Raw genomic sequence first — 57,671 nt, forward strand, 5'->3', positions numbered from 1 at the left:
CCGACCGACCAGGCGCCGTCGGCGATCGTCAGCTCGCCGCCCGAGACCGTCGCCACTTCCCAGTTGATGATGTCGGACCCGTTCGCCGTCACCGTCAACCCGGAAAGCGTCAGCTCGTCGACGAACCCGTCCGTGCCAGACGTGTCGTCCCCCCCGTCCAGGACCTGACTGCCGTCATATTCGCTCGCGCTGATCTCAACAGCATCCGAACCCGTCCCGCCCAGGAAGGACGAGAGCGTCCCGCTCGTCCAGTCGAGGCGATCGTCGCCCGTGCCGCCGTCGACGGCATTCGTCACCTTCGCACCGGAAAGCAAGACCAGGTCGTTGCCGTCTCCGCCGAACACGCTCGCTCCTATCGTACCGTTATAGAGCGCAATCGTGTCGTCACCGAGCTGGCCGTCGACGAGGCCGACCGTGCCCGTGGTCGCGATCGTGATCAGGTCGCTGCCGTCAGAGCCGGCGCTGACATCCTGGCCGTCGCCGCCGCCATAGACGCCGCCGGCGACGCTCGCATCGCCAAGAACCGACAGCGTGTCCTTGCCGCCCGCGCCTTCCACGACTGTCGCGACCTGCGCACTGTCGGTCACCGTGATTGTGTCGTTCGATACGCAGCCCTTGATGCTGCCGGCGGTCGTCGTGCCGCCGATCGTCATTGATCCGTCGCAGGTGTTCACTGCCGTAACCTGAGAGGCGCCGTCGATCGTCGTCTTGGAGCCAGTCGAGTTGACCGTCCCGGTGACCAGACCGGTAAGCACCGCAGTCGAATCCGTCACATTCGCTGTTTCGGTGACCAAGCCGGTAACCGTCATCTTCGAGCCGTCCGTGATGTTCACGACTTCCCAGTTGACGATATTGCCGCCATTGGCCGTCACCGTCAGTCCCGAAAGGGTGAGAACGTCGATCCAGCCGTCTGCGGAGGACGCATCGTCGCCGCCGTCGAGCATCTGGCTGCCGTCATAGGTCGACGCCGTAACGACCGCCGTGTCCGAACCGTTCTGGCCGCTGAAGCCGCCCGTCAGTGCGCCGCCCGTCCAGTTGAACACGTCATTTCCGTCCGCTGCACTCGCGGCCGCGTCGTCGCCGTAGATCGTGCCCGCATAGGTCCCCCCGGTCAGGTTGAACGTATCGTTACCGAGACCCAGTACGGCGTGCCCTGTCACGGTGCCCGCCGTCGTCACCACGACATCCCCGCCGATCTCGTCAGTGCCATCGACATTCAGGTCACCATCCCTGATCGCCAATCCCGACCGGCTGCCATCGACGATGACTCCGGCCGAAACATCGATGGTCCCGCCGGCTGCAGCTACGGTATGGATCCCTGTTCCATTCACTGTTCCATTCACTGTGCCACCGGCAATCGTCCCTGCGGTCACGTTGACATCAAAGATGCCGTTGTCGGCGCGCGCGAGGATGCCGTCAGAACCTATGCCGGAGACGTCTATGCTGCCGCTGGACAAGGTAACGATCGCGTCCCCTGCTCCGCGGTTATCCGCGTTGAGCCCGTGACTGTTGTTGCCGGTTGTCACGATTGTACCGCCGGTCATGGTCGTGATGGCATCCCCCTGACCCCAGGCAGGGGCAATGCGGGTGCGGACGCCATAAGACCCATTGCCCGTGGTCTCTATTTTGCCGCCTGACAGGATTCCGACAGCGTCGCCAAGTCCGTCGTTCGTTGCAAGAATGCCGTGGCCGCGGGCGGTTGTTATCGTACCTCCCCGCATCTCGGCGGTCGCTGTCGCCGTGCTTCCTGCATTGCCGACGCTGGCGGAAATGCCTCCTGACCCGGCGCCTGGAGTGGTGTTCGTGGTTGTGATGCTTCCGTCAACAAGGATCGCGGTGGCGTCACCGGTACCGTCCGTGACAGCCCTGAGACCGTCCGAGTCCGCGCCGTTGGTCACGACCGTGCCACCATTGATGGTCGCGGTCGCAGCCGCGGCATTGGTTGCTTCCGAGATGATCGAATAGACGCCAATTGTGGCGGCGCCGTTCGTCGTGACAATTCCTCCCGTCAAGGATGTCACCGCCGCGCCGCCCCCCTTCTGCTCAACGAAGACGCCATGACTGTTCACTCCATGTGTGGTGATTGCGCCGCCCGACATCGTTGCCGTTGCCGTAGCGGTATTCGCCACATTCGTGGAGAGCGCATATGCGCCATATCCACCCTCATCGACGGTGGTGATGGTGCCGTTTGCCAGCGTGACGGTGATCGCCCCCGCAGTACCCAGGTTGGAGGCCTTGAGACCGTAACTGGTTATACCGCTCGTGGAGATCGAACTGAACGTGGTGCCGTTGACGACGACATCGCCCGTATTGGAAGCGTCTCCCTCGGCCGAGACCCCCGTCGCGGCTAGCGGCCCGATCACGAGTGCAGGGTCGTTCACATTGACGATCAGGCCCGTCGAGGTGGAGTAGACGATGTCATCGGCAGGACCGGTCGTATAGGTCGTCGTATCGCAGGTCACCACGCCGCCGACCGGAAGTCCGCACTCATCTGCGGCCCGTACGGGTGCGACGCCCGCGAAGAGGGAGAAAGCGAGCGTGGCGGCGGGCAGAGCCAGGGCAGTCGACACCCAGCCGGTCGACGGTGCGAAGCTTGCCGCCTCGCCCTTCCTCTTGGTCATGCGACCGCCTCGCATCAAGATATTGTGGCGGATTGTATTCAGTATCTGTCCCGGCATGTCCCTGACTCCTTCAAGTTGAGATTGCGCGTGTCGAATGCGAATCAGTACACAACATTGAAGAAGGAGGCGGGATAAGCATGCTTATATGCAAATAAGTTAAGTATTAATACTTAACGAATACACTCATATTTACTTATATTCACTGGAATACTTTAGTACTTTCGTCTCTTTTTCTCGCCAGCGATGATGCACTTTATATATCCATTAATAAATACAAGGCATGTTGGATAATTTCGTCATGTTTACGCTAAAATAGATTGCCTGCGCCTATTCGAACAAGACAACAACACGCCTTGCCTCTGAGCCGACAGTTCTTCTCGGCGCATCTGTTCCATCTCACGGGATGTATATGCTTTCATTCCATCTCTTGGATCTTGCGCATGTTCCGGCGCGACACTCCCGATCACGTTCGCCGCTCACACATGACCTTGTCGCACCTGCCGCCCGCCGAGCCTTGCTACGATGGACGAGGGCCCCGTCAACGCGCCGTGAAGCGGACGTCGTTGCAAATGCGGGGGCGTAAGACACGTCATTGGTTCAACAGGTTGATGATCGCTCGTGCCCGCTCGGATACGAGGGAATAATAGATCACCTGCTTGTCCCGACGCGTTGCGACGATTCCGGCTTCCCGCAACCTCGTGAGATGCTGAGAGGCGGCCGACTGGCTCAGTCTCGCCGCCTTGACGAGCGCCCCCGCCGAAACCTCCGCATCCACCAGCGCTCGCAATATTGCAAGGCGCCGCGGGTTCGCCATGGCTGCAAGCAGCCTGTCCTCATCCTCTTCGATTTCGGTCTGCCGGAACACTCTCTCGATACCCCTTTCATATGTCGTGAGCCAGTGGCGGGTGCGCGGAGATCATAGCCCCTTCAAGGTCAGGCCATGCGCGCGGCCGCGCAACTCTCGCGATAAGTCGCTGCTGCTGTAGTCTTTCCGGTATGACATTCGTTTGACCGCTAATACGCAAATAATCGACCCTCATGGCAGATCGGCTGGCAGAGAAGACACCGTCCTTGCAACGCTGCCTGCTTCGGGCAAGCTTTGCCGGCTCCGCGAACGCTCCGTACGGTGTGTGCCGGATCGAAGCCAATACCGGCTGCCGCCGTGCGGCGCGCGGTCGGAAACGTGCGTCCTCAGTCAGTCCACTCAGATCGAGGCTCGCTGAAACATCCGCCTGCGACACGCGACGAGTGCACGATCGTCGAGCTTGAGGATTCCGCCGCCCTTCCTGGCAGATCTGCAGGGCCCCGGTCGCCAGTTCTCCGAAGTGTGGCGACGCTATCCGTTCGCGCAGGTGAGGCTTGCTCCGGCTCTCTTCCGCTGCGTCGCGTTTTGGTTTTGGCAATCCTACCCGGGCGGGAAGTCTCCTGCCGAAAGAACCGTGTTCGGAGCATGTCGACCGCCTCCCGCCGCCGTCAGACCGGGCCGACAAGTACGACGGAAACGACCCGCTGAGGAACAGGGTCTTCCCGCAAGCCGATCTCGTCGCCTGCAGGCGTAGCAGATCATCGGGACAGCATGCCTGCGCGGCGACCGCCGAGGAGACAGGACCGGGGATGCTGTATCCGCTCGGGGCCGGCTCCTACCCGTTTCGACGAGCGCCGCCGCGGTATGTACGTACCGCAAAGTCCGGCATGATCGTGCAGGTCGGATTGGCGCCCAGCTTCGGTGGCGAGAGGTGCCATCACATGGGTCAGCCGCTACCAATCGAACCGACGGAGAGGGCCACGACGCCCTTGGTCACCAGTCCGCGTACAAGGAGCGCCAGACCGGGCAAAGGTGCGCGGCGGCGATGGACGCGGCGTCATACACCTCCCTGCGCCCGTCTCAGAACGAACTGTTTTCCATCGGAATTGGTGCAGTTCATCTGGTTCGGGGCGACGTGCAGGCAACGGATTGCGAGCGGCGACTGGCGCACCATCGAGTAGCCGGAGATCTCGACCATACCGTCCTTGATCTCGTAATTGCCGCTGGCCAGTCTTGCCCTGCTGTCAGCGGCAACCGTCGTGAAAACGCCGTGTCTTAGCTGTGATACCGTAGCGCCTTCCGGACTGGTCCAACTCCCCTCAACCGACGGTCTGGCAGGACTGCGCAGAACTTTTGGCGGCCCGGGCATTACCCGTGGCGGCTCCGGTCGGATTGCCGCACAGGCAGCAAGGAGCAGGCTCAGAAGAACGGGTACGGCGTAGCGGGCAAACCGGATGCGTGCCACGCAGCATCCCCGCTGCCAGATGCCGCCAGGGGAGATCCCCGATCGGACGACGGGCGCGCACTGACTATAATGAGGCATCCGCTCTATCCCGATGTCTGGTTTCCGCACCGCTCTCCCGGTAGCCGTCTCCGCCGCGCAACGACGGCTTCGTCCGTTCGTTGGCTGCCGGCGCACCTGTCGCCACCATTTGCTGGAGATGGCGGAGGGAAAAGAGATGGGCGTAGATGAAACCCAGCGCGCCGGACCGCAGAAGATTGCCCAAGTCCGTGTCGGACAGCGCGCGCAGCCGCGCCTCCGAAACAACGCGGAACCCCTGGACGCCAACCGGTTCGCCTTCTGGACGGCCAAGCCGGATCTGCCCGTCCACCAGGAGATCGAGGGCGGAGAGTTCGGTCATCAGCGCCTCGGTCCGGCGAGCGACGATCTCGAAGTCCTTGCAGAACCGGATTGCTGCCTGCGTGGTCTGCGAGGGTTCTCCCTTGTCGAACAGATTGCCTTCTCCCGGCCTCTCCGAAATACACTCCGCCGAGGGATCGAAGCAGAGGGCGAGGCTCTCCGCATTGCGCGGGTTGCGCACCAGGAGAAACGGATAGCGACGCAGATAGGCTGGAATGTAGCTGCCTGCCTTCCAGCGACCATTCGCATCGACGAAACGATTTTTCTGTCCCGGCAGTCCCGTCAGGACCACGGGCATCGGCTTGGTCGTGGCCATGAATACGATGGGATAGTCGGCCTGAGCAAGTGCCGCCTCATCCGCCGTAACCGGGACCAGAATCGTCTCGGCCGCGAACCCGTAGCTTTCGTGAGGGACAATGACCGTACTGTCGTGCCGGTGGCGATCGAGCGCGACCAACGATCGGTAAAGCGGCGGCAAGGAGGGGATCGTCGCATCACCGGCATCGGTCATTGTCGTCTTTCGATTGTCTGTCATTGGTTGTTCTCCGTCTTTGCCCAAGAGCGATTCTTGGCCACCATGGCCTCCATCGCGGCCGTAAATCCCTTGAGGGAAACCGGGAAAATGAGTGGTTTGCCCTGACCGTTCAGCACCGCAATTATTCCGCGTCCACCACGGCGCAGCGGCTCGAGCCGGTCAGGCCCGAGGCGAGCCTCGATCTGGCATCCTGTCGGCAGACAGCGAGTGAACTTCAGATCCTTGATCTCGTCCTTGTCGTCGATCCGCAAGAGCGCTCCGCCGGAGACCAGGACACCCAGCGGTACGCCGATCTGCACGCCATATTCTTCCCGGCGGCCTGCATGGCCGATTGAGAAGACCATGACAGGTTGTCCATCCTTGTTGGAGACGACCTGCAACATGTCGCAGGGCGGTGCGTCGTTACGCTGGACGCAGCGGAGGGACCAGTCTCCGTACGCCTGGTTCCGGGTCCCATCTGTGCCTTGCGCCGATACGGCTCCCGCCGCCGCCAGCGTGAGCAGCAAGGTGAATACCGGTCGAGATACGCATCGCCATTCGTGTCGTTGCATCTGTTCATCCTCCCGGACGGTTTGCAGCCAATTTCTGAGAGCGTCCGCCGCGAGCCGTGACGGCGCCGCTGACTGGCTCAAGGTGCTCCAACGGAAACTCGAGCGCCGAGCGCCGGTTGCCTGCAAGCGAAGGACCGCCGGGAGTTCCAACCCGCCCGCCGCCTCGAACGCGAAGAGGAAAGCCATTGGGTTTCCTTGGTCGTGCCTGCGCGACGCTCAGGTGCAGACCCATTCGCGAATCTCGCATTCGTTCGCCTTGCCGCCGCAGCGGGCTGACGCCCTTTCCTCGGCGGCTTTCCGCGTCTCCCCGACAGCGGCGCCCCAGAACGCAGTATGATTCGGACCGAGCTCACCCACGGCGAGAGCGCCGCAATGGGCGTAGGGGAAGCCGGTCCCGTCATCATCATCCCAGTGACGGTGGTTCCGGAACACGGTCACGAGTTGGCAGTCCTTGCCGCCGGCGTTCTCGCAATGGCGAACGGCGAGGTCCTTTGCTTCTTCTTTCTTGTCGGCGCCCCAGAAGAAGCCGTGGCGGGTGTCTGCCCGCGAGTAGGCGATGGCACCCCAGATCCCCCGCTGCTCCTCAGGTGGTGTCGGCACCTCTTCAATAACGGATAGATCGGCCGCAACGGTGGCCAGAGGGACGGTGGCCAGAGGCAGGCCGAGGACCGATGCGATCAGCACGGTCACCATATCGCGTTTGATTGTCATGGGACTGCTCCTTCTTGGAATTATCCGGCCATCCGGGCCACTGAGACCACGACACAGGAGGCCCCGGTCGGAATCAGCAGGGCCTGGCCCGCATTGTTGGCGAGGTTGTAGAGCGGTGTTCCGGCGAGGGTTTCGGCCAGGCTGGATCCTTCCGGCAGTGTGCTTGCCATTTCCTCACAGGGTTTCGGAAACGGTGCCACGCGGACGAGGTTGCCTTCACAATTGTCTCCGACAGGAGATGCGAACACGACGCCTGCAGCCTGCCCTTTGTAGTCGGCCATGTCGTAAGTCATGCCTGCGACGGCCTGGACTGGATGGCTGTTCGGCGAGGAGTCGTTCCATTGCGTGTTGACCGCGTAGGAAGAACCGAGTGTCAGTGCCTTGCCGAGAACCGGGAAGAGCTGCGCGCAGGATCGGATACCGGCCTGCGCTATGTGCTCCTGGAACGGCGTCTCGGGCTGCGTCGACGCCGTTGTTGCCGGATCAGGCGAGAGCTGCGCCGGCGCATCGCCGATCAGGAATGTGCTGAGCTCCGGGTACCGGTAGAAGGCGAATCCCGTTCCGGCGATGAGGACAACAGCGCCGGCCATGGCGACTGCGGCTCGCCACGGTTTTCTGGTAGCGACGGCAGGATGAGGCGGCTCAACGATTGGTTCCGGCCCGACGGGCTCTTCGGCAATCTGCCGGGACATAATGCGTTCTCGGATCGAGAGTTGGGTCATTTCGCACCTTTTCATCAGTTGATTGCAGACAGCGCCTTGGCCAGCCCGCCGAGGGGAGCATCGACAACCGAGGGGGATCCGGGGGGAGATGGATAGGAAATGCGCGCGGTCGCATTCTTCCCGATCTGCTCGCGCAGGATCGGGCCGACCGGGACGTAGGCGACACAAACCGTCGCGTCGCAGTCCTTCACCGCAACATTCACGGGCTGCGCCTTGCCGGCGAAATTCAATGAGATCTTGCCGGACGGTCCGATGCTGGCAGGGACACGAAGGATCATGAACGGCTTGCCGTTTTCATCGGCCGCCATCGACCAGCTGAAAACTATCGCTCCAGCGCGGTCGACGAACGACTGGGTGATGTTGCAGACTTTGCGCTTCGCCTTCAGGTTCTCGTCGCAGATGAGGGTCCAGTTCTGGAAGGGCTGGATGATGCGTCTGTATTGCCCGAGGGGCACATCGGCGGGCACCACCACATCCGGCGGCTTCATCGCGTAGCTGGCCGGGTGCGCATCCTGGCCGACGGCGATCGGGCCGCCGGCCAGGAGCAGGCAGACCGCGGCCAGCATTGTGGGGACAGGAGCCTTGGTTCGCCATTTCAGGATCTGCATGTTATTTCCAACTACTGGTCTTCCGCGTCAGACGCGCCGCTCTCCTGCTAGGCGAGAGATTTGTGTCCTCCCGCGATGACAGGGGGCTCCCGACCAGCGGGGGCCGCTGGTCGGGAGCTAGCAGATCGCGCAAAGTTGGCGGCGACACGCGGTCTGCTATTTCGATGACGCTCAGTTCAGGGTGAAGCTCAGACCGGCGCCGACACCGACATGTCCGCCCGCGACGGTGCCGGAAACGTTCGCCCGCACACGCCCCTCTTCGCTCGTGTAACCGGCACCGAAGGCCAGAGCACCCTCGCCCCGCCAGACACCACCACCGATGGCGACGCTCGCCTTGCCGGGCCTGTCGTCGTAGCGCAACGACGCGGCCGCCAGACCGATCGCAGCGGCCTGCCTCGCCTCGCCACGCACTTCGCCCAGTTCCTGGTTGAGCTGACCGAATTTATAGTCGGTGTAGGCGTTGGCCTTGTTCAGCGTCGTTGCACCAACCTGGTCGGAGTAGGTGTTGGCCTGATCGATCGCCCAGGTGACCTTCGTGTCGGTGTAGGCATTGGCACTGACGACGCCGTCCTTGAGCTGCTTGACATTCACAGCGTCGGTGTCCGCGACGCCCGTGGCCAGGTTGCTGAGCAGTACCGGGGCGTTTGGATCACCCCCCTTCAGCGTGACCGAGTTCAGTTTGTTGCCCGACGAGTCGGTATCGTACTGGACGGCATTAGCCGACTGGCTGTCGAGCGCCCCGAGTGCATCGCCGACATTGGTGTAGCTGTTCCCGGCGATATTGTAGGTCGGCGCCGATACCGTACCATCCGTGTTGACCACCGATCCGCCTCCCAGATTGGTCGCAACGCTCTGGCTGACGCCATAGAGTTGAGTTCCGTTGATGGCGTCGGCGGAGATGGAGGAGACGGTGCCGGCCGCAAGGTTGGTGAGCTTCTGAGCAGCGCCGGGGTCAGTCCCCGTACCGCCCGTTTCTGTCAACGCCGTCTCGTTGGCGTTGCCTGTGCGCTGCACCACACCAGAGGAACCATTCTGGATGCTGGTGAGACCGCCGCTGACTGCGGAGAAGGCCTCCGTCACGGTCGTGTAGGTGGTACCCTGGACGTCGAAGCTTGCACCGGAAACCGTTCCCGTCGACGGATCGTAGGTGGCGTTGCCGCCGATGATGCCGGCGATGGAGGTGCCCGCCTCGTCGACCTTGTTGTCGACCGTTTCGATCGCCCGGACGGCCGCATAGAGCTGGCTGCCGTTGACGGCATCGGTCGAGGAGCCGGAGACCTGTCCGGCAGCGACATTGGTGATCGTCCGCTCCGAGCCGGCGGCGCCGACGCTGACGGTCCCGACCGGGGGGGTTGTTCCGGCGAACGTGTAGTTGGCGCCGGCGACGGTCATGCCTGTAGTGGCGGTCGCTCCATTGGCAACAGAACCGGATCCGAGCGCGACATCGTTTGCTCCGCCCGCATTGGCACCGTTACCCATTGCGACGGCATTCGTTCCGGAGGCTACGGATGCAGGACCGACCGCAACGCTGTCAGCACCCGTCGCCTGGCTGTCCGCCAGGGTCGAATTCGCATGGAAGTACTTGATGCCGCCGCCATTGTTGATCGTCGTCAGGTTGCCGTCCACCGCCGAGAAGGCATCATAGACCGTGTTGTAGTTGCCGCCCTGCACGACATAGGTCGGGCCGGTGACCGTGCCATCCGCGTTGACTGTCGATGCGCCGCCGAGATTGGTCGCAACGCTCTGGCTGACACCGTAAAGCTGCGAACCGTTGACGGCCTCTGTCGACGTGGAAGACACCGTGCCATCCGCAAGATTCGCGACAACCGTGCCGTTGCCGGACCCGTCGCCGGCCAGCGTCACCTTGCCATAGTTGACTTCGCCGGGATCGACGATGCCGTCGCTGTTGGCATCGTTCCAGTCGTACTTGACGGCGAGCTGATCCGTATTGCCGATCGCCTGTGTCGCGGCGAAAAGCTGCGAGCCGTTGACGGCATCGGTGGAGGTCGCATTGACCGCCCCCGGAGCGACATTGGCAATCACCATCGAGCCTGCGTCGATGCCTGTGGTCGTCACGCTCGGGCCGCCGACAATCGAGAGGCCGGTGGAGGTCACGCTCGTCGCATTGGTGCCGTCATCGATCGTCAAGCCGGTCGTATCGAGCAGGCTGTTGCCCACTGTCAGGCTGTTGCCAATCACGACGTCGCTTGCGAGATCGAAGGTGACGTCGTTGCTCGCCGTCGTCTTGGCGACGACGATGTTGCCGTCGTTGTTCGACAGATCGACCGAGGTTCCGGTCGTGCTGCTGGCCCCGACATTGGTGGCGTTCGCCCCTTGCGCGGAAATGTCCCAACCCGCCGTCGCGCTGGCGTTCACCGCCGTCAGGGCATCCTGCACATTGGTATAGGAAGTGCCGCTCACGTCGAGACCGGCCGTGACCGTGTCGGTCAGCGGATCATAGCTCGACGTGCCCCCAAGCGAGGTCGCCACGCTCTGACCCAAATTGTCGAGGCCAGCGCCGACTGCCGTCAACTGGCCGACATTGACGGCATCTGTCGCAGCCACGCCTGCCGCCACATTGGTGATCGACGTGCCGTTCATGTTGAGCCCGGCTGCGTCGAAGACCTGGCCGCTGGAGAGCGACAGGCTGTCGGCCAACAGATCCGGCGTCGTGGCAATGGTAATGTCTGCGCCCGACCGCGTAATGGCGACGTTCTGACCGTCAAGGAACTGGACCGTGCCGCCGGGAGCGACATTGGTCGCGACATCACCGTTCGACTGGACGTTCCAGCCGGCAGTCGCGCTGGCGTTCACCGCAGTGAGGGCATCCTGCACATTGGTGTAGGAGGTGCCGCTCACATCGAGACCAGCCGTGACCGTATCAGTCAGCGGATTGTAACTCGATGTGCCGCCGAGCGAGGTGGCCACGCTCTGACCAAGGTTGTCGAGGCCGGCACCGACCAGGTTGAGCTGGTCGACATTGACGGCATCAGTCCCGGCGACGCCCGGCGCGACATTGGCGATCACCATCGAGCCTGCGTCGATGCCTGTGGTCGTCACGCTCGGGCCACCGACAATCGAGAGGCCGGTGGAGGTCACGCTCGTCGCATTGGTGCCGTCATCGATCGTCAAGCCGGTCGTATCGAGCAGGCTGTTGCCCACTGTCAGGCTGTTGGCGACCACGACGTCGCTTGCGAGATCGAAGGTGATGTCGTTGCTCGCCGTCGTCTTGGCGACGACGATGTTGCCGTCGTTGTTCGACAGATCGACGGAGGTTCCGGTCGTGCTGTTGGCCCCGACATTGGTGGCGTTCGCCCCTTGCGCCGAGACGTCCCAGCCCGCCGTCGCGCTGGTGTTCACCGCGGTCAGGGCATCCTGCACATTGGTGTAGGATGTACCGCTCACATCGAGACCGGCCGTGACAGTGTGGGTAAGCGGGTTATAGGCAGAGGTGCCGCCGAGCGAGACCGCTGTGCTGTTGCCCAGCGTATCGAGATTTGTCCCGAGCGCCGTTACGGCCTGGTTTGTGGCATAGAGTTGCGAGCCATTGATCGCATCCGTCGAGCCGGCACTGATGCGACCTGCCGCCACATTGGTCACGGTGCGTTCGGCGCCGGCCGCGCCGACACTGACGGTGCTTGCCGGCGTCGTACCGGCAAAAGTGTAGGCGACACCATCGACGGTCGCGCCGCCCGTACCGACGGCCGCAGCCGTCACACTGCCGGAGCCGAGCGCCACCGCGTTGGCCTGGTTCGCGGTCGAGCCCGACCCGAGGGCGATGCTGTTGCCGGCTCCCGCCGTTGCGGAGGCGCCCATGGCGATCGCGCCGCCTGAATTGGAAAACGAACTGTCGCCCATGGCGATCGCAGCATCGCCGAGGGCGCGGGATCTGTTACCGAACGCGACGGCACCTTGTCCGGTCGCAGTGCTGATTGCACCTGCTGCGACGGCGCCGAGGCCACTCGCATTATTTTGCAAGCCGATAGCAACGGCCCCATCCATGCTCGACGAGCTGCCGAGACCGACCGAAACGGAAGCACCGGAAACAGTGGTGGCGCTGCCGATGGCGACCGAGTTGTCACTCTGTGCGGTCGCCCCGTTACCGAGGGCAACGGAGGAAAGTCCGACTGCATTGGCATTCGGTCCGGCGGCCAGCGCGTTGATGCCGGTGGCACCGTCGTTGTTGTAGTTGCCCTGTGCCGTGCCTCCGTCGTTCACGCTGAAATACTGCGTGGTTGCGGCGGCCTGTGCTGCCTTCAACTGAGCAAGATTGACTGCATCGGTATCCGCCGAACCTGCAGCAACACCGGTGATCTGCCGGGTGACGCCGGTGGCGGCGTTGCCGACGCTCACGGCACTGCGGGTCGAAAGCCAGGTGGCGCCCGTATCGGTCGAGGCGAGGCCGGTGGCCGGGTCATAGCCTGGGACGCCGGCAGCGGCTTCGGCCGTTGAATCGGTACCCAGCACCACCGCCCCATCGAAGCCGGCACCCACGGTGACATTATTGCCGAGGACCAGGGCATTACTGGAGTTCAGGGTGCTGCCGTTGCCGATGATGAAGCTGTTGTCAGCAGTAAGATTGTCGGTATTGCCGATCACGCCGTTGGAGTTTCCAATCACCATATTGGCGTTGCCCGAAACATGGTTATCGATACCCATGACGGTATTGGCGTCGCCGGTGACGATGGAACGGTCTCCGCTAACCTGATTGCCGTTGCCGATGCTGACGGCGCTGACACCATCGGTGAGCGCGTCCGTGCCGATGGCAATCGCGTTCTGGCCGAGAGCGTTCGCACGTGTGCCGATAGCGGTACCATCCTGGGTAAAAGCCCGGGAGCTCAGGCCAATGGCGGTAGCCCCCGACACACCGGTTGCGCGAGCGTCGGCTCCCAGCGCGAGGTTGTACGAGCCTGTGGCTCTGGCTGAAACACCAATTGCGGTGGCGCTGTCGCCGTTGGATACAGCCTGGCAACCCATTGCAATGCCGCCAGTGAGTGCGGCGCCGATAACTGTGGCCTGCGCCGTGCAGCCAGCCTGGCCGCTGATAGCGATCTGTCCACCAGCGGCATTCGCCGTCGTGCCACCGCCAATGGTGGTGGACGCCATTGCCGGCGTCGCGAACTGCACCGTCAGTGCAGCCAGCGCCACGCCCGCATAGAGCCCGCGTGCGCCGCCGAAGCCCGAGAAAAATCCGAGGGGTGCCGAAACGATGCCGGACAGACCGCCCGCGCCGAGCGCACCCAGGCCCAGCCGGTCATGCCTGCACCCCAGGACACGATGGGCCAGGCGCAGCGCCGCCATCAGCCGTCGACGGAGCGAGCGGCTGTCTTCATCGGCACCCGGAACCCAGTTGCCGGCGAAGCGTGCGGATTCACGGATCGCAATCTTGCGGGAATGTTCAGTCGAAGAAATCGTCATCATGGCGTTCTTGCCTTCTACGCATTAATTGATCTGACGGCCGGCGGTTGTCGCCGGGGTGGCCTCGTGCCGGTGTTCGGTGTTTGGATGTTGCATGCGCCGGATGTCGTCGCATTGCATGAAGAGTGCGTGGCCATCCTTGTGGCCGATACCCTCGATGGCTTTCAGGGCGCCGGAAAACCAGTCGCCCTCCGTCGAGGGTGCGATGTCGATCGCGGCATCTGTCCGGTCGGGCGGCAGCGCGGCGAGAAGGTGCGTACGGACAGCCTTCAGATGTGACGCGGGCGGTCCATCCTCGTAGAATGGCGTGGTAAGTCCCAGCACATAGAAGGCCAGCAGTTGGTCACGCTGCGCCTCCGGCACCGTGTTGCCATAACGCTCCTTCATGGCCCCGGCGGCGCGGACGACCCGTCGGTTGAGTTCAGAAGAAAGATCGTGCGGATCGATCCGGACCGAATGTGCGTTCATTCGCCCCCCTCGCGCTGGCCGCCCCACAGCGCGCGAAGCTTTTCGCGCATCACATCGGCGGTAATATCGAGCATGGAGGCCGCGCGCGTCGCGTTGCCGCGGCAATGCAGGAGCGTTTCCAAGAGCAGCGCGCGCTCGACGTCCTTAAAGCTCATGCCAACCAGAGCCGGCATGGCGGGCTGCCGCGCGTGCAGCCCTGCACCGCATTGCGCACGCAACAGACGGCCCGCGATGTGGGCAGCCATACGCTCCTTGCTTCGGGTTATGAAAACCGCCGCATCGTCGGCCTCGACGAATGTGAAGCGGCCGGTCTCGGCGCCGACGCAGATCGAACCGTGCGAGGCGACGCGAATGACGGGAACCGGCGCACTCTCGAGCGTCAGGGGCACACCCTGATTGGAATCGCTGCCTCCGAGCAGCACGCACAAGTCCGCATAGAGAGCCTGAAGCCTCTCCATCAATGCGGTACGCAAGCCCGCGTCGATCTGGCGCGGGGCAGGCACGCGGCGAGGGTTCCCCTGTCCGGCAGATGACGGTGCGACAGGGGATGTCGGCCGCCGGGAAGTGGATGGAGTTTCGGTGCCGAAGTCAGGCAGTACCAAGTAGAGCGGATTGGAAGGATGTGCACTCATGAGCGAACCCTCCACTGCAAGCAATAGTAGATTTGCCGCAATCTGAATCGGTAACGGTGGCTGACGGGAAAATCATCCTCGTCAGAGGCATTTCGCCGCCGCTCAGTTTCGCCTCGTCTCATTTGCCATCCCTTATCGCAGTAAGCCGGAGTGCGAGGATGTGACAACTGATCGTCGCTAATTAGCAAATAAGCAGAATTGAGTCGCCTGCGCCCGGGCTGCGCTTATTTCCGTCAACAGGAGGAGAGCGATCTATCGTGTGCGAGAAAGCAGCACCCTGGAAATGCGGTGGCAAGTCGACGCGGCATTGCCGGAGCTGAAAAGAAAATTGAAAAAATGACGTATTTTCAATTGTAAAGCGGAACTTCAGCTTGACTGCGGATGACTTTTTTTGGGCCGATCAATGATCGCGGAAGGGCCGGAATCGCAAAACGCGCCCTCCCGGCACCACCATCGGCCTAGAGCAAACGCGGCGCTATTGCCCGTCGACACCATCATTTGCTCGCCTGGCGGCAAGGGGTAGACGTGCCGTCCGATCTCCGGACGGTAATACGTCATTAACCATTAGTATAAATTTTCCCACCCTGCGGAACAGGATCGCCCGAGGCAAAGGCAAAACGCAACTCCTGATACGCATATCACTTATTTGCCAATAAGTAATCAAGGTTAACAAACTCCGAACTGTTCTAACGGTGATTCCAGCTCAGCGTTTCCGAAAATCGCCACGCGGAACGCTTGCAGCATGCAACAGATTCGAGGGGGACAGAATGGGCAGATACGAGAGTTTGGAACGGCTGTCGTTGGGGACGATCCGATGCGTACGTGAGGTTCTGGCCTGCCAGAGCGTGTCCGGAGCAGCAGAACGGCTCGGGATTACGCAGCCTGCCGTATCACAGCAGGTGGCTCGCTTCGAAAAATTGTCCGGCATCCCCATCATCACACGCAACGGCAATAATTTCGTGGTTCGTTCGGATGCCGTCGCCGGCCTCATTGCGACGATCGTGGAGGCCGAGAACACATTACGCAACATTGCCCGCGGGGAAAGCAGGACAAAGCCCCGGCTCGGAATCTGCGACTACATTGCGGCGCAATATTGCTATGCGATCGAGCAGTATACGCAATTGAGCCGTGATTTCGACATCCATGTCGGTCGGCCCGCCAGTCTGATCGAGATGTTCAACCGTGGGGAGATCGACGTCGTTGTGCGGGGGCTCTTCCACCATGAAAGCGCGACCGAACTGATGACGGAGGTGCCGCTGGTCTGGGTCGGCGCGTGCAAGCCCTGGACCGACCAGGGGAGCGACCCGAACGAACCCTTGCCGGTGATCCTTGAAACGAACCAGTCGCCCTACGCCTACTATGGCGAACGGCTGCTGCAGGAGGCGCGCACGCCTTACAGGGTCGTCGCGCGCATTGACGACCATCTGGTCCGCTCCCACTTCGTTGCGGCCTGCCTCGCGTGCACCGCCATTCCGAAATTCCTGATGCGCTCCCTGCCCGCCCAGACCGTGAAACTTCCACGTATCCCCAACGTCGCGCATGTCCGTTTTGGTCTATTCTATAATAAGAAGAGCATGCCTTACAAAGGAGCTGAACGAATCTTCGACAACCTCGCGGCACAGATCAGCGTTTGACGGGCTTGCCGAAGCCGACCGGGTCTTCCTCAAATCACGCGAATATACTGAAGGAGCGTGTAGCCGTGCCGCCATTGTGTCGCGATCAGGTCGGTCCATTCCTCGGAGGCGGCGGCAAGCTTGGCCCGCAAGCGATGCACCAGAACGTCGAGACGCTTGTCGGTCAGTGATTGATCACCTTCCCAAAGGGCGCGCTCGACTTCCTGTCGCGTCGCGGACTGGTTCGGGGCCTGTGCAAGGCAGGCCAGAAACCAGCATTCCAGCGTTGTCAGCCTGACGATTGTTCCGTTCTCTCCCGTCAGAAGCTGGCGGCCCTTGTCGAGTGTGGTTGGCGAGGGTGCGGACGGAAGGCGCGATGCGACCCGCCATATGACGGCTATCAGTTCATCGAGGTTGACCGGTTTGGTGAGATAGATATCCGCGCCTGCCCTGACACCATCAATGCGGTCCTGTTCGCTCGCCCTGGCGGTCAGCGCCACGATACGAAGATCCTCGTGCGCCGCCAGGCGACGAGCGATAGAAAGACCATCCTCGCCCGGCAGGATCATATCGAGCAAGATGACGCCGCGGGTACCTTCCGCTAGCAAACGGTCGAGCGCGATAGCCGAATCCGCGAGATGGACGACAAAGCCGGCGAACTGGAGAGCGAGGCGCATCTCGGATGCGAGTTCAATGTCATCCTCGACGAGGATGACATTGAGCGGCGGCCTTTCGCGTTCATTCATTCGGGTATCCATATCGAGAACTGGTCTTTCTTAGGTCGGTGTCCATTGCGTCCCCGGCATGCAGTTCTGCTGCCCCGGCGCTGCCAGCAGCGTTTCTAAGCTTGTTCTTCCAATTCACCCGAGGCCGACTTTCGTAGAAAGCCGGCCCGTTGCCGGCCCCGCGAAATGCGATGCCGGTTCGACTCCTCCCCACCTTTCCCGAGAGCATCGACCTTGACCGGGGCTGGTATTCCACTCGCCGTCCTGATCGCAACGACGCCGGGCGAAATTTTACCACGAGCCTGTGACAGGAGACCAAGGCGGGTTGCGTTTCGACAGAGGGCCGCAGCCGCGATGACGGCAATCGGCATGGAAAGCTGGACCTGCCGTTGGCTCCCGCGTCCCGTCGATTTCCGACAACTGTTCCTCCGCGACATACGCCGGAAACGACGCGGCAGCACAACTGCCGCCAGCGGTAAGAAGGAAGATGAGGAGGAGATGCATACAGGATGTTTGCATCCTCCTCTTGGCGAGCGGGTGGCGCCGGGGCCGCGGATCGCCGGTTCTCGCAACCAAAATCAAGAGACAACTGGCACATCGGGCTCAACGCTAAGGTCACAGGCAAGGGAATCAAAAAGTACCAGTGTAACCTAATATAACCTTTAATGACGATTTGGAAGATTGCAAAGTTACTGTCTCTATTTGAGAATGCGTCCCCAGGGGGCATATGATCCACGCAACATCGAAGCAAAAATATCGCTCTCCGCGTATATCGCGGCGACTAGGTCGTCTTGGCAAATGTAGCCGACAATAGCGGTCGCGAATGAATACCGTATCAGTATCGCGTAACTTAGGACGTATCCGGAAATGCGTAACTCCGACAAATCAGAGCGTATCTCACTAGGGACAATTCGACACGTTCGGGCAGTTCTCGCCTGCAAGAGTGTGAAAGTGGCTGCAGAGCAGTTAGGTGTCTCCCAGCCCGCCGTGTCTCAACAAATTGCCCGTTTCGAGAGACTCTCCGGGATCTCGATCATCTCGCGAAACGGCAACAGCTTCAGCGTCCGTTCCGATGCCGTTGCCGGCCTGATTGCAACCATCGTGGAAGCCGAGAACAGCTTACGCGGCATCGCGCGGGCCAGCGAGAAAACAAAACCTCGGCTGGGCCTGTGCGACTACGTAGCAGCCCGTTACTGCCACGCCATTGATCACTACCTCGAACTGGGGCAGGAATACGAAATACACGTTGGCCGCCCCTCCAGTCTCGCCGAAATGTTCGGCCGCGGTGAGCTTGACGTCGCGGTGCGCCCGCTTTTTCATCACGAGAGCACGCCTGAGCTCATGGCCGAAGTGCCGCTGGTATGGGTGGGGGCCTCCGAGTCATGGACCAGAGGCGACGGAGATCGGAGCAAACCTATCCCAGTTGTCCTGGAAACCAGTCAATCGCCCTATACCTATTATGCCGAACGACTGCTTGATGAGGCGCGGACGCCCTATACGATCCTTGCCAGAGTCGACGACAATATGGTGCGCTCACATTTCCTGACCGCGGGCCTCGGCTGCGCCGCGATTCCCAAGTTCATCCTGTGCTCAATGCCCGGCAAGGCCGCGAAGCTGCCGCGGATCCCCAATATGGCGCCAGTACGCTTCGGCGTTTTCCACAACAGCAAGACCATTCCCTTCAAGGCAGCTGAGACCATCTTTGCGAAGCTGAACGACGGAATATTTGCACCGGCGGGTGCCTAGCGCGCAGTTCACCTGCGCTCGAGGCGTGATCAGGCCCCGTCAATTGACATTCTTGAGAACCCGTGTCCGTCCGGCATACCTCGGACCCGGACGATGTCGGTCCGCAAGCCTTCACGGTGCTGCATTTCGGCGATCGAATTCAGTGCTTGAGCGGACAGGATCGGCGCGACCGGCAGAATGCAATTCGCGATTGGCTCAACGTCACAGCTTTCGGACAAGAACCATGAGGGTCGGAATGTTGATTCAGCTGCAAAACGATTGCGAAATAGCGGCGGTGGCGTTCCGAATCCATTCGATGCGGTATCAGCAATGGCCTGCCGCGAATGCTTAAGCTGCCCTGTAGGGCACGTGTCGCGCGTTGCGCTTGCCTTGATCAGGGGGACTGTCAGGAATTTCGTGTACGGGCGTGTGGTTGAACATTTCTGTTTACGCCCTCGCGGCCTGGAAGCGGTCCGCGAAGAGAACGGCAAATTGCGATTTCGCCATCGCCCATTCCCTCGGCGGCATTTTCCACTCTTTCTCCGATCTGTTCAAGACCAGATACAGGAGTTTCGTGGCCGCCTCATCGTTGGGGAAATGGCCCCTTGCGCGCACTGCGCGGCGGAGCTTGGAATTTAAAGCCTCTATGGCATTCGTCGTGTAGATGATCCGGCGCACATCCTTGGGGAAGGCAAAGAAGGGAATGACCTCCTGCCAGGCGCGCCGCCACATCTGGCCGATGGCGGGGAACTTCTGGCCCCAGAAGCTCGCCTCGAATGCTGTCAGCGCCGCCTCGGCGGCCGTGTCATCGACGGCCGAATAGATCAGCTTCATGGCGCGCGCCAAATCCTTTCGATCTTTCCAGGAGGCAAAATCCAGCGAATTGCGCAGGAGGTGGACGATGCAGGTCTGCACGGTGGTTTCGGGAAAGACCGCGTTGATGGCATCGGGGAAGCCCTTCAGCCCATCGACGACGGCAATCAGAATATCCTCAACGCCCCGGTTCTTCAGCTCGTTCATGACGCGCAGCCAGAACTTCGCGCCCTCGTTGGTTTCGATCCAAAGACCGAGGATTTCCTTGGTTCCGTCGCCACGAACGCCGAGCGCGACATGGACGGCCTTGTTTCGCACCGTGCCTTCGTCGCGGATCTTGACCCGCAGCGCGTCGAAGAACACCAGCGGATAGACCGGCTCCAGCGGTCGTGACTGCCAGGCCGTGATCTCGTCGAGAACCGCGTCCGTCACGGCCGAGATCAGGTCCGGCGAGACGTCCACGCCATAGAGTTCCTGCACATGGCCGACGATTTCGCGCGTGCTCATGCCGCGCGCATACATCGAGATGATCTTGTCGTTGAAGCCGGGAAAGCGCCGCTGATATTTGGCCAGAAGCTGCGGGTCAAAGCTCGATTGCCGGTCACGCGGTATAGACAGCTCCAGAGAGCCATCATCCGTCAGAACCGTCTTCTTTCCATAGCCATTGCGGCTGTTGCCGCGCATTCCTTCGCTCGAAAGATGGTGGTCCATCTCCGCGTTCAGCGCCCGTTCGGCCAACGCCTTCTTCAACTGGTCGATCAGCCCGCCGCCATCAAAGGCCGTCTTGGCGTCAGCTCCCCCGAGCAATTGGTCCAATATCGCATCCGGGATAACCGGCTCTTTCCGTCGTGCCATGGGTCGTCTCCTTCATACCCATTATGCACGCCCGTACACGAAATTCCTGACAGTCCCTTGATCAGGGTCTGGATGATGTCCCAGAGAGTTCCAATTGCGACTGTCCACCGCCCGCGTCGTGCATCTCCCGCATGCGAATTCCATACATCTGATGCGCTTCAGCCTTTCGGCAATGGCATTCAGAATCATTGCACTCCACGACGTTGGAAACGACAATCTCCGCGCCGCTGCTCAACAGCTCGGCAACCGCAAAACTTACGACGGGCCCTCGATTCCCATCAACTGCTCCGAGGCATCCGTACAGGACGCGTCAACTCTCCAAAAGCTCCCTTCTTGCCTGGATTGCATCGGGAGACGGAACGTCCACGTTCGGCCATGACCTTTGTCCTAGCTCATACTGGAAACGACAGCCCACAACCACTCAAATCGGCTGTGAACTGAGCCCAAATGGTTGCAATTTCTTACATTGCTCGACCTCGAGCTCACCACCTAAAGATTCGGCAATACATTCCCCGCATAGGTTGTCCAGCTTCAACACCTGTCTTGTCGATTAGCCCTTGGATGTCTCACGATGCTTGATGCGCCAACGATGCTTGCTGTCTTCTCTTTCAACTCGCTGTTGCTGGCGCTCGTCTCGGTCGTCGTGATCCGCTCCATTGTGACCCCGATGTCCGCCTATCTCTGGACGCTCTCAGCCGTATTTTCGGCCATGAGCACCGCCGGCGGTCTATTGAGCGGGGCCACCGACCTACTGCTGCCCACTCCGATCGGAAACGGCCTTTCTTTGCTTGCCACATCTGTGTTCTGGGCCGGGGTCCGCCGCTTCTATGGTGCCCATTTTCCGATAGTGCCTGCTTCCCTGATCATCGCAGTCGGCGTCGGCGGCCCTATCCTCTCTTCCGTCTGGTGGGACGACGCGACAGCCGAGATCATCATCTTTTCGGCCGCGCAGGGCACCCTCCTGGTCCTGCTGGGACTGGACCTCATTCTCATCGCGGCACGCAGGTCTCCGGGCGTGTGGCTGGCATCGGGCGCAACACTGACGCTGACCGCTGTCCTCATCGTCCATTCGCTCGCAGCCTGCTTCAGGATCGGCGAGTTGTCCCTCGTTCACTTCAGCGGGGTGCAGGGCGGGTTGCTTTTGGCCAGAATCTGCGGAACCACAGGCCTGTATCTGGGCGTGATCCTGATGACCATCGATCAGTTTCACAAGAGGCTGACGGATAAAGCCTACAATGATGATCTGACCGAGCTCCCCAATCGGAGACAGTTTCACGAACGCCTGGAGACGGAATGGGCGCATGCGGTGAAGTGCAGCACCTCATTTGCCTTACTCGTGATTGATCTCGACGACTTCAAATCGATCAATGACACGTTGGGACATGCGGTCGGCGACACATGCCTCATCCATTTTGCCAGACTTGCTCGCGCCAGGCTGAGCACGGATGACCTGATCGCCAGAACGGGCGGGGACGAGTTCTGTGTGATCTTGCCGAATGTGGACAACGAACGCGCTGAGGTGATCGCCGACTTGCTGGTCGAATCGATACGTCAGTGCCCGTGCCCGGCGCAAGCATGCGATGTTCAAATGACGATCAGTGTCGGTATTGCAACCTGGTCTTCGAATGTCGCGAGCGCGACTGAGTTGCAGGCATTGGCTGATCAGGCGCTTTACCTCTCCAAGCGAAGAGGCCGGAACGATTACACGCTGTCGGTGCCGGCTGGGGCGCCGCGTCGAAGGAGCTCGATGAGCAACATCGGGGCGCAGGATCATCTGCGGCTTGAAGCCAGATCCCGCGCTGGGCGGAGCAAATATCGGGAAAGGACAACCTGACGATTATCGAAATCCCCGTGACGCACGGCTATCGCATCCATCACCGTATCCGGGCGATGTCATACGGCCCTCGCTGACAGCATTCCTTTCTAGTTCAACTTGCTTGGCCTCTCCGACCCTTCGAGCTGAGAATATTCAAGCTCATCCAGCGTGGCCGGGCTCACGACAAAGGCGATGTTCGGGTGCGTGACGACTGTCTTTCCCACGGTCTCCCGACGAAACTTCGCCAGCATCGCGGTTGCCATCTCTTTCGTCGGGGCGATCACGTCGAGCACCCAGAGCAAATCGCCGCTGGCCCAATCGTTCGCATCCAGAATCGTTGGAAACTGGTGCGCCTGGACTTGTGAGCGAAGTTTCTCCGCGACTTCGGGCGAAACACTGGCCCACATCAGGATGCCGGTCAATCCGCCTGGGCAGCGCAGGGCGTCTTCCGGAGCCTCGGGAACCGTCACGAAGATGCGGCCACGCGCGAGCGGCTCGATAACCAGGCGCCAAAGGTCGGCGACTTTCATGTGCTCGTATCGAGGCGAAACGGACAAAACGGTCGCGATCTGGCCGACCCTCGCCTGAAACTCCTGGCGAATCCTTGTGGCCGTGACGACCTTGAGATCGTCGGGTAGCGCGACCCTCGTCTTGCGATTCTTAAGCATGCTCAACCAATCCGCTCACGGACGACACCCCATCGACTGCATGTTCATGGGCGCAACCGACAACCCGATCTGGAGGCTGCAGGCGAGCCTGAGGAAGACTCTCCCACCGGCGCCTCGCTCATCAAGACGGCCATGCCCGACAATCTAGGTGGCATACCAATCAAACCTTCGACTTATGGGCAAATAAGTCTCGGCCGACAGATAACGGGAGTCACGTTGCAACTGCAGCCTGGACAACGAATAGAGGCGAGGAACGTGCCTCCTCTCGCGTCGGGCGGAGATACGGGAAATTCGGTTGACGGGCCTTGCGCCCGTCGATGGCGGTTCCTCGCGAAGAAGGTCGCCATCGCGGCCTTGACCGGAGAGACAAATTGGTTTGCGGTCCGTTGCAATCCGCAAGACTGCCAGCGATCCGAATCCAACCGCAACGCGGCCCCGACCATCCGCGCGAGCGGTTTCTGTTCGAGTGGCCACCATGAAGCGAGGAACTTCACGGCCCTTTCCTCTGCCATCGTCGACGTCGGAATTGCCTGTAACTCCGATGGAGTCATCGACGCCTCCGGTATCCGCAGGGTGAAACTCGAGACAGGATGCTGGTCTATGTACGGGACGTAGCATTCGCAAAGCGGGACGCAAAGACGTGCCGCCTCTCAAGTAAGTAAGCGTCCTTCCGGACAGATGTCCCCACCTTGTCCACGTCTTCCGTCATAGAGACCGTAAAACGCTATCAGATTCGGACAGAAATTTGACATGGCTTGTATATTTGCTTATAAGGACATAAGCTATTCTTATTCATTTCTCGGAAAATTCGCCCAATTTTGGTCTAAGTCAGAAACATACCGATAACACTTAAAGAATATTTCATGATTTCTCGTCAGAGCATGGCAAGTGCCGCTGTGCCGGCGAGGAACATTACGGGAATACCGCACCCTTGTCGCTCGATATTCACTCTTGCCCTTTATCGTGATCTTAATCAGCGGGCGGCAATTTGCGTCGCCACAGGTCAAGAGATTTCCTGATCTGGCCGCACGACTGCCCGTGAACTGCGGCTGATCGGCGCGAGTGAACCATATCGGCACTTATCCTCCCAGGCGGTCCCGACGAAAAGTACCCTACCCGCTCGTGCTCACGGGTCCGATCCCGATGCCTGGCCGGACGGCGGCTTCACGCTGCCACGCAACTCGCGTGATCGCCACGGTTGGTCACGACCGATGACCGGCAGATGACGGTTCTGCTCGCGAGCGGGCGCGAAGGGACCGCCCGGATACGACTAATTTGCCCATAACCTGGCGAAGGGAGAGGATCGACACGATGAGTGTCGCCCGCCGACCTCCCTGCGGGATGGTCAGGCACGTCATCAACGAACAGATGCGGCAGAAGCTCCGTGCAATATGTCCGAACCATTTTTGCCTTCCGCATCCTGGCCTGCTGTAACGAGATCAATTGGGGCCGTGCCGTGAACGTGCAAGACGACAAAGGTTCTGGTGAATGAGGGAAGGAGAAGCATGACGAACAGTGACAAGCCTCAATCTGCGATCGAGATCGGAAGCCAAGCCCCCGGCTTGTTACCTCCGATCGTGGAGATTGGCATTTCCGAGGAGCGTCGGCATGCCGCGCTGGAGGCAGAGCTTTCGGCAATGAGCGCGATCGCTTCTGAACCTCGCGCCGACAACGAGGTCAAGGCCGGAATCGAAGCGATCATCGAGGGTGCCTCCCCCGACGACGCGGACCGTTTGCGCAGGCAGCTCGGCCTGCCGAAGCCACCCGGCCATCCGCGCAGTGCCAACGACGAACTCACCGACGACTGGCGGGATGGCGGCTATCCCTTCAAGTATAAGATGCTCCGCCGCGACTACGAGCACGAAAAATTCGTGCTCCAGACCGAACTGCTGAAGCTCCAATCCTGGGTGAAGGAAGCCAATCAACGGCTCATCATCCTGTTCGAGGGGCGCGACGCCGCGGGTAAGGGCGGCGCCATCAAGCGCTTCATGGAGCACCTCAATCCCCGTGGCGCACGCGTAGTGGCCCTTGAGAAGCCGAGCGAGGTGGAACGTGGCCAATGGTACTTTCAGCGGTACGTGGAACACCTGCCAACGCGCGGAGAAATCGTTCTCTTCGACCGCAGCTGGTACAATCGTGCCGGCGTCGAGCGTGTGATGGGCTTTTGTACCGAGGAGGAGTACCGCGAGTTCCTTCGCCAGGCGCCGGAGTTCGAACGCAACCTCGTGCGCAGTGGCATTCATCTCATCAAGTTCTGGTTCTCGGTCAGCCAGGACGAACAGCGCCGCCGCTTCAAGGAACGCAAGGTTCATCCGTTGAAGCAATGGAAGCTTTCGCCGATCGATATGGCGTCTCTCGACAAATGGGACGACTACACGCGGGCCAAAGAGGCCATGTTTTTCCACACAGACACGGCTGATTCCCCGTGGCTGGTCATCAAGTCCGACGACAAGAAGCGCGCGCGCCTCAACGCCATGCGCTACGTGCTTCATTCTCTGCCTTACACGGGCAAGAATCCGGAACGGATCGGGAGGGTGGACAGTCTGCTGGTCGGTCGGGCCAACACGATCCACGAGCGTGGCGAGTACACTGTCGGCGCGAGTTGGCCGCCCGAAATCCAAAGTGCCGCGCCTCAACATCAGGCCGGACATATGTGATGTCCGGCGATACGATGTTTGCCGATACCGGGGCTCCGCTGCCCGCGCGACGTGACGCCCCGACGGAGGACTGCAAAGCTCGGGAGTGGTCGCTCCACTCCTCGTCAGACAATTCTTCCGGGGAAGAACCGCGCCGCGTCGAAAGGCTCGTCTTCTGCACGACGGCAATCAAATCAGCTTGAGTTTTGTCGCCAGTGCCGTCGCCTGCGCCAGCGTGCCGGCATTGAGTGCCTTGCGAGCATTGTTCATGTGGAAATTTACATTCGCGTAGGTCATGTCCTCGATGGTAGCAATCGCCCTCATCGACTTGCCCTCGGAGGACCACTTCAGCATCAGGGCCTGCCTCGCGGTCATGTTGATGCTCGGTCTTGCCGTCGGCTCTATTTCCGTTTGTTCGATCCTTACGTGAAGCTGAGCAACCGCAGTCGACGCCGCCACCGGATCGATCTCCCTGTCCAGCGACAGGTAAGCCTTGGGTGAGGCGATCGTCAGCATCGACATGCGCCCAAAAGCAGTCGCGACAGGAATGGTAATGCCCGACCGGATGCCGAACTCGGCGGCATCCAGATAGAACTGCCGGACGCGTCTCGACCTCACCTTGGTCGAGTTTTCGCAAGTAGACCAGATAAAGCTCTTCATCGTGGATTTGGCGGTCCTGACGATCGGATCGATCTCGTTGAAGCCCTTGGAAAAATACCGATCCTGCCACTCGGAAGGATAGTTCGAGACAGCGAATGCCCCGACTGGCTAAACATTGAGATAGGCGTAATACTCGAAGCCGAGTTCCCGGGCGAGATCAGTAAGCGCTTCATCGAACATCTCCCGGGTGCGTGCGACGGCCGAGATGTCAGTTACCTTTTGAAACCAAATCTTCAATTCTTGAACCTCTTTCCTTGGAAGATTGCCTTTCTCGAAGCAATGCTTATGCCAAGCAACATCAGCTCACCTGTGCGGCGGCATTGTCCCGCGACGAGGAACCGCCATGTGCCACCTCCCGACGACCAAAAGGACTGAGAGATCGATATCTCCGCTCCGGTCGACTACTCGCGGGACGTTGAGGCACGAGCTTTCTTGTCACTTTTTTCGCCAGGCGCACCGGCCAGCCTGTGCGGTCGCGGCACCGATGCGAGCGATCGGGCAATCTCCACGATCTCGTCGCGATTTGCGGCGGGATCTTCCTTGTTCCAGGCAAGTCCCAGACCGACTTTGAAATCCATGCCCGCGACCTCCCGGAGGTGGAACGATCGGTTGGGCAGATCCCGCGTCCATTCGGGGACGAAACCCACTCCCACCCCGGCCGAAACAAGCGAGACCATCGAGAGCGTGTCGTCGCAGCTGCAGGCGACGTGATCGAGAAGGTCGTGTTTTCTGAACTGCTCGAAAAAATACTTTTCCGTGTAAGACAGATTCGAGCGGGAAAAGGAGATGATCCGTTCCCGCCTCAGATCGGTCATGGTGATTGTCTCTTCGGACGCCAGCGGGCTGTCAAGCGGAACCGCCAGGAGGTAACGCTCGTTGGCAATGCTCTGCCACCGGAGCGACCCGATGTTGTCGACCGGGCGGATGAAACCGAGATTGATGCGCCCCTTTTCGAGTTCACGGATGATCGCATCGGTAGATCCGCTGCTGATGTGAATCTGGATGTCCGGAAATCGCTTGCCGAGCTTGTTGAGAAAGAGTGGCAGGACCCCAAAGGTCGCGGGGTAGATGGTTCCGATGGTGATGCGGTTCAAGTCTTTTCCGGCAATCGCCTGAGCAACGGCAGCGCTGTTTTCGAGCTCCTTGAGAATACGAACACACCGGTCATGGAAGACCTCACCGGCCTTGGTCAGTTGCACGCGGCGCGTAGAGCGGATGAGCAGCTGAACACCGAGTTCCTTTTCGAGTGCCTGGATTTGCACGCTGAGGGCGGGTTGAGCCATGGACAGTGCGGCCGCGGCGCGGCCGAAATGAAGCTCCTCGGCCAGGATTGCAAAGCATCTGATCTGCCGCAGTTCCATTATCCTATGTCCTCCATGTCGCAAGACGCTCCTCGCACGGATATCTTTTATTGATCCGTCTATACAGATCAATCGCTTGTCTTTTGATAATCCATCATCCATGGATGCGATAGTGGGTGACGAGCGCACCCAATCCCGTCGCCTCACAGAAACTCTGGACGTGCATACCGGAACGGTGTCTGTGCCACCGTCGAGAACTCGCTTTGTTCGCGCAGAACTGTAACCTGGTACACCGACTACCGATCGTGGGCACGCTGCGGGAAAGTAAGGCGAGGGCCACCGTGCTCCTGTCGCCTCGGCGCTTCCGACCCTGGGTTTAGGCGTCCCAAGTCTGCGAGCAAGACAGCGTCAGCGACGACAGGCAGGTTGGACCGCAGCTTCGTCCATTGCCTGTCGGCGTGATCGTCGTCCCGGCCGAAGCGGGGAGGCCGAACCATCACTATCCCCGTCCATATTTTTCTGGGGGGCGCCACGACGGCTGAACACCATCTTCGTGTATTTACTCAGAAATTTAGGCCTGCAAATCTGCAATCCCCAACCTTCCGATTTCCGGCTAGTGTTTCCGAACATTGCGGAGGCGGGCCATAACGACCGAAGTCATTGAACTGCATCTGCAGCAGGCGAAGAGCCTTGCTCTGTCAACCGGACAGAGTTTCCTGGCATACCTGATCGATATGGCCATCCCGGAATTCAGGCCCGGCGGGCGGCGCATTCCGGACAGTGCGCCGCGGACCACCCACTGAGCTGCGGCCAGGCACCGACAACCGTTCGTTCCAGGACGACCAACAAGCACCGACACAGGATCGGAACGCACCGGCCGGCCGGCGACGAAACTGGCTTTATCGCGAACCAGGCCGGTCAGCCTGTCGAGCTTCCCCTTCGACTCTCGCACTCGCATTCAGACACGGAAGATGAAGATGTTCGCCGAATTCTCTGTCAGGAACGATCCTGCACTTTTCTCTTCGCTCCCTGATATGCAGAAGAGGCGCTCGCGCACTGTTTCCAGCCATACCGTATCAGCCGGGCGGCTCTCGGAAGAGCGGGCAATTGCATCCACGCGAAATTATTGGCTTCACCTTAAGCGGGAAGTCGATTAGGATTCAACCTATTCGACATTGGTTGCAGATGTGCTTCCGGACGACGCGATCTTCGCTGCGAAACCGTCCGGCCACATTCCTCGCGCCGGACTCTCGAACGGAGAGTCATCATGTCGATGCAATTGAAGAATGTCCCGAAACCGTCAGACGAGGCGGGTGCACAGCATGACGTCGCCGTGGCGGCGGCCGTGGAACTCGCAATGGAGTTTTACGGCTGCGACGCTGTAACGGCAGCGGCAAAGCGAGCTGCCGAGTCCCGAGACCTCGATCGCGAAAGCCATTACCGGTTCTGGCTGAACATCTTCAAATCCCTGAAATCCAATCCGGATCTGATCGACGAAATCTGCCGCCCAGGGTGACGCAGCGGCCACCGCCGGTCGCGCGTGCCGGCCAGCCGCGCGGACGGGCGCAGAACGCGCCGCTCGAAACGAAATCCGACACAGGTCGCCCGCCGGCTGTCCGATTGCAAAGCGATTAATATCGATTTCGCATCAATATGAGGAAATCAATATTGGAAATCGCGATTCCGGCTGGTGCAGTGTCGCCGAACCGACAACACCGACAAGGGGATCACCATGAGGTACATCGCGCTGAGCGCGTCTGCGCTCGCATCATTGGTCTTGGTTGCGAACGGCCATGCCGAAACGCTCATCATCAACAGCTATGGCGGGCCGTACGAAACCATCATCCGCGAGCGGATCATCGAGCCTTTCGAGGCCAAGTTCGGGATCGACGTCATCTATGACGCCGTCGGTTCGGCCTCCCAGGATTATGCCAAGATCAAGGCGACCGACGGACGGCCCGGCTTCGATGTCGTCGTCATGACCGCCTCGCAGTCGCTCGAGGGATGCAAGGGGGGCCTGCTTGAAGAGCTCTCCCCCGAGTCTGTCCCGAACCTCGCGCAGCTTTCGCCTGCAATCGCCGCAGTCGCCGGTCCCTGCGGAGCCGTCCACGAGGTGCAATATCTCTCGCTTCTCTATCGCAAGGACAAGCTGCCGGGGCCGCCGACCTCCTGGGAGGAGCTTCTTGGCGATCACCTCAAAGGCAGGATCATCCTGCCTACCTTTCAGAACATCATGGCCGCTTACCTTTTGGAGATCTTCTCGGTCGCGCGCGGCGGCGACCTGCTCGACAACGTCAGCCCCGGGTTTGTCGCCATGAGCGAACTGGCTCGACAGTCGATCGGCTTCGAACAGTCCTCCTCCGTCATGGAGACATACGTCAAGGACGGCAAGGTCTGGGCCATGCCCTTCTGGAACGGTCGCGCGCAGTTGCTCGTCGACAGCGGTCTGCCTGTGGACTATGTGCTCCCGAAGGAAGGATCAATTCCACTGATCGCAACCCTGAACGTGCCGAAACATGCCGCGAACCGCGACGCGGCGCTCAAGTTCGTCAACTTTTTCCTCGACAAAGCCAGCCAGGAGGCATGGGTCACCGGCTACAAGGTCGGCAGTGCGCGGCTCGACATCGAGGTGCCGGCCGATATTCGTGCCAGACAGATCACCACTGAAGAGGACCTGAACGATCTCCTGTTGCCCGACCTCGCCGTGGTGGCCTCACGGCTCTCCGCCTGGGGCGAGCGGTGGCAACGCGATGTCGTCACGGCAGCCGAATGAGGTGGATTATGGCCTTCATCGCGTTATCCACCCCGCAAGGGCCGGTGCGTCCCGTTGTCCCCGTCAAGGGATTTCTGCCGCTGATCGCCCCCTCGATCGTGCTGATGCTCTTCTTCGCCCTCCCGATGGGCATGATGATCGGGATCAGCTTTCAAAGTCAGGCAGCGGGCGGCCCGACGCTTGCGAGCTATGATCGCTTCTTCAGCAGCGATCTGGCTCTTGCCGGTCTTGCCCGCACGATCGTGATGTCGGGCGTGGTTGCGATCTCCGTCACCGTCCTGGCCTATCCCCTCGCCTACTATCTCGCGCGCACGACATCACGCTGGCGGACCGTCATCTTCGCGCTCGCCATCGCGCCTGAACTTGCGGGCGTCGTACTCCGGACCTATGGCTGGCTCATCATTCTCGAAGATCATGGCTTCATCAATTCAACCTTGATGTGGTCTGGATTGATCTCGCAGCCCCTGCCTCTGTCGAAGAACCTGTTCGGTGTGGTGGTCGGCCTGACCCACGTCATCCTGCCTTTTGGTGTCCTGTCGCTGCTGACGAGTCTGCAGGGCATCAATCCCAACCTGGAGAAATCGGCACAGATCCTCGGAGCGTCACGGTTCGCCGTCATCCGGCACGTCGTCGTACCGCTTTCCGTGCCCGGAATCGTAAGTTCGCTCCTGATTGGCTTCACTATGGCGGCGAGCGCTTATGCCACTCCGGCCCTGCTTGGCGGTGCCGGCTTCAAAGTCATGGCCACGATGGTCTACGAGCAAGTGCTCTTCTATCTCGATTGGCCCTTCGCGGCAGTGATGGCGAACGTTCTCCTCGTCATGATGTTGGCTGCCGGCTTCGTGGGGTCCAGACTCGAGTCGCGCCTCCACCAGAAACTTCACCTTTGATCTCGGGAGGCATCGATGAACCGACTGCTCACCTCACTGTTCAGAATCTCGCTCGCCGGCATTCTCGCGTTCATTACGTTACCGCTCGTGGTCGTTGTTGCAGCCTCTTTCAGCCCCACCTCGGCCGTCACCTTCCGACCGGACGAGTGGACCCTGAAGTGGTATGCGGCGCTCGCGGACAGCCGATGGCTCGACCCGTTCCTGCTAAGCGTCGAACTGGCCGCCATCGTCTCGCTCGCAAGCGGATTGCTTGGCCTGCTCGGAGCCTACAGCGTCGCCTATGTGAAATGTCCGGGCCACACCGCCGTGATGTCGTTCCTCCTGTCACCCATGTCGGTCCCGCAAATCGTCAAGGGCGTGGCGATCGTCCTTCTCCTTGCCTCAACCGGTCTTTACGGACTGCTCGGAACGCCTGGCCTCATCATGGCCCACACTGTCCTGACGCTACCATATGTCGTGCGAATGGCGGCGACGGCACTGTTCAATTTCGACAAGCGGCTCGACAGGGCGGCGCGGGTTCTCGGCGCAGGTGCGGTGCACCGGATCAGGTATGTGCTCCTGCCACTGATCCGCTCCGGCATCTTTTCCGGAATGACGTTCGCCTTCATCATTTCCTTCAACAACATCCCGCTTTCCGTCTTCCTGGTCAGGCCTGGCCAGACGACGCTTCCAATCACCGTCATCAACCATCTCGAGTACAGCCTGGATCCCGTGCTCGCGGCCGTGAACGTCGCGTCGCTGCTCTTCATTCTCGGCACGATCATCCTTTTCGAAAAAATCGGCGGCTTCTCCGCCCACTTCCACGGGGGTAGCAAATGACAACCATCGATATCGAGCTTCTTTCGGTCAGCAAACGGTTCGGCGCGAACCGAATTGTCGACAATGTCAACCTCGCTATCCCGAAGGGAAAGTTCGTCAGCATTCTCGGCCCTTCCGGATGCGGCAAGACAACGACCCTGAACATGATTGCTGGCTTCGAGCATCCCTCGAGCGGGCAGATCAGAATTCGGGGGCGCGATCAGGCGGGGGTCCCGCCGGAGGCGCGGAAAATCGGGTTGGTCTTTCAGAATTACGCACTCTTTCCGCACATGACCGTCGCCCAAAATGTCGGCTTTGGCCTCAAGATGCAGGGGCGACCGCGAGAGGAGATCGCATATGGCGTGTCACGCGCCTTGAAAAGCGTCCATCTTGAGGATTTCGAGAGCCGTTATCCGAAGGAGCTGTCTGGAGGTCAGCAGCAGCGGGTGGCCGTCGCCCGCGCCATTGCGCCGTCCCCGTCCGTGCTGCTCCTCGATGAACCGCTCTCCAATCTCGACCTCAAGCTTCGGGAGGCCATGCGGATCGAACTGAAGGAGATCCAGCAGGATCTCGGCATGACATTCATCTATGTCACGCACGATCAGGAAGAGGCGATGGCCATGTCCGATCGGATCATCGTCATGCAGAGCGGCGCGGTGGCGCAGGAGGGGGCGCCGACGGAGATCTACGACCGGCCCAGGACATCTTTCGTGGCCGATTTCATCGGCAAGTCCAATATTCTTCCGGTGTCCGCTGTGCTCGAAGCCGACCAGAGACCGAGATTGCTTCTTAAGGCTGCAGAGGGGGCGGAAGGAGTGGCGATAACGGCCGCCCGGATACAGGGTATCGATCCTGAAGATGTCCGCTTTTGCTGCATCAGACCGGAGGGCGTCAGGCTCGCCGATGCGGCAGGGGCACTCGACGAGCCGGCAAACCTCCTGGCGGGCACTGTCCAGAAAGTCGTCAATCTCGGCGCTTATGTCGAGGCTTGGATACTCGTGGATGGCGGGATCATTTTGAAGTCGATGATCCGCTCGACTCGTCTCGACAAGGTTCCCGTGGGCGGCTGCGTCGAGCTCGCGATCGCCCATTCCGCGGTTCTACTCCTGGGAGAGTAACTCGTATTAATATGATTTCATTATCAATGAGTTTTAATTGATATTGGAACCATCGTGTGATCCCCGGCTAAGCTCACAGCGATCCCAAGCCGGGATCTTCCCACAAGGAGGCGAACGATACACATGAATACTCAAGTTTCGGCTGTCCAGAACGACAGCAATGTCTGCGCCGACATCGTCGGCTTCGATTTTTCCGACTACGACGAAGCGGACATTGCTGCTCTGCGGTCCTACTGGCTTCAATATGGCGTCATCCGATTCCGGGCGACCCATATCACGGATCAGCAGCAGATCGACTTCTCACGCCACTTCGGCGATTTCGTCATCCATCCGAAGCAGTTGCAGGAAGGAGGACATCCCGTCCATCGCGAAATCCTGGTGATCAGCAACGTCATGACGGATGGAAAGCCGAGCGGCGCGCTCGGCAACAGCGAAGCGACGTGGCACACGGACACCTGGTTCTATGAACGTCCGCCGGCAGGTGCTATCCTCAGGGCGATCGAGGTTCCCCCTTCCGGCGGCGACACCTATTTTCTGTCGACCTACCGGGCCTATGAAACACTCCCCGAGGAACTGCGCAAGGCCGTCGAGGGGCGGCAGATCTTCTTTCAGAACCTCTACGACAAAACGGGCAAGCTGCGCCTCGGGAAATCCGAGCCGGTAAGCGCGGATTTCCGCGAATGGGCCGGCATCGTCCACCCGCTGGTCAGAACCCATGGAGAAACGGGCCGCAAGGCACTCTATCTCGGTGGAACTCCGGAAGGGTCATGGATCGTCGGCATGCCCCTCGACGAAAGCAACGACCTGATCGCAAAGCTGTGGGAACACACCGTCGGCACGGAGGAAGTCTTCGTTCAGAAATGGAACGCCGGCGACATCATGATGTGGGACAATCGCTGCACGATGCATCGGCGCGACTCCTTCGACCCGAAGACGATCCGCATCATGCATAGGACGACGACATCCGGCGAGCGCCCGGTCTGATTCCAGAGCAACAGAGCAGATCGGAGTCTCGTCAAATGATCGAACCGTATAGAATTGAACGGCAGCCTGACGCAATCCCGGAAACGCTGCGAGGGCTATTGAAGGGAGTCGAAACGGCAACCATCGGCCACTTTGAATATGCTGGATTTGCTGGAGAAGGCATCACTCCGATCTTCCCGGCCAGAGCAATCGGAACGGCGGTGACGGTTGCAGCCCCCGGCCGTGACGGCGCCATCATCTACACGGCAATCGATCTGCTTCGCCCGGGAGATATTCTCGTCATTTCCCGGGTCGACCGGGACGACATCGCCTGTGTCGGCGGCGGCGTCATTGTCGCCGCGCGAGCACGTGGCGCGGTGGCCATCGTCGTCGACGGTCCTTGCACCGACATTGAAGAAGTCCGCGGCAGCCGGTTTCCGGTCTGGTGCCGCGGTGTCTCGTCCAAGACGACCAGCCGCCGACACCGGATCGGCGGTGCCATCAACGTGCCGGTCGCCTGCGGCGGTGCGGCTGTCCTGCCCGGTTATGCTGTCCTGGCGGACACGGAAGGCGTCTTCGTTTCCGAGCCCTCCGACATGCACCGCATCGCCGAAATTGCCCTTGAGCGCCAACGGCGTTCCCTTGAACTCCGGCCGTACCTCGAGGCCGGCCACTCCATCTTCGAGCTGGATCGGATCGTCCCATGAAAATTTCGCTCATCCAGATGAACTCCCAGCCTGATCGCGATCTCAATTTGCGCTCGGCCGAGGACCTGATGCGTCAAGCGGTCGAACGCGACACACCGCATCTCATCGTGCTTCCGGAACATTTTGACTGGTCCGGGGGTACCACTGCGGCGAAACTTGCAGCCGCCGATCATGCGCCGGGCGGCGAGGCCTATCGCATGCTGCAGGCATTCGCGGCGAGACAGAAGGTCTGGGTCCACGGCGGCAGTCTCCTCGAAAGGACCGAGGGATCGAAGACCTATAATACGACAGTCGTCTTCGACCCGCAGGGCAACGAAGTCGGTCGTTATCGTAAGGTTCATCTGTTCGATATCGAGGCGCCGGACGGTAAGGTCTACAGGGAGTCAGAAACGGTGGCGCCCGGAGACGGACTTTTCATCTACGAGGCTCATGGCTTCAGGATCGGTTGCGCCATCTGCTATGACCTTCGCTTCCCCCGGCTCTTTGACGCGCTCGCGGATGCAGGTGTCGACATCGTTATTTTGCCCGCGGCCTTTACGATGCAGACCGGCAAAGACCATTGGGACGTGCTCTGCCGTGCGCGCGCAATCGAGCACCAGGTCTATTTCGTCGCCTGCGGACAGTGGGGAGGCTACACGGCAGCGGACGGTGATCGCCGCTTTACTTATGGCAATTCTCTTGTCTGCGATCCGTGGGGGCAGATCATCGCCCGCGCCGTCGACCAGGTCGGCATTGTTTCCACACACCTCGATCACGCCCGTGTTAGGGCCGTTCGCGAGCTTATTCCCGCCGCGTCGCACAAGGTTTCGTTCACGGAGCCAGTGCGTGCGCCTCGCAACTGCGGTTCCGGCGAGTGCTGCAATTGTTCCTCTTGCGGGTCACACGAACAGCTTGTCGGAGCACGAAATTCTTCTAGTGGAAACACGGCTGGAGAGCCTTGAAGATGGACCGGTCTTTCCTCGTCGACGGAAAGCGGATGCCGGAAGCAAGCCCGTTCATAACCGAAACGCTCGGCAGCTACATCGCCGGAGAAGCGCTTGCTCGCATTCCCGGCGATGTCGTCGGCAAGGCCAAACTTTGCATCCTCGACTCGCTCGGCTGCCTGTTCGGCGCGCGTCAATTGCCTCTTGCCGGCACCCTGGAGGCGCTGCGAACGAGCAACCCGGAGGAAGCCTCATCCAGAAGACCTGTCAGCGGTTGCGCCGATCCGGCCACTGCCGCCTTTATCAGGGCAACCTTGATCAATGCGCTCGACTTCGACGATATCTACGAAAAGGGCCACCCTGGAGCGACCGTTATCGCGGCTGCCCTGGCGACGGCGGAATACACAGGGGGCACAGGCGCGGAGTTCCTTGAAGCGGTGGTCACCGGGTACGAGGTCAGTTGCCGCACCGGCATCTCGCTCATTCACACGCAGCCCAGAAAGACGCTTCACGGCCATGGGACCTGGCAGATATTCGGTGCTGTGGCCGCAGCGGCAAAGCTGATGCGGCTCGATGCAAGGCAAGCGGCACACGCAATTGCGATTGCCGCCGCGAATGCGCCGGTCGCATCCGTCATGAAGACTGTCTACGGAAACACGCCGTCGATGGCGAAGAATAATTTCGGTATGGCCGCGCTGATGGGCGTCAACGCAGCGCGCCTTGCAGCTGCCGGCTACGAAGGTCCCCTGGACGCCTTCGAGGGAGAGACAGGCTTCTGGCGGATGGCGGGCGTCGACGAGTGCCGTTTCGACAGTCTGACGAACGGTCTGGGTGTCTCCTACGAAATCCTCCGGGTCGGCTTCAAGCCATTCAGTTGCTGCCGGCTCATCCAGAGCAGCGTCCAGGCCTGTCGTGACGTTGTCAGGAGGTCCGGAATTGACCCTGCCGACGGCAGGCATGCGAGGCTGATTGTGACGGCGCCCCCGATCGTATGCGAACCGCCCTTCAGCCAGACGCGTCCGCGAGACATGTGGGCGGCGCAGTTCAGCGCACCGTACGCCGTTGCGATGGCCGTATTCGGGGTTGAACCCGGTCCCGACTGGTTCGCGGAAAGTTGGCTCAACGACGAGATCGTCGGGCGATTTCAGGACAGTATCGAGCTGAGGCCACACCCCAAAGATGACGCCCCTCGTGGAACTCACGCTGCTGGTGCGTGTCTGCTGTTGCGCAACGGACGGAGCTTCGAAAAGCACGTCGACATTGCCGAGGGAGAGGCGGCGAACCCCATGCGAAGATCTGCTCTCGAAAGCAAGTTTCTACGGCTTGCCAACACTGTGGTCGGTGAAACCACCGCCTGCGAAATCATGGATGAGCTGTACACACTCGAGGGTGCCCAATCGATTCAGAGGATCCTTCGTTACTTGGACGCCTGATGTCCGCGCATTCGCACCGGTCCCCTGCTCCTTCAGGGGAGCGAGCACGAGGAATCTATTCGTGCAGGGCTCACCGGCTGATGGAGTTCAGGAAATCAGAATTGGCTTCCTTGGTGTCGACGCCTTTGACGCTGGCGCCGAGGAATCGTCTCACTCTCCGGGAACCGTCCACAGCTTCGAGATCGGGCGCAAAGCCGATCTGATCGGGGAACACGTTCGTTCTTAGATCGGCCGCGATCTTCAGGGCATGCCCGTAAGGCGCTATGAAGTCGATGAACCACAGATGCTCGCCGCCGATCCAGGTTTCGGTGCCGAAGTCGAAATTTCCGGCCATATAGCCCTGGCCTTCTTCGGCGGTCATGTAGGCCCAGCTTATCCACCCGACGGCTCGCCCTTTGGCATCGTGATAAATGCGAAACTGATTGAAGTGGATCGCGGGCAAGACCATGGAGGCAAACTCTGTCACCGTCGCGTTCCGGTGCCTTTCGGAGGCCTGGTAGAGGCCCAATATCTCACCCTGGAGCTGGGCGAGCTTTTCCAGGGGCATTTTCCGGAGAAGGCCATCGTGACGGAGAAGTGTCTTGAGCATTACGGGTTCAGTCCTCTCGAAATGATCGATATGCGGCATCGAGTACAGGAGAAAGCAGGTAATCCGCCATCGTTCGCTCACCGGCAATCATGAATACGATTGCCGGCATTCCAGCGGAAAGGGCGACATCCTCCGGCAATGCCGCGATTGCAGTCTCGTCGGCTCTCAGGCGCGCAAGGAAGTATCGCTCACCCGTCATCTGATCCGTCAGAATGTCGCCGGATATGGTTTCGACGGTGGCATCGATCTTGTCGACCTTCTTCGCTTTGAACGCGGAAAGCTGAACCTTGGCCGGCATGCCGGCGGAGACGAGGTCGATATCCGCCGGCGACACACGGGCTTCGATGATGAGGTCGTCGCGATCCGGGACGATATCCATGAGGGGCGTCCCTCCGGTGATGACAGCCCCGATGGTGTGTACTTTCATGTCGAGGACACGTCCGTCGACCGGCGCGCGAATGACCGACCGGGCCTGCCGATCCCGCAAGGTGCGAAGCTCCTGTCGGGCGCTTTCGGCCGCGACCTGCGCCTGCTGCAGCTCGCCGAGCATTGCGGAGGCGCGTTCATTCCGCAGGCGCAAAAGCTCGACATCCTGATCGAGAACGGATTGCTCGAGTTTGGCGACCGAAGCCATGAGAGAACCAATTTCCCCGTCCAGCACCGCTTCCGCTCTCGCGAGCGTATTCACTTTGAGTTCTGAACTGTAGCCATCCCGCAGGAGAATCCTCTGGCCGTCAAGTTCCTGCTTTGCCAAGACGGCTTCACGTTGTTTCGCAGCCAGTTGCGCCTGCAATCCCTCGATTTCCCGACGTATCTGGACCTTTTGTGAGGCGGCGAGGTCTGCGGCCGAAGCAGCCGAGCCGGTCAGGTTCCGGAAAACCCCGAGGTGTGTGTCGGAAAACCGCTGGATGATCTCGGGAGAGACGGAGATTCCGACGCCAATTTCGCTGAAATCCGGCGCCTTGGCCGCGTCGCGCTCGGCAATGAGGCGTGCAATCTGGGCATTGGTGTTCACCAGTTGCACGGTCAGCGCCTCGATGCGCGATCGTTCCGCCAGGTCCTGAACGACCAGCAGCGACTGACCGCGAACGACCGCCTCTCCTTCGGACACGAATATCTCCGTAACCAGTCCCCCTTCGAGGTGCTGAACGGTTTTCCGTTCCGAGCTGAGCACGATCGTGCCGGGGGCTATCGCGGCGGCGTTGAGCGGGGCCAGCACCGCCCATGCGACGAACGCGATCAAGATCGGAACGAGCATGAACAGTCCGACGAACATCGGCGCGCGCCCGGCTTTACTCTTGTCGTAGGAAAGCACCCTCCAGCGTTCGCCACCGGACACGTCAGAGCTTTCGCTGGACATCATGCCGACCTGTCGATCTTGAGGGGCTGCACCGACTTGTTTGTTCCGGCGAGAGCTTCCATGACTTCCTTTGCGGGTCCCTGCATGGCGACTTCCCCACTCTTCAGGACGACGATCTGATCGACGTGGTGGAGGAGGGTGGGTCGATGCGCGACGACAATCACGGTGATCCCCTCCCGTTTTGCGTTCAGCATGGCCTGGACCAGCGCCTGCTCGCCCTCCGTATCGAGATTGGAATTGGGTTCATCGAGGACGAGCAATTTGGGATGGCCGAAGAAGCAGCGGGCAAGCGCAACCCTCTGCCGTTGGCCTGCCGAAAGCGACGCGCCGTTCAGTCCAATGTCGGTCTGGTAGCCGTTCGGCAGGCCGAGAATGAACTCGTGGACTTCCGCAAGCTGCGCTGCACGAACGATCGCCTGATCCTCCGCGTTGTTTCGCATGCGGGCGACATTGTCGGCAACTGAACCGGAGAAGAGTTCGACATCCTGCGGAAGGTAGCCGACCGCCGAGGCCAGTTGCTCCGGCTTCCACTGATCAAGCGACGCCCCGTCGAGCTTCACCTGGCCTGTCGTCGGCGATTTGACGCCAACCAGGAGGCGACACAGTGTCGTTTTCCCACTACCGCTCGGCCCGATCACTCCAATCGCGCTGCCTGCCGGAAAGTCCAGTGACAGCGCCTTCAGAAGCCACCGTTTGGATGATGGCTCCTGAAACGACACATTCGACAGTTTGAGGGCTCCGACCGGCGCCGGCAGTTCCAGGTTTCTTGCTGCGCTATCTTCGAATTCAAAGACCGGCAGCAGCCGCTTGTGAGCCTTCTTGATGCCCGTCCAGCCTTGATAGATCGGAACCGCGGCATCGAAGGGGGCCAGCGCCTTGCCGGTCAGCGTATTGACGGCGACGATTGCACCCATCGACATGTTGCCGTTTATGACGAGCCAGGCTCCGAGGCCACTGATGAGGATTTGCAGCCCCATTCGATATGTCCTGGTTGAGTTGGAAATCAGCGTTCCAAGGTTTCCTGCTTTGTAGCCGTCCTCCAGGGACTTTTCGTTCTGCTCCCGCCAAATCCGGGTCACAGAGCCGGTCATTCCCATGGCGCGCACGATCTCGGCATTCCGTATGACGGCGTCGAGTGACTGGACTGAGCGAACTTGCGCTTCGCTCGCGGAGCCGAGGAGTTTTGAGGGCGCCTTCTGCGCGAGAACTGCGAGGCAGAGCAGGATCGCGGCTGCAATCGTGACGGTGATGCCGATCGTTGTATTGATGACATAGAGAACGATGAAGAAGACAACGGCCCATGGCGCATCGAGGATGCTCGCCACCGCCGAGGATGCGATGAAGCTTCGCACGGTCCCGAGGTCGCGAAGCGGCTGGGTTCCAATGTTCGGACGATGCAGAGACAGCGCAATCATCTTTTCGACGAGCGCGCCCGAGATCCTGTCGTCAAGCCATCTCGATACTTGGGAGAACGCTACGGTGCGGAGCACCGTCAGGAGGCTGGAGAACAGCACGGAGGCTATGACGATCAGCGTCAGCATCGTTAGCGTGTCCAGCGAACCGCTGGACAGAACCCTGTCAAACACCTGCATCGAATAGAGCGGCAGCGCCAGACTTAGAAGATTGATGGCAAGGCTGAGCGCCAGCGCGCCGATGAGGAGAGGGCGGCACTCTTTGAGTGCCACCTTCACCAGGTCTTGTCGTTCACGTTCCATGCGTACCGCACCTTAGAGATGGAATTGCGCGGTACTCAGGTTGTGATGGTCGCCGAGGATGCGAAGCTTGAATTCGGTGCCCTCGATGGACACTTCCGTTTCGCCATTCACGATCGTGATTTCGAGATCATCGAACGCAAGATCAAAGCCGGAGAGGTCGATGACATCTTCGTTGCGATTGAAATCGGCAATGACGTCGATCGATTTGGCGGTGCTTTCAGAAAGCGCGTCATAATTGAACACATCCTTGCCGGCGCCGCCATAAAGAAGATCCGCCCCCGCGCCGCCGACGATAATATCCGCGCCATTGCCGCCGAAGAGGCGGTCAGCGCCAGTGCCGCCCGCCAGGAGGTCGTTGCCATCGCCACCAGTGAGGATATCATTTCCAGCGCCACCGGCGAGCCAGTCGTTGCCGGCTCCGCCGCTCAGCGAGTCCTTGCCGTCGTCGCCGTACAGTTCGTCGTTTTCCGTACCACCATCGATGAGGTCGTCGCCGGAGCCGCCGTAGATCGTGTCAGCCCCCTGGCCGCCGATGAGGTGGTCGTGACCTGTCCCACCGTCGATGACGTCACCATTGGTTCCGCCGTCGATGTAGTCGCTTCCTTCACAGCCGGCGATCAGGTCACTGCCCGAGCCGCCATAGATGACCTCGTCGCCTGCACCGCCCGCAATGAAGTCGGCGCCGTAACCGCCATGGATGAAGTTTGCACCCGAAGCGTCGAAGATGGCGTCGCGCTGCTGATTCCCTTCCAGGTAATCATTGCCGAAACCGCCTTCGATCAGATCGGAGCCTAGCTGACCAAGAATAACATCGTTTCCATCACCACCGAGGAGGTGATCGCTACCGTCGCCGCCACGCAAGGTATCATTTCCGTTTCCGCCGACGATCAGATCGTTTCCGGCGCCACCTTCAGCGGTATCGTCGCCCACGCCCCCTGAGAGCCTATCATTCCCGTAACCGCCGTATAGGCGATCATCACCGTCATTGCCGTAAAGGTAATCTTCCCCCGCCTCGCCATAAAGGACGTCGTTTCCTGTCGCACCGGCAAGTCTGTCATTGCCGCTGCCGCCAAAGAGCGTGTCATGTCCGTCGTGACCGACGATCAGGTCGTTGCCGTCGCCGCCGCAAAGGCGGTCATCGCCGGCGTTCCCGCCGAGATAATCGTCTCCGGTCCCACCGCTCAGGAAATCTGCCCCCTCGCCGCCGGACAACCGGTCGCTACCGGCATCACCGTAAAGGGCGTCGTTGCCGGTTCCTCCCGACAAGGTGTCGTCACCGTTGCCGCCTGAAACTGTGTCGTCACCGCTGTCGCCGTTCAACCAGTCATCTCCGTCGGCGCCGATGAGCGTATCGTTGCCATTCTGCCCATTGAGGAAGTCATTGCCAGCGCCGCCATTCGCATAATCGTTACCATCGCCGCCATAGAGCGAGTCATCTTCACCCTCACCGCAAAGCCGGTCGTCGCCTGCATTACCGGAGATGACATCTTCTCCGGCGCCACCATAAAGCGTATCATTGCCGTCCCCCCCACCAACGCGGTCATTGCCGTTGCCCCCGCAGGCAATGTCGTTTCCGGCTCCTCCGGCTATATCGTCATTGCCGGCATTACCGTAGAGTTTGTCGTCGCCATTGCCGCCAAGAAGCTCGTCGGCACCATCGCCCCCATAGACACGGTCGCTGCCATCTCCGCCGACGAGATAGTCGTTCTGGGAGCCGCCGCTGATGTAGTCGTTTCCGGAATCGCCGTTGAGAACGTCGGCGCCGCCCTCCCCGTAGATGCTGTCGCCACCGGCTCCCCCACTGACGGTGTCATTGCCCGAACCGCCATAGAGCTGATCGTCGCCGATCCCGCCCGACAGATAGTCGTTGCCCGACTGCCCATACAGGACGTCGTTGCCGGTCCCGCCGAAGAGTTGGTCGTCACCCGAACCGCCAACAACGAGATCCTCGCCGTCGCCACCCTTCAGGATGTCGTTACCTGCGCCGCCATAGAGCTCGTCGTTACCGTTTTCTCCAAGCAGGTAATCATCACCCTCGCCACCAATGACAGTGTCGTTGCCGTTCCCGGCAGCAACATAGTCATTGCCGGTTCCGGCATTGACCGTATCATCACCGTTGCCCGCGTAGACGGCATCGTCCCCCGAACCTGCCTTGATCTTTTCCGACCAGTACGAGCCGTACATCAGATCGTCGAGGGTCGTACCGGAGAAGCTCGTCGGCTTGATGAGCGTCTTGGAGCACCAGTCCTTCTCATAGTAGGCGTTATTCTTCAGCGTCTTGTCGAATCCGTCGTGATAATCGGCATCCGAACTGATGCTACCGCTTCCGATTGCGCTGGTGCCATAGGTGGATGTGTCCGCCCCGACCGCCGAAGCACCGGCTCCACTGCCGGTGGCCGCATCCGCACCCGCCCCGCCCGCAATGCTGCCGCTCAGGGCAGCCGCCGCGACTTCGACATCTTCCTCGAAAATCGCCGTTTCGGCTTCGATGATGCGATCGGCGGCAAAGTCGTGGAGAATGGCTCCATTGTAACGGCTGACATTCGTCTGGTCCGTGAACAGGTCGAACTTGAAGTTCTCCAGCCGCAGATCGGATTTCTGAACGTTTTCCAGGATCAGGTGCTGGTCGTTCCCGAAAGAGACGGTGACGTCGTTGCCGCGCTGCACGACCTCGAATTGATGAACCGACACTTTGTCCGCGAAGGCCGTGAGATCGATCACGTCCTCGGTCGCGTTGAAATCGGTGATCGTGTCGATGTCGCCTGCCGATTTGCCGATCACGAAGGTATCGGCTCCAGCGCCGCCCGTCATGATGTCGAGCCCCGCGCCGCCGTTGATCAGATCGGCATTCACGCCACCCCTGATGACCTCATTCAGCGCTGTTCCCGTGGTGCCGGAGATCGATCGAAGGTCGAAAACAAAATCGCTCTCCGAAAGGGCGGCGAAGTTCACATCCTCGATGGTAAGCGTCTGCTTTCCATCAATCGTCACGGCGCTGTCGGTACCGTCCATCCGGAAGTCCGCCCGGAAATACGCCATCTGCTTCAGGCTGACGAAGCGGTTACCGAAGGTCTTCAGGTCGATTTTGTCGGAGCCCAGCTCGAAGTCAGCGATCACGTCACGGTCGCCGGCCTTCCGCGAGAGTGCGAAGGTATCGTTGCCGGCACCGCCGATGAGCATGTCGCTGCCGGTACCGTCGTCGATCAGGTCGTTTCCATCTCCGCCGCTCAGGAGATCGTCCTCGGACGAACCGTGAATCAGGTCATTGCCGTCATTACCGTAAAGCACGTCCTTGCCCGGACCGCCGTCCAGGAAGTCATCCCCTCCCGCGCCGACGACGACATCGTCACCGGCAAGCGCCAGCACGATATCGTTGTTCTCCGTCCCGACGATGTTGTCGTTGCCGTCCGTGCCGATGATCACATTGGTCAGGTCGAGCGTGAAGCTGTGGGAGGCGAAGGTCACCGCCTCGATCTTGGGCGAGCCGGAGAACTGATCGACGATACGAATATGATCGTTCAGGTTGGCACGCGAGCGGATGAGGAGATCGTTTCCGTCCTTTTCGAGAAGAATGTCCTTCGGTTCGAAGTCGCGGCTGAGTTCGATCTTGTCGACACCCGAGCTGTCTTCGATCGTGCCGCGGAGGCCTGCCAGATCGATCCGGTAGAGATCGTTGCCGGCGCCGCCGTCCAGTCGCTGGATACCACGGCCGGAAATCAACGTGTCCGCGCCGGCGTCGCCCGAGAGCGCATCGTTCCCGTTTCCGGCTTCCAAAACATCTGCTCCGGCTCCGCCGCTCAGCGTGTCGTCGCCGTCGCCGCCGGCAAAATGGTCGCCACCGGAACCACCCGCCAGCACATCATTGCCTGCGCCGCCATCGACAATGTCGCCGCCGGTATCGCCGACAGCCGAAAGGAACCGGTCGTCGCCGTCGCCCAGGTCCACCATGTCGATGCCGCCGCTGTCCGTGACGGTGTCGTTTCCGGCGCCGGAGGCAATGCGGTCCGATCCGAGCCCACCGGAGATCTGATCGTCGCCTGCGCCGCCGTCAATGGTGTCATTGCCGCTTCCTCCGCTGATGGTATCGTTCCCTTCCCCACCGAAAATGGTGTCATCTCCGGCTTCGCCGTCGAGATTGTCGGCGCCGGTGCCTCCCTCTATCCAGTCATTGCCTGCGCCCGCGTGGACCGTATCGTCGCCCGCGCCCGCGTAAATGGAATCGTATCCGGCGGACGTACCGGTCTTCTCGTCACCATAGATGTCGTCGTTGCCGTCACCTCCCATGAGGACATCGGCGCCTGCGCCACCTTCCAACTCGTCGTCGCCGGCACCGCCGAAGAGCCGGTCGTAGCCTGTCCCGCCCGAAAGCGTGTCTCTGCCTGCGTCACCGCTCAGGATGTCATTGTCCGACCCGCCGACAAGGGTATCGTCGCCGTCGCCGCCGTAGAGCGTGTCCGCACCGATTTCGCCGAGAAGTGTATCGTTACCGGCGCCTCCCCGGATTGTGTCGTTGCCGAGGCCTGCCTGGACGATATCATTGCCGTCTCCGCCGTCGATATTGTCGTCGCCGGCGCCACCGTTGAGCAGGTCGTTGCCAGCCTCACCGCGCAGGACGTCATCACCGTCCCCGCCGTTCACGATATCATTGCCGTTGCCGGCAAAGAGCGCGTCGTCACCCTCGTCCCCGGAAAGCGTGTCGTCACCCTCTCCACCGTAGAGCCTGTCCGCGCCATCACCGCCGCTCAAGTAGTCCGCGCCGCCTTCGCCATAGACGATGTCATTGCCCGCTCCGGCGTTGACGACATCCTGCAGGGCCAAGTCCGTCGCGGTTTCGCCCCTGGCGGCATCCGGAATACCAGAATCACCGGCATAGATTACATCGTCGCCGGCTCCGGACGAGATAATGTCGGCTCCCGCTCCGCCCCTGATGCTGTCATTGCCGTCACCGGCGACAATACGGTCGTTGCCAGCGCCGCCGTCGACCGTGTTGTTCCCGTCACCGGCCATGATCTGGTCATTTCCGGCTCCGCCGGAGATCGTGTCGTTTCCGGCACCCGCATCATTAACGACGGGTTTGCCTTCACCATCGACGCCGGAGGCCAGACCATCCCCGTAGAGGACGTCGTCGCCGTCGCCGCCGTCGATGACGTCGTGGCCCAGGCCGCCATAGGCAAGGTCGTCGCCCGCGCCCGCGTCGATGACGTCATTGCCGTTGCCGATCGTGAACAGGAGCTGGCCCGGACCACCTGTTTCGGGCGCCACATAGTCCGCCGACAGATAGTCGAACGCTCCGGCCTCGATTTGCGACTTCAGCGAAGGATTGGCGGTGGCGAGCCAACTCATGAAGGCGCCGAAGACCGCGCTTTGCTCCCCATTCAGACCCGCCGTGAGCGCGCTTTCCACCGTCTGCACCTTGGTTAGCAAAAGCTCGCCGAGCGTGAACGCACCGGTAAATGGAGCAACTGACAAGGTGGTCACGGAATTGTAGGCTTTGTTGACGCCGAGATCGTGCTTCAGCCCGTCAGAACTCCGGACCTTCGTATCGAGCCAGGTGCGAATCGCCCTCGTGACCTCTGTATCCTTGAGGACGACCATCTTGTCGCCGTGGATGACGTCGTTGCCGCTGCCGCCGATGATTTTGTCGTCACCGGCTTCGCCGTCGAGCACGTCATTGCCAAATCCGCCGTCGATGTAATCGTTGTGCTCTGCGCCCATGACGACATCATTGCCCGACTGGCCCATCAGGATATCGTCGCCGAAACCGCCGTTGACATAGTCATCGCCCTTGCCGGCAAAGACACGGTCGTTGCCGGCACCGCCGAGCAATACGTCGTTGTTGGTCGCATCCGGATCGGACTGGGTGGCGCCCTCCGAGGTGCCGCCACTATCAGGCTGGCTATCGGAATCGCTTGCCTCCAGGCTCCCTTCCTCGCCGAGGTGGGAAACACTCGAGCGCGGATCGAAATCGGCGTCCTGTTCATCCCTCCGGCTGTCGCCGAACAGGATATCGTCGCCGTCGCCGCCCGAGACCATGTCGTTGCCGGCGCCGCCGTTGACGATATCGCCGCCCTCCCCGCCGAGCGCCTGGTCGTCGCCGGCACCGCCGTCGAGCGTATCCGTTCCCTTGCCACCGGTCAGGACATCGTCGCCGGCCCGGCCTTCGAGGTAGTCGTCTCCGTCAAGTCCGTGCAGTTCGTTGTCGCCGGAAGAGCCGATCAGGGCGTCAGGGCCCTTCGAGCCGATCAGCGTGTCGTCGTGTCCGTCTCGGGCAATATAGACGTAGCCGCCGGAGTTGCCCGTCAGGTGGACGGTATAGGTGCCATCCGCATTCTTCTCGACCTGGTACATCGGCGGCGGCGGATCGAACAGGCCACCGAAGAGACTGCCCAGAAGCTTGCCGATCACAGCACCGACAATGGCGCCCAAGATCGGAACGACGAGGTTTCCGGCCGCTCCAAGCGCACTGCCGAGCGACTTGACAACGCCGCCCAGAACGTTCTCCAGCACCAGGTTCGTAAGGTAGCTTGTGCCAGCGGCGATCGCCGCATTGCCGAGCGCCTGGTCTACGTCCTCGATACCACCATCGAGCAGGTCGGAGAGAAGGCTCACTGCCGCCGCTGCCGCCGCCTGACCTGCTGGGCTGAGCTGGACGGCCGAGTCTGCGTCACCAAACCAGTCGAAGATCTCTTCCGTTACGCCATCGCCGATGGTCGCCCAGTCCTGTGTTTGCAGCGCCTGAGTGACGACGAAACGTACCGAATTGTTGAGTGCAAGCTGCCTGTAGTCTTCCGACGTCAGTTCATCGCCGCGGACGATCTGCATCACCGCCGCCGAGATGAGTGCGCCCTTGATGGCAGAGCCGATTTCGGTTTCGAAGAATTTGGGATCGCTCGTATCCGGCAGTTTCGGATTGCCGTTGTCATCCTTCGGAATAGACTCCAGCCCGAAAATCCGTGCCAACGTGTCGACGCCCATTTCCGCGACGACCCGAGCGGCATATTCTTCCGCGGCACCCTCGAAATCCTGGCCGTTGATGAGGGCGCTCACAAGACCAGGCAACGCTCCCGCCAGATACTGCCCTGTGTCCTCGATGACGCTGGAGACCGCATCCCCTACGTGCTGGACATAGTCCGAGAAGACCTCGATCACCTTGACCAGTGGCTGACCTGCAAGGGCTCCCTCGGTAACGACTCTGCCGTCCTCGCTCACTAGGAGATATTGCCCGCTTGCCGTCAGAATTACTGCGTCAGAACTCGGATCAATAATGCCGGCCTCAACAAGAGCTTTGAGCGTGGTCTCGGTAACGACGTTCTCAAGGCAGCGGTTGTGAACACAGACCCCGCCCGCGACGTAGGTATGGGTGCCTTCGACTTCGAAGTTGTAGGTCGCCCAGGCATTCATCGGAGCCGGCTTGAGCGCAGTATTCCCAGCGGAGCCCACCGCATAAGCCGCTTCGTACACGCTTTCGTTCTCGGCAGACCACTGCACCGTGCGTGCCCGCGCAGTCACCAGCGTTCCATCAATCAGAACGATCTCGGCGTGACCTGCTGTATCGATCAGCTCGGCAATAGGCGCAAAGGTGCCGTCCGTCTTCAGGAACGGGTGCCCCGGAGTCGCCGTCAGCACATGCTCCGATCCGTCGAACGAATAGTTCAGCTCGACCCATTTGGTCGTATCACCACGGAAAGTGCGCACAACGCGCCCCGGAACTGCATTACCCGCACTATCGAAAGAAGTGACCTGGTCTCCAGCTCGAATGTCGGAAATCTGCTTCCGTGACCCATCCCACATGTCGATGATGGTATCGGCAGGGAAGCATTGCATCCCTTCTAATTCGCTTTGGATGTATTCATCCAAACTATAATGGGTAACGACTCCGTCCTTGATTATGTATCCGGAGTCCGTGTCGACCATTATGGGAGAGATGTGTGCGCCCGGAATCGACGAAAAAAGCACAGAATCCCTGATGTTGATGCCGTTCAGTTTCGCTACTTTGAGGACAGCGCCTATGCAGCTGTTCTCAAGAAGAGTATATGCTCCATTTGTTTGATCGTAGCTTCTAAATGTGTTAATAATTCCGTTGGCTTGATCTTCAGTTATGTCATATGAGCTCATAAATATACTTGTGGCCTTGCCATCCAGATCGGCGTAGCCGGACTTTATCCCAGCATACAGAGATGCGATGGCGGCGCTGTCAAGCGTGTCGTATTGCCCAGGAATATTCCAAGAGCGCACGTTTCCGAAGCTGGAGCCATTGTCCGTAACACTGTAAGGTGCTGCTGGTTCATAACGCCCCCACTCGAAATAGGTCGCGACCCCATTATTTATTACAATTGCGCCAGCGTGTCCGAGTTGAGCCCCTTGGCCCGAATCTACGGGTCCAGGAACTGCAACGTTGTAATCCGGCATTATGACTGGGATGTATTGGGCGCCCATGTTGGTCATCTTTCGTAGGTACTTGTGATCAGACTCAAGCTGTAGTTGACAATTCCATTCAAAATGGATGCATCGATAATCATTGACAGCATAATCACATTACTAATGTGTAACAATATTACAAATAAAACGAATACGATGTATGCATTGACTATATTACGATAACGCCTTTCACGCAGATTTTCTCTCATGTATTCATTCACGAAAGGAGACGCAATTGCCGTCAGACTTGACCCTACAACGAATAGATTCTTTTCATGGTCGTCGGCGAAGTACATAACGAGCAGAACGTATACAACATAAAGCCCGAAACATCTAAAAAAGTCTTCGATTTTATTTGACATTATTGTATATGCCGCAAAAGCAAATCCGACGTTTATCGGAACTGCAATTAGAGCCACCTCAGAAGGAAGTATTGATTCTGGTTTCGTGAATACACGTGAATCAATTTCCTGTGATAATCCTAACTTTATTGAGTGTAGTAGCTCGCTTATTGAGCGGCTCCATCCGAAATTGCCAAAGTAACCCGTAACGACAATCGCTGTCACCACAGTTAGGAATATGATATCAAAATATAGGCTTCTTCTATTCATCTTATACGTTAACCCGTTTCCAACGAAAACCCAAACACAGCCACCGAAACTGCAACAATAGGAAGGATAGACCCAACAATTTAGAAAAATATTGATGTCTCGCGCGTGTAGATTGGAGTTTTGAATTTCCGCAGCAGCAAGAGCATTGTGATCCAGCAGGTGTAAGAAAAATTACAGAGAAAAACGATAAAACGTATACCTGAAGACCATTGATCTTTGAGAATACCGAATGTCTTTTTGATATTACGCCACTCAGAGAGCCCAGGAAGCCAACCAACAATGCCCCCCCAAACATCATCAGGACAAAAACAACGTCCCGAGCATATAGAGTTTCGAAATGAGGATATGTTGCGATACGCCATCGAAGAGTTGGCTCGACTATCGCCTTTGTAAAACCAATCGGCGAAAACCAGAGCAGTATCAGGAACACCCAGAAACCGATCGACACCCAGATATCGAAAGGCAGTCGTCGGGAATGCTCTTCTGCAGTACCCATTCTAGCCTTCCCAACTGATTGATCTTGGAGTTCCACTTGCACTCGACCGAACGCCCGGATCGCGGCTGGCATCGATCACAGCACCGAATTTATCGGCATAGTCGTCATCGCGCGAAGTCAGATTCGACGAGAACACTGGCCTACCTGTTGATCTCCGGTTGCATGACAGAAGCCTTATGGACAACTTAAGGCGACATCGCTAACGGCCACGCTCAACCCTCGCGTGGCCGACGAGCGCCACAACCGCTTGGGCGCGACGAGGTTTCCGGCTGCTCCGAGCGCACTGCAGAGCGAATTGACGACGCCGCCCAGAACGTTCTCCATCACCAGGCTGGTAAGGTAGCTCGTGCCGGCGGCGACCGTCGCCTGTGCTTGCTCATAAAGATCCGCGATGTCGGAGCTGAAGGCAATGCGCCGAACTGAGGCTTTGGTCACCGTACCATCGGCGAGCACGATTTCGACGCGACCCTCGGCATCGACCATATCCCCGATCTTGCGGAAATCCCCCTTGGGCGTCAGGAATTCGTGGCCGGGCGTTACCGTTATCGGCGCGCGGTCTCCGGGGAAGGAAGGCTCCAGCCACTCTTCCGTCGCATTCTCGAACAGCCGCACCACCTTGCGTGGCGCAAGCTCTCCGAGGCCGTCGAATGCCATCACCATGTCACCGGGACGGATATCCTCGATTAGCCGCTCGGATCCGTCGCCCGCCAAGATCGGAGTGCCAGCCGGGAAGCATTGCGCGTAGGAATCATCGAAAGTGTTCAACAGCTGCCTGATATACTGGTCCTGGATGTCGGCGGGAAGCTTGCTGACATATTCAAACACCTGCCCCCAGACGCGCACTGCGGCATCGCCGGATGCGGAAAGCACCTCGGCGAGGCTGCTCCACATCGCGCGTTGCCCTTCAAACTGGGTCTCGGCGTTTGCGAGCTGCAGTTCGCCCTGGAACGATAGTTCGGCTTCCAGAACGGCCTTGATCAGAAGCTGCGCCGATTTGCTGCTGTCGAGATCGTCGAAGACATGCGATTCAACCTGCCGCGCCGCGTCGATGCCAAGAAAATCAGGCCAGTCAATGGACTTGCCGGTCAACTTTCCGAGGCTCTGGGTAAAGATCCCGTCAAACGCCACATAAGCGGAAAGACCGTTCTGTTCCACGGCGGTGCGATAGCTTTTCTCAATGTCCTCAGTAGTCGGCAGTTTGCCATGTTCCTTTCTTATATAACCGACGTGCTGCTGGAAATGCTGAAGCGCTACCGCCTCGAATTTCTGCTCATAGGCGGTGCGGCCGGCGGTATTCTCCCAATGCCGCTCGACGAGCAGCGCGAAGATGCGCCCTTGCGAGGCAACCGAAGTTGCACTGATCACCGCGCTGGCATTATCGGCATAGTTGTCGCCGATCGAAGCGAGATAGGCCCAACCGCCGGCATAGTCGAGTGCCTCGACGTAGAGGTTCACCTGCGCAAACTGTGCATCTGTAATTATAGGGGTCATTCCGCGCCTTTTCCTTCTTTATCCGCAGCAGCGACACGCTCGAACCTGGCGACGAGATCCACGAGGCGTGTATTGATACCTTCCCAAGAGTCAAAATAGTTCAATGAATAACTATAATCTATTACTACACCATTTTTCCATAGATGCATAACATTGCACTCTGGGAATGGAGTGTCGTTCGAAATATAGCAATTTAATGTAGTGGTAAAATCACCGGATATATAGTCTATGCTTCTGGGCTTTATATTTTTCCCGACGCCGCCTGAATTTACGAATGCTTTGAGTTTTCCGACGTCAGGCAAAATTTCTACATGAACACCGTCAACGCTCTTCAGCATGTCTTGATAAAAAACCTCCCATGATTCCGGATCATGGAATTTCGAACCCTGCCCGACGCTATGGACACTGCCATGGATCTTGCTGCCGATTCCCAGCGCCTCCCACATGGCGCGATCCTCCTCGCGGAAGGGGCGCAGATCAGGCAGCAGCGCGTCGAGCTTGAAATAATCAACCTTGACCCGCCCCTCTTTCGGCTTCGGCCAGCGCCCATGCACAAGGAAGCCCTGCGAAAACATATAGCGCTCCGGGATATTGAACTTGCGGCCATTGGGCAGTTCCACCCGCACCACGCCATTGGCGAGGTAATGCTCACTGGCATAGTCGAGCGCGAACGTGGAAAACACGCACCAGCCGAGCCACAGCAGGGCAAGGGCAGCGCAAAGAAGAATGACCGTTCGCTTCCTGGGAAAACGCACCGAGACCTCCGCGTCCCTCATGCCCGATATCGCCGCAGCCGGGCCTCGCCGCTACGCTTAGCGCCATCTGGCCTGGAAGGGACCAGATTCGACAAGCACACGAGCCTACCTGTGACGTTCCGGTTGCATGGCAAAAGACTTATGGACAACTTAAGGCAATGCTGCCAAAGGCCGCACACGATTGTTGCGTGGCTGGCGAACGCCGCGACGGCTTGGCGCCATGGCCCGGCGGAGCGGACGGATTATGCGAAATCCGGGTGCTCCGGACGCCAGTAGGTTGTCGCTGCATTTCCTCCAGAGCAACGGCTAATCCTCCTTCCGCGAGCGAAAGAACACGAGCAGTGCTCCCAGGCAAATCGCCAACTCCAGGACAAAAGTCCAATGCAGCACGAAACTAAACACCCAATTCGAGTGCCTCGGCGGAACGGAGACGATCTCAAACCATTGCGCCGAGAACGGTGCCAACCACATCAGCGGCGCGGCAACCGTATCGAGGAGCATATGCAGAAGTCCGCCGATACCCAATCCGGCCATGGCCGTCGCGACGGCTTCTCGTTTGCCAACCACAGTCGCCCTGTATCGCCCCCAGGCCCAAAAGCCAAAACCGAGAACGATCAGAAGTACCCACACAATCGGCCAATGGCTGATATAGGCATGATGATGCGTGCGTCCGTTGTCGATCAGATGGAAATAGACCATGTCCAGGTCGGGCAGGATGCTTCCAGCCACGATACCGAAGAACAACACTCGCCCGGGACGGCGCCCGAATGAGACACCTTTGGCGAGCAGGTAGCCGGCTGGGAAATGCGCGATCAACATGGAGGCTCCTGAGCCGTTACGTCATGGACTGGCGTTGCGCGTTCCGTGCCACACAGGGGCGCAGGCCCACCACCTCAACATCGTAGGTCTTCCAGGCGATACCGGAACCGGCTTGATCGCCGGATTGGCCCCGACAGCGATCATCGCTTCCATATTCCCCTCTGCATGCCAGTTCAGACTATAGGCACCGTCCATTGAACGGCGAAGGGGCTTCGGTTGCATGGCTAAGGACTTATGGACAACTAAAGGCGAAATCGCACCGAACAGCGCCAAGCCTCGTGTGACCGGCAAGCGCCTGATGCCCCGTTCCCCAGGACCGACCCGTGCGGACAACCAAAGCCGATGAGCCTGAATGGCAGAATGCAGGCCGGCTTGTCTTCGAGAGCTCTCTGATGATGCAGCGAACAAGAACCAACCGCCCGAATTTGCTCTGCGGCGACGTTGTTGCCTGGAGAAAACAAAAATGTATCCCGATCTTTCCTTCTGTTCGAACGCTCAGGATGCGAGACTCCTCGACGTCACGTGACGTCGATACTTCCGTGGAGGACGGTGATGGAGAGCGCACCAAGGTTTATTTCACTTGCCGAGATGAAGCGCCTTGGCGTCCGCCTCGAGGCAACCGCGCTCCACAACGCTGCGAGAGCGGCCTGGTCCGATATCCGATCCGGTAGGGCTCATGGCTTGAAATCCGTGCTTTCGTTTCAAGAACGTGACCTGTGGAGCCAACCCGAGTTCGCAGCGTATCAGAACGACTTGCAGGGAGAGCGCCTGGGCTGGAAGCTATCCGCGCTCTCCAGCGTCGGCGCCCGGTACGCCGCCGTCAAGGTGGTTGGCGCCAACGCAATAAACCGTCGATTAGGCAAACCTCGTTCGACTTCGACGATCCTGCTGCTCGACGGCTTCACGCTTCGCCCGCTTTGTGTGATGGACGGGACCGAGATTTCAGCGGCAAGAACGGCAACCTATGCCTCCCTGGCGCTGGAACTCTTCTTTCCCAAGATCCAGGGACTCTCCGTTTTCATTTTCGGAGCAGGTCCCATTGCAGATCAGATCATCAAGATACTCGGCCATTTCGGGGCAGGCATTGTCTCGAAGATCTACGTGCGCAGCCGGTCGGGGACTTCCGCGCGCGAACTCGTCGCGAGACAGGATCAGTTGCCTGGAATTCAGTTGGAAGCCGTTGCGGACAATGGGAACTTGCGTAACTGCCGCTTCGTCATCACCGCCTCCAATGCCAACGCACCGATCTTTGACATTGCAGAGATTAACCCGATTGCCACAGTTCTGCACCTCGGCGGAGACGAGACGCCGGCCGGCTACATCCGTGACACTCTTCGATCCGGCCTGGTTCTCTGCGACGACGTTTCCATGGTGTCCCGGCGAAACTCGCAGAGTCTTGCGCTTTACTTCTCGCGCATGGGGTCGACGTTGGAACAGCTCGGCCCCCTGCTCGGTGTATCGAGCCTGAAGGACTTCTGCGATGCGGGCGATATAACGGAGAGCCAGATCCTTGTGACGTGCGTGGGTCTGCCCATGCTCGACCTCTACGTTGCCGCGCATGTCTATGAGACCTGGTTTTCGCCGGACGTCAATGCGGAAGCATCCCTTCAGCCGTCGGGCACAGCCTGACATCCGGCCCCCGAGCTTTGATGGAGGCGTGGATGTATGCCACACAGATCCTTGCCGAAAACCTGACGAACTACCCCTCCTCTGCTCTGCCGCTAGAGCTGAAGCTGCACGCCATTTGTTGCATTCTGGATACCATCACAGCTGCAGCCGTGGGTTCCGATGTTCCGGGCGTGCGTGCAGCTCACGCGGTCGCGCGGCACGATTTCGGACCCGGACCAGTACCTGTCTGGTTTACGGGAGCGCGCGTCGGGGTTACCGCGGCCGCCTACTGTAATGCCGCATCGGCGTCCGCGCTCGATTTCGATGACGGCCACCGCACCGCCCGCGGCCACCCCGGTGCCGCGGTAATACCGGTAGCGCTTTCCGTGGCGTCCGCGATGAATGCGTCAGCCGCCGACCTTCTCACCGCCGTCGCGCTCGGATACGAGACCGGCATACGCATTGCAGGGGCGCAGAACCCGCAAACAGTCAAGAGCCGGCAATCGGGACGCTGGACAGGCTACGCCGCCGTCGCCACCGCCGGTCGCCTCTACAAGTCCGATCCGAAGGCCCTTGCGCATGCGCTTGCGGTGGCCGGTGTCCTCGCGCCGAACCAGGAAGCAAACGGCAGCTCCGGTTACGCCGACCTCACTGGGAACGACGTCAAGGAAGGCATTCCCTGGAGTGTAGTTACCGGACTCACGGCGTTGCGCCTAGCGGAACGGGGATTTACCGGACCGCTCGACTTGCTCGACCATCCATCCCACTTTGACCGGTCTGGCATCGTCGCGGACCTGCGTGACCCAGCCGCGATATCGAGAGTCTATTTCAAGCCCTATTCCTGCTGCCGATACATTCATCCCGCTCTTGACGCCTTTGCCGCGCTCGCCGAGCACGATGACATCAGGCCCGAACAGATCGCATCAGCCGAAGTACAGACGTTCCAGTGGGTTCTCCGGCTCTCAAACAGCGTGTCTCCCGAGACACTGACGGAAATCCAGTACAGCCTGCCCTACTGCATGGCGATCGCTGTCATCGATGGACCTGCGGCGCTCGCACCGATTGGCAATGCGCAACTCGGCAGGCCTGACCTTTGCGCATTCGCCCGCAAGGTTCGAGTCTCGGTCAGCCACGAGATTGACGAGCGCTTTCCGGCAGAAACGCTTGCACAGTTACGCCTGCAAAAGACCGACGGAGAGGTAATCGTTTCCAAAGTGACCTCGCCTCGCGGGGATGAACAGCATCCGTTGACCTGGGAAGACCTGGTCGACAAGTTCCGCACGACAACGCGAAGCAAGCTTTCCGCCCGAAAGCAGGATCTCGTCCTGCGCGCCTTCAAGGCGTTAAGGGCAGACAATGCAGCCCCTCTCCTTAAGTGCCTGCAGATGCAATCGTTCGACTGAAATCGACCTCCGCATCGCGCCGAGGGTTGTCATTGTCGTCGGAGCGGGAACTGCGCCATCAGACAAGCACACCGTTCCTCACGACAACACGACCCGCGATCACGACATGCCGGACACGACTCAGGTTCGCATGATCGACGACGATCAGGTCCGCACGTTTGCCTTTCTCGATCAGTCCACGGTCGCCGGCCATTTGTGGGAAAGCGCGAGCAACATTGCCTGTCGCAAGGGCGATGGCCTCCGGCGGGGATAATTGCTGCTTCCTGACCATCCGCTGGAGCGCTTCGAGAATTCCATCCCAGTGTCCGCCGGCGAAATCGGTCGAGATCGTATCAACGCAGCCCGCATCGATCAGTGCATCGAGGTTGGCCGCGTCGTTTCGCCATCGTGTGCCGATGCAGTCTAGTGTCGAAACATCGATGACCGCTCCTCTGCTCCGCAGGTTCTGCGCAATCGAGACCGCCTCATCCGGGAAAAAGCTCGGATGGTTGCTGTGACCGGCGACGAGGCGCGCCCTCGATCGCTTCTCGGCTGCCGCAATCAAACGCTTCGCGGAGGGAGCTGCGTTGTGGAAGATTGCAGGGTATCCGACCCGCTCGGATTCGCGTGCGATTTCGTCGAAGCCTGCCAGCGAAAGGGCGACGGACGGCATCACGGAACGGGTAATGATGTTACGGACACGATCCGGGTCGGTGATGCCGGACAGGCCGCACCGGTCCAGTTCACTATTCAACGCTATGTCGGACACGCCCTCGGCAGGGTCGAGATAGCGCCCGAGGACAGCATTCTTCAGGCGCCTCGCGGCTGCCGGCGTCATCTCGACGCCGAACGCCCGCCGGATCGCTTGCGGAATGAACCGGTACTCCTGCGCGCCGCCGCCAAGTGTCTGCCCGCCGCCCGCCTCGCCAAGCGCAACCGCGCCGGCAGCAAGCATGTCGTCGACGGTTGCACTCAGATGCCGTTTGGACAGCCCCTTGCCGTCGACAGCAAGGGCCGCCTGAATGTTGCTCGGCGTGTGAGCCGTGGAGACGCGGATATCCATAACGTGACGCTCCGC

General features: G+C 60.0%; 40 protein-coding genes and 2 pseudogenes (1 of these 42 running past the window's edge). 15 read left to right on the forward strand and 27 right to left on the reverse strand.

Annotated elements, in window-relative coordinates:
• The 12 genes and pseudogenes from NHF53_RS23225 to NHF53_RS23285 form a co-directional block, all read right to left on the reverse strand.
• A partial coding sequence (locus NHF53_RS23225; RefSeq protein ID WP_374591325.1) for a beta strand repeat-containing protein occupies positions 1-2,621 on the reverse strand: 2,621 nt, incomplete at its 3' end.
• Between the two features lie 589 nt (positions 2,622-3,210).
• Positions 3,211-3,486 carry a metalloregulator ArsR/SmtB family transcription factor gene (locus NHF53_RS23230; protein ID WP_308218706.1) on the reverse strand — a complete coding sequence of 92 codons (276 nt, stop codon included), beginning with the start codon at positions 3,484-3,486 and terminating at the stop codon, positions 3,211-3,213.
• A 997-nt stretch (positions 3,487-4,483) separates the two neighbouring features.
• Positions 4,484-4,891, reverse strand: a complete 408-nt coding sequence (locus NHF53_RS23235) for a hypothetical protein (RefSeq protein ID WP_252836320.1) — start codon at positions 4,889-4,891, stop codon at positions 4,484-4,486.
• Between the two features lie 64 nt (positions 4,892-4,955).
• Positions 4,956-5,822, reverse strand: a complete 867-nt coding sequence (locus NHF53_RS23240; RefSeq protein WP_252836321.1) for a SapC family protein — start codon at positions 5,820-5,822, stop codon at positions 4,956-4,958.
• Positions 5,819-6,559, reverse strand: coding sequence for an invasion associated locus B family protein (locus NHF53_RS23245; RefSeq protein WP_252836322.1), 741 nt, complete (start codon positions 6,557-6,559; stop codon positions 5,819-5,821). The genes NHF53_RS23240 and NHF53_RS23245 overlap by 4 nt, the downstream gene beginning before the upstream one ends.
• A gap of 30 nt (positions 6,560-6,589) precedes the next feature.
• Positions 6,590-7,084: a DUF4189 domain-containing protein gene (locus NHF53_RS23250; protein WP_252836323.1), complete on the reverse strand. Its 495-nt coding sequence runs from the start codon at positions 7,082-7,084 to the stop codon at positions 6,590-6,592.
• A gap of 20 nt (positions 7,085-7,104) precedes the next feature.
• Positions 7,105-7,674, reverse strand: a complete 570-nt coding sequence (locus NHF53_RS23255; RefSeq protein ID WP_252836324.1) for a hypothetical protein — start codon at positions 7,672-7,674, stop codon at positions 7,105-7,107.
• 146 nt (positions 7,675-7,820) lie between these two features.
• Positions 7,821-8,414 (reverse strand): invasion associated locus B family protein, encoded by a 594-nt coding sequence (locus NHF53_RS23260; protein WP_374591329.1) that lies wholly within the window; start codon positions 8,412-8,414, stop codon positions 7,821-7,823.
• 171 nt (positions 8,415-8,585) lie between these two features.
• On the reverse strand, positions 8,586-9,395 hold the full coding sequence (locus NHF53_RS24355; RefSeq protein WP_254008044.1) for a YadA-like family protein: 810 nt from the start codon (positions 9,393-9,395) through the stop codon (positions 8,586-8,588).
• Positions 9,396-9,614: 219 nt separating this feature from the next.
• Positions 9,615-13,835 (reverse strand): annotated as a pseudogene (locus NHF53_RS24215) (beta strand repeat-containing protein); the annotation flags it as partial.
• Between the two features lie 21 nt (positions 13,836-13,856).
• Positions 13,857-14,300, reverse strand: coding sequence for a hypothetical protein (locus NHF53_RS23280; protein ID WP_252836325.1), 444 nt, complete (start codon positions 14,298-14,300; stop codon positions 13,857-13,859).
• Positions 14,297-14,932: a helix-turn-helix domain-containing protein gene (locus NHF53_RS23285; protein ID WP_252836326.1), complete on the reverse strand. Its 636-nt coding sequence runs from the start codon at positions 14,930-14,932 to the stop codon at positions 14,297-14,299. Before NHF53_RS23285 ends, NHF53_RS23280 begins: the two co-directional genes overlap by 4 nt.
• 767 nt (positions 14,933-15,699) lie before the next feature.
• Between NHF53_RS23285 and NHF53_RS23290 the strand changes: the two genes are divergently transcribed.
• Entirely contained in the window at positions 15,700-16,566 is an 867-nt protein-coding gene (locus NHF53_RS23290) for a LysR family transcriptional regulator (protein ID WP_252836327.1), read from the forward strand.
• 29 nt (positions 16,567-16,595) lie between these two features.
• Here NHF53_RS23290 and NHF53_RS23295 read toward each other — a convergent pair whose 3' ends face one another.
• Positions 16,596-17,291 (reverse strand): response regulator transcription factor, encoded by a 696-nt coding sequence (locus tag NHF53_RS23295; RefSeq protein WP_252836328.1) that lies wholly within the window; start codon positions 17,289-17,291, stop codon positions 16,596-16,598.
• Between the two features lie 846 nt (positions 17,292-18,137).
• Here NHF53_RS23295 and NHF53_RS23300 point away from each other — a divergent pair.
• Complete coding sequence (locus NHF53_RS23300; RefSeq protein WP_254008043.1) at positions 18,138-19,016, forward strand: LysR family transcriptional regulator; 879 nt, start codon at positions 18,138-18,140, stop codon at positions 19,014-19,016.
• A 426-nt stretch (positions 19,017-19,442) separates the two neighbouring features.
• Here the strand turns inward: NHF53_RS23300 and NHF53_RS23305 are convergent, their stop codons facing one another.
• Positions 19,443-20,663, reverse strand: a complete 1,221-nt coding sequence (locus NHF53_RS23305; RefSeq protein WP_252836330.1) for an IS256 family transposase — start codon at positions 20,661-20,663, stop codon at positions 19,443-19,445.
• 571 nt (positions 20,664-21,234) lie between these two features.
• Here NHF53_RS23305 and NHF53_RS23310 point away from each other — a divergent pair.
• The gene (locus NHF53_RS23310) at positions 21,235-22,497 is read left to right on the forward strand and encodes a GGDEF domain-containing protein (RefSeq protein WP_252836331.1); all 1,263 of its coding nucleotides are present in this window, start codon (positions 21,235-21,237) and stop codon (positions 22,495-22,497) included.
• An 89-nt stretch (positions 22,498-22,586) separates the two neighbouring features.
• Here NHF53_RS23310 and NHF53_RS23315 read toward each other — a convergent pair whose 3' ends face one another.
• The gene (locus NHF53_RS23315; protein WP_252836332.1) at positions 22,587-23,147 is read right to left on the reverse strand and encodes a toxin-activating lysine-acyltransferase; all 561 of its coding nucleotides are present in this window, start codon (positions 23,145-23,147) and stop codon (positions 22,587-22,589) included.
• A gap of 1,505 nt (positions 23,148-24,652) precedes the next feature.
• Here NHF53_RS23315 and ppk2 point away from each other — a divergent pair.
• Positions 24,653-25,804, forward strand: coding sequence for a polyphosphate kinase 2 (gene ppk2 / locus NHF53_RS23320; RefSeq protein ID WP_252836333.1), 1,152 nt, complete (start codon positions 24,653-24,655; stop codon positions 25,802-25,804).
• A gap of 168 nt (positions 25,805-25,972) precedes the next feature.
• On the opposite strand, the gene NHF53_RS24035 is transcribed toward ppk2, so the two are convergent.
• From NHF53_RS24035 to NHF53_RS23330, 4 genes and pseudogenes are all read right to left on the reverse strand, one after another.
• The gene (locus NHF53_RS24035) at positions 25,973-26,158 is read right to left on the reverse strand and encodes a LuxR C-terminal-related transcriptional regulator (protein ID WP_256481306.1); all 186 of its coding nucleotides are present in this window, start codon (positions 26,156-26,158) and stop codon (positions 25,973-25,975) included.
• A 102-nt stretch (positions 26,159-26,260) separates the two neighbouring features.
• A pseudogene (locus tag NHF53_RS24120) lies at positions 26,261-26,527 on the reverse strand (autoinducer binding domain-containing protein); the annotation flags it as partial.
• A 24-nt stretch (positions 26,528-26,551) separates the two neighbouring features.
• Positions 26,552-26,680, reverse strand: a complete 129-nt coding sequence (locus tag NHF53_RS24125) for a hypothetical protein (protein ID WP_256481304.1) — start codon at positions 26,678-26,680, stop codon at positions 26,552-26,554.
• A 164-nt stretch (positions 26,681-26,844) separates the two neighbouring features.
• A complete protein-coding gene (locus NHF53_RS23330; RefSeq protein WP_252836368.1) occupies positions 26,845-27,804 on the reverse strand; it encodes a LysR family transcriptional regulator in 960 nt (319 codons plus the stop codon).
• A 1,207-nt stretch (positions 27,805-29,011) separates the two neighbouring features.
• On the opposite strand from NHF53_RS23330, the gene NHF53_RS23335 reads away from it, so the two are divergent.
• The 9 genes from NHF53_RS23335 to NHF53_RS23375 all read left to right on the forward strand — a co-directional run bounded on the left by NHF53_RS23335 (position 29,012) and on the right by NHF53_RS23375 (position 37,349).
• Positions 29,012-29,260, forward strand: coding sequence for a hypothetical protein (locus NHF53_RS23335; RefSeq protein ID WP_252836334.1), 249 nt, complete (start codon positions 29,012-29,014; stop codon positions 29,258-29,260).
• A 216-nt stretch (positions 29,261-29,476) separates the two neighbouring features.
• On the forward strand, positions 29,477-30,517 hold the full coding sequence (locus NHF53_RS23340) for an ABC transporter substrate-binding protein (protein ID WP_252836335.1): 1,041 nt from the start codon (positions 29,477-29,479) through the stop codon (positions 30,515-30,517).
• Between the two features lie 104 nt (positions 30,518-30,621).
• The gene (locus NHF53_RS23345; RefSeq protein ID WP_252836369.1) at positions 30,622-31,407 is read left to right on the forward strand and encodes an ABC transporter permease; all 786 of its coding nucleotides are present in this window, start codon (positions 30,622-30,624) and stop codon (positions 31,405-31,407) included.
• 15 nt (positions 31,408-31,422) lie between these two features.
• Positions 31,423-32,226 (forward strand): ABC transporter permease, encoded by an 804-nt coding sequence (locus NHF53_RS23350; RefSeq protein WP_252836336.1) that lies wholly within the window; start codon positions 31,423-31,425, stop codon positions 32,224-32,226.
• Positions 32,223-33,323, forward strand: a complete 1,101-nt coding sequence (locus tag NHF53_RS23355; RefSeq protein ID WP_252836337.1) for an ABC transporter ATP-binding protein — start codon at positions 32,223-32,225, stop codon at positions 33,321-33,323. Before NHF53_RS23350 ends, NHF53_RS23355 begins: the two co-directional genes overlap by 4 nt.
• 123 nt (positions 33,324-33,446) lie before the next feature.
• Complete coding sequence (locus NHF53_RS23360; RefSeq protein ID WP_252836338.1) at positions 33,447-34,307, forward strand: TauD/TfdA family dioxygenase; 861 nt, start codon at positions 33,447-33,449, stop codon at positions 34,305-34,307.
• 35 nt (positions 34,308-34,342) lie between these two features.
• Positions 34,343-34,993: an RraA family protein gene (locus tag NHF53_RS23365; RefSeq protein WP_252836339.1), complete on the forward strand. Its 651-nt coding sequence runs from the start codon at positions 34,343-34,345 to the stop codon at positions 34,991-34,993.
• Positions 34,990-35,934, forward strand: a complete 945-nt coding sequence (locus NHF53_RS23370) for a carbon-nitrogen hydrolase family protein (protein ID WP_252836340.1) — start codon at positions 34,990-34,992, stop codon at positions 35,932-35,934. Before NHF53_RS23365 ends, NHF53_RS23370 begins: the two co-directional genes overlap by 4 nt.
• A 35-nt stretch (positions 35,935-35,969) precedes the next feature.
• Positions 35,970-37,349 (forward strand): MmgE/PrpD family protein, encoded by a 1,380-nt coding sequence (locus NHF53_RS23375; RefSeq protein ID WP_252836341.1) that lies wholly within the window; start codon positions 35,970-35,972, stop codon positions 37,347-37,349.
• A 70-nt stretch (positions 37,350-37,419) separates the two neighbouring features.
• On the opposite strand, the gene NHF53_RS23380 is transcribed toward NHF53_RS23375, so the two are convergent.
• The 7 genes from NHF53_RS23380 to NHF53_RS23420 all read right to left on the reverse strand — a co-directional run bounded on the left by NHF53_RS23380 (position 37,420) and on the right by NHF53_RS23420 (position 53,603).
• Positions 37,420-37,857 (reverse strand): toxin-activating lysine-acyltransferase, encoded by a 438-nt coding sequence (locus NHF53_RS23380; protein WP_252836342.1) that lies wholly within the window; start codon positions 37,855-37,857, stop codon positions 37,420-37,422.
• A gap of 88 nt (positions 37,858-37,945) precedes the next feature.
• Positions 37,946-39,298, reverse strand: a complete 1,353-nt coding sequence (locus tag NHF53_RS23385) for an HlyD family type I secretion periplasmic adaptor subunit (protein WP_252836343.1) — start codon at positions 39,296-39,298, stop codon at positions 37,946-37,948.
• Positions 39,298-41,013, reverse strand: coding sequence for a type I secretion system permease/ATPase (locus tag NHF53_RS23390; RefSeq protein WP_252836344.1), 1,716 nt, complete (start codon positions 41,011-41,013; stop codon positions 39,298-39,300). The genes NHF53_RS23385 and NHF53_RS23390 overlap by 1 nt, the downstream gene beginning before the upstream one ends.
• A gap of 12 nt (positions 41,014-41,025) precedes the next feature.
• Entirely contained in the window at positions 41,026-48,708 is a 7,683-nt protein-coding gene (locus tag NHF53_RS24220) for a M10 family metallopeptidase C-terminal domain-containing protein (RefSeq protein WP_308218708.1), read from the reverse strand.
• A 2,004-nt stretch (positions 48,709-50,712) separates the two neighbouring features.
• Complete coding sequence (locus NHF53_RS23410) at positions 50,713-52,029, reverse strand: Hint domain-containing protein (RefSeq protein WP_252836345.1); 1,317 nt, start codon at positions 52,027-52,029, stop codon at positions 50,713-50,715.
• Positions 52,026-52,784: a hypothetical protein gene (locus tag NHF53_RS23415; protein ID WP_252836346.1), complete on the reverse strand. Its 759-nt coding sequence runs from the start codon at positions 52,782-52,784 to the stop codon at positions 52,026-52,028. The genes NHF53_RS23410 and NHF53_RS23415 overlap by 4 nt, the downstream gene beginning before the upstream one ends.
• A 306-nt stretch (positions 52,785-53,090) precedes the next feature.
• Positions 53,091-53,603, reverse strand: coding sequence for a metal-dependent hydrolase (locus NHF53_RS23420; protein WP_252836347.1), 513 nt, complete (start codon positions 53,601-53,603; stop codon positions 53,091-53,093).
• Positions 53,604-54,155: 552 nt separating this feature from the next.
• Between NHF53_RS23420 and NHF53_RS23425 the strand changes: the two genes are divergently transcribed.
• Positions 54,156-55,232, forward strand: coding sequence for an ornithine cyclodeaminase (locus NHF53_RS23425; RefSeq protein WP_252836348.1), 1,077 nt, complete (start codon positions 54,156-54,158; stop codon positions 55,230-55,232).
• A gap of 32 nt (positions 55,233-55,264) precedes the next feature.
• Positions 55,265-56,614, forward strand: a complete 1,350-nt coding sequence (locus tag NHF53_RS23430) for an MmgE/PrpD family protein (RefSeq protein ID WP_252836349.1) — start codon at positions 55,265-55,267, stop codon at positions 56,612-56,614.
• Positions 56,615-56,672: 58 nt separating this feature from the next.
• Here the strand turns inward: NHF53_RS23430 and NHF53_RS23435 are convergent, their stop codons facing one another.
• Positions 56,673-57,671, reverse strand: partial view of an amidohydrolase family protein gene (locus NHF53_RS23435; RefSeq protein ID WP_252836350.1) — the 3' portion only. It continues 357 nt past the right edge of the window; 999 of the gene's 1,356 nt are visible here — the last part of the coding sequence; its start codon lies beyond the right edge, outside the window — the gene reads right to left on this strand; the stop codon is at positions 56,673-56,675.

It is taken from the genome of Ciceribacter sp. RN22 (assembly GCF_024054295.1).
Classification (GTDB): domain Bacteria; phylum Pseudomonadota; class Alphaproteobacteria; order Rhizobiales; family Rhizobiaceae; genus Allorhizobium; species Allorhizobium lividum.

What these genes read in the sequence shown, in the direction of transcription:
- NHF53_RS23240 (WP_252836321.1), bottom strand. Translation starts at nt 5,822, where the DNA reads ATGACAGACAATCGAAAGACGACAATGACCGATGCCGGTGATGCGACG.
- NHF53_RS23245 (WP_252836322.1), bottom strand. Translation starts at nt 6,559, where the DNA reads ATGGCTTTCCTCTTCGCGTTCGAGGCGGCGGGCGGGTTGGAACTCCCG.
- NHF53_RS23250 (WP_252836323.1), bottom strand. Translation starts at nt 7,084, where the DNA reads ATGACAATCAAACGCGATATGGTGACCGTGCTGATCGCATCGGTCCTC.
- NHF53_RS23255 (WP_252836324.1), bottom strand. Translation starts at nt 7,674, where the DNA reads ATGGCCGGCGCTGTTGTCCTCATCGCCGGAACGGGATTCGCCTTCTAC.
- NHF53_RS23260 (WP_374591329.1), bottom strand. Translation starts at nt 8,414, where the DNA reads ATGCAGATCCTGAAATGGCGAACCAAGGCTCCTGTCCCCACAATGCTG.
- NHF53_RS23280 (WP_252836325.1), bottom strand. Translation starts at nt 14,300, where the DNA reads ATGAACGCACATTCGGTCCGGATCGATCCGCACGATCTTTCTTCTGAA.
- NHF53_RS23285 (WP_252836326.1), bottom strand. Translation starts at nt 14,932, where the DNA reads ATGAGTGCACATCCTTCCAATCCGCTCTACTTGGTACTGCCTGACTTC.
- NHF53_RS23290 (WP_252836327.1), top strand. Translation starts at nt 15,700, where the DNA reads ATGGGCAGATACGAGAGTTTGGAACGGCTGTCGTTGGGGACGATCCGA.
- NHF53_RS23295 (WP_252836328.1), bottom strand. Translation starts at nt 17,291, where the DNA reads ATGAATGAACGCGAAAGGCCGCCGCTCAATGTCATCCTCGTCGAGGAT.
- NHF53_RS23300 (WP_254008043.1), top strand. Translation starts at nt 18,138, where the DNA reads ATGCGTAACTCCGACAAATCAGAGCGTATCTCACTAGGGACAATTCGA.
- NHF53_RS23305 (WP_252836330.1), bottom strand. Translation starts at nt 20,663, where the DNA reads ATGGCACGACGGAAAGAGCCGGTTATCCCGGATGCGATATTGGACCAA.
- NHF53_RS23310 (WP_252836331.1), top strand. Translation starts at nt 21,235, where the DNA reads ATGCTTGATGCGCCAACGATGCTTGCTGTCTTCTCTTTCAACTCGCTG.
- NHF53_RS23315 (WP_252836332.1), bottom strand. Translation starts at nt 23,147, where the DNA reads ATGCTTAAGAATCGCAAGACGAGGGTCGCGCTACCCGACGATCTCAAG.
- ppk2 (WP_252836333.1), top strand. Translation starts at nt 24,653, where the DNA reads ATGACGAACAGTGACAAGCCTCAATCTGCGATCGAGATCGGAAGCCAA.
- NHF53_RS24035 (WP_256481306.1), bottom strand. Translation starts at nt 26,158, where the DNA reads ATGACCGCGAGGCAGGCCCTGATGCTGAAGTGGTCCTCCGAGGGCAAG.
- NHF53_RS23330 (WP_252836368.1), bottom strand. Translation starts at nt 27,804, where the DNA reads ATGGAACTGCGGCAGATCAGATGCTTTGCAATCCTGGCCGAGGAGCTT.
- NHF53_RS23335 (WP_252836334.1), top strand. Translation starts at nt 29,012, where the DNA reads ATGTCGATGCAATTGAAGAATGTCCCGAAACCGTCAGACGAGGCGGGT.
- NHF53_RS23340 (WP_252836335.1), top strand. Translation starts at nt 29,477, where the DNA reads ATGAGGTACATCGCGCTGAGCGCGTCTGCGCTCGCATCATTGGTCTTG.
- NHF53_RS23345 (WP_252836369.1), top strand. Translation starts at nt 30,622, where the DNA reads ATGCTCTTCTTCGCCCTCCCGATGGGCATGATGATCGGGATCAGCTTT.
- NHF53_RS23350 (WP_252836336.1), top strand. Translation starts at nt 31,423, where the DNA reads ATGAACCGACTGCTCACCTCACTGTTCAGAATCTCGCTCGCCGGCATT.
- NHF53_RS23355 (WP_252836337.1), top strand. Translation starts at nt 32,223, where the DNA reads ATGACAACCATCGATATCGAGCTTCTTTCGGTCAGCAAACGGTTCGGC.
- NHF53_RS23360 (WP_252836338.1), top strand. Translation starts at nt 33,447, where the DNA reads ATGAATACTCAAGTTTCGGCTGTCCAGAACGACAGCAATGTCTGCGCC.
- NHF53_RS23365 (WP_252836339.1), top strand. Translation starts at nt 34,343, where the DNA reads ATGATCGAACCGTATAGAATTGAACGGCAGCCTGACGCAATCCCGGAA.
- NHF53_RS23370 (WP_252836340.1), top strand. Translation starts at nt 34,990, where the DNA reads ATGAAAATTTCGCTCATCCAGATGAACTCCCAGCCTGATCGCGATCTC.
- NHF53_RS23375 (WP_252836341.1), top strand. Translation starts at nt 35,970, where the DNA reads ATGCCGGAAGCAAGCCCGTTCATAACCGAAACGCTCGGCAGCTACATC.
- NHF53_RS23385 (WP_252836343.1), bottom strand. Translation starts at nt 39,298, where the DNA reads ATGTCCAGCGAAAGCTCTGACGTGTCCGGTGGCGAACGCTGGAGGGTG.
- NHF53_RS23390 (WP_252836344.1), bottom strand. Translation starts at nt 41,013, where the DNA reads ATGGAACGTGAACGACAAGACCTGGTGAAGGTGGCACTCAAAGAGTGC.
- NHF53_RS23410 (WP_252836345.1), bottom strand. Translation starts at nt 52,029, where the DNA reads ATGACCCCTATAATTACAGATGCACAGTTTGCGCAGGTGAACCTCTAC.
- NHF53_RS23420 (WP_252836347.1), bottom strand. Translation starts at nt 53,603, where the DNA reads ATGTTGATCGCGCATTTCCCAGCCGGCTACCTGCTCGCCAAAGGTGTC.
- NHF53_RS23425 (WP_252836348.1), top strand. Translation starts at nt 54,156, where the DNA reads ATGGAGAGCGCACCAAGGTTTATTTCACTTGCCGAGATGAAGCGCCTT.
- NHF53_RS23430 (WP_252836349.1), top strand. Translation starts at nt 55,265, where the DNA reads ATGTATGCCACACAGATCCTTGCCGAAAACCTGACGAACTACCCCTCC.